Annotated in this window: 50 protein-coding genes and 2 pseudogenes (1 of these 52 only partly in view); 33 read left to right on the forward strand and 19 right to left on the reverse strand. The window is 60.0% G+C overall.

Translation table 11 applies throughout. The features are described from left to right. The 3 genes from CKW21_RS03395 to CKW21_RS31620 form a co-directional block, all read right to left on the reverse strand. Positions 1–7922, reverse strand: a 7922-nt coding sequence (locus tag CKW21_RS03395; protein WP_170948622.1) for an amino acid adenylation domain-containing protein, incomplete at its 3' end; no start/stop codon positions are given. A 113-nt stretch (positions 7923–8035) separates the two neighbouring features. After that, complete coding sequence (gene pabB / locus CKW21_RS31615) at positions 8036–9505, reverse strand: aminodeoxychorismate synthase component I (RefSeq protein ID WP_256590103.1); 1470 nt, start codon at positions 9503–9505, stop codon at positions 8036–8038. A 54-nt stretch (positions 9506–9559) separates the two neighbouring features. Beyond that, positions 9560–10138: an aminodeoxychorismate/anthranilate synthase component II gene (locus CKW21_RS31620; RefSeq protein ID WP_256590104.1), complete on the reverse strand. Its 579-nt coding sequence runs from the start codon at positions 10136–10138 to the stop codon at positions 9560–9562. A 463-nt stretch (positions 10139–10601) separates the two neighbouring features. On the opposite strand from CKW21_RS31620, the pseudogene CKW21_RS03405 reads away from it, so the two are divergent. Further along, positions 10602–11066: pseudogene (locus CKW21_RS03405) on the forward strand (tyrosine/phenylalanine carboxypeptidase domain-containing protein); the annotation flags it as partial. Positions 11067–11364: 298 nt separating this feature from the next. On the opposite strand, the pseudogene CKW21_RS31695 reads toward CKW21_RS03405, so the two are convergent. The 3 genes and pseudogenes from CKW21_RS31695 to CKW21_RS03425 all read right to left on the reverse strand — a co-directional run. Next, positions 11365–11523, reverse strand: a pseudogene (locus tag CKW21_RS31695) (IS110 family transposase); the annotation flags it as partial. Positions 11524–11918: 395 nt separating this feature from the next. Beyond that, on the reverse strand, positions 11919–12782 hold the full coding sequence (locus tag CKW21_RS03420) for an NmrA family NAD(P)-binding protein (protein WP_170948623.1): 864 nt from the start codon (positions 12780–12782) through the stop codon (positions 11919–11921). Between the two features lie 173 nt (positions 12783–12955). Further along, positions 12956–13375 (reverse strand): organic hydroperoxide resistance protein, encoded by a 420-nt coding sequence (locus CKW21_RS03425; RefSeq protein ID WP_095192618.1) that lies wholly within the window; start codon positions 13373–13375, stop codon positions 12956–12958. Between the two features lie 241 nt (positions 13376–13616). Between CKW21_RS03425 and CKW21_RS03430 the strand changes: the two genes are divergently transcribed. Continuing rightward, positions 13617–14567, forward strand: coding sequence for a GlxA family transcriptional regulator (locus CKW21_RS03430; RefSeq protein WP_095192619.1), 951 nt, complete (start codon positions 13617–13619; stop codon positions 14565–14567). Positions 14568–14723: 156 nt separating this feature from the next. On the opposite strand, the gene CKW21_RS03435 is transcribed toward CKW21_RS03430, so the two are convergent. Together CKW21_RS03435 and CKW21_RS03440 are read right to left on the reverse strand one after the other, a co-directional pair. Then, positions 14724–15929 carry an epoxide hydrolase family protein gene (locus CKW21_RS03435; protein WP_218274031.1) on the reverse strand — a complete coding sequence of 402 codons (1206 nt, stop codon included), beginning with the start codon at positions 15927–15929 and terminating at the stop codon, positions 14724–14726. Positions 15930–16203: 274 nt separating this feature from the next. Next, a complete protein-coding gene (locus CKW21_RS03440) occupies positions 16204–16656 on the reverse strand; it encodes an Ohr family peroxiredoxin (RefSeq protein WP_095192621.1) in 453 nt (150 codons plus the stop codon). 358 nt (positions 16657–17014) lie between these two features. Between CKW21_RS03440 and CKW21_RS03445 the strand changes: the two genes are divergently transcribed. Together CKW21_RS03445 and CKW21_RS03450 are read left to right on the forward strand one after the other, a co-directional pair. Then, positions 17015–17932 carry a LysR substrate-binding domain-containing protein gene (locus CKW21_RS03445; RefSeq protein ID WP_095192622.1) on the forward strand — a complete coding sequence of 306 codons (918 nt, stop codon included), beginning with the start codon at positions 17015–17017 and terminating at the stop codon, positions 17930–17932. A 104-nt stretch (positions 17933–18036) separates the two neighbouring features. Then, on the forward strand, positions 18037–18489 hold the full coding sequence (locus tag CKW21_RS03450) for a hypothetical protein (RefSeq protein ID WP_095192623.1): 453 nt from the start codon (positions 18037–18039) through the stop codon (positions 18487–18489). Between the two features lie 125 nt (positions 18490–18614). On the opposite strand, the gene CKW21_RS03455 is transcribed toward CKW21_RS03450, so the two are convergent. Continuing rightward, entirely contained in the window at positions 18615–20288 is a 1674-nt protein-coding gene (locus tag CKW21_RS03455; RefSeq protein ID WP_095192624.1) for a hypothetical protein, read from the reverse strand. 344 nt (positions 20289–20632) lie between these two features. On the opposite strand from CKW21_RS03455, the gene CKW21_RS03460 reads away from it, so the two are divergent. Together CKW21_RS03460 and CKW21_RS03465 are read left to right on the forward strand one after the other, a co-directional pair. Next, complete coding sequence (locus CKW21_RS03460; RefSeq protein WP_095192625.1) at positions 20633–20998, forward strand: hypothetical protein; 366 nt, start codon at positions 20633–20635, stop codon at positions 20996–20998. A gap of 118 nt (positions 20999–21116) precedes the next feature. Further along, positions 21117–21407: a hypothetical protein gene (locus CKW21_RS03465; protein WP_095192626.1), complete on the forward strand. Its 291-nt coding sequence runs from the start codon at positions 21117–21119 to the stop codon at positions 21405–21407. A 9-nt stretch (positions 21408–21416) separates the two neighbouring features. Here the strand turns inward: CKW21_RS03465 and solA are convergent, their stop codons facing one another. Next, positions 21417–22595, reverse strand: coding sequence for an N-methyl-L-tryptophan oxidase (solA, locus tag CKW21_RS03470; RefSeq protein WP_095192627.1), 1179 nt, complete (start codon positions 22593–22595; stop codon positions 21417–21419). Between the two features lie 149 nt (positions 22596–22744). Between solA and CKW21_RS03475 the strand changes: the two genes are divergently transcribed. The 4 genes from CKW21_RS03475 to CKW21_RS03490 all read left to right on the forward strand — a co-directional run bounded on the left by CKW21_RS03475 (position 22745) and on the right by CKW21_RS03490 (position 25405). Continuing rightward, complete coding sequence (locus tag CKW21_RS03475; RefSeq protein WP_095192628.1) at positions 22745–23314, forward strand: chorismate mutase; 570 nt, start codon at positions 22745–22747, stop codon at positions 23312–23314. A gap of 268 nt (positions 23315–23582) precedes the next feature. Next, positions 23583–24065 carry a hypothetical protein gene (locus CKW21_RS03480; RefSeq protein WP_095192629.1) on the forward strand — a complete coding sequence of 161 codons (483 nt, stop codon included), beginning with the start codon at positions 23583–23585 and terminating at the stop codon, positions 24063–24065. 153 nt (positions 24066–24218) lie between these two features. Next, complete coding sequence (locus CKW21_RS03485) at positions 24219–24950, forward strand: SGNH/GDSL hydrolase family protein (protein ID WP_095192630.1); 732 nt, start codon at positions 24219–24221, stop codon at positions 24948–24950. A gap of 26 nt (positions 24951–24976) precedes the next feature. Continuing rightward, the gene (locus CKW21_RS03490) at positions 24977–25405 is read left to right on the forward strand and encodes a nuclear transport factor 2 family protein (protein WP_095192631.1); all 429 of its coding nucleotides are present in this window, start codon (positions 24977–24979) and stop codon (positions 25403–25405) included. On the opposite strand, the gene CKW21_RS03495 is transcribed toward CKW21_RS03490, so the two are convergent. Further along, positions 25381–26355, reverse strand: coding sequence for a LysR family transcriptional regulator (locus tag CKW21_RS03495; RefSeq protein ID WP_095192632.1), 975 nt, complete (start codon positions 26353–26355; stop codon positions 25381–25383). The genes CKW21_RS03490 and CKW21_RS03495 overlap by 25 nt on opposite strands. 431 nt (positions 26356–26786) lie before the next feature. Between CKW21_RS03495 and CKW21_RS03500 the strand changes: the two genes are divergently transcribed. The 7 genes from CKW21_RS03500 to CKW21_RS03530 all read left to right on the forward strand — a co-directional run bounded on the left by CKW21_RS03500 (position 26787) and on the right by CKW21_RS03530 (position 33789). Further along, positions 26787–28241 carry an ATP-binding protein gene (locus CKW21_RS03500; protein WP_371917500.1) on the forward strand — a complete coding sequence of 485 codons (1455 nt, stop codon included), beginning with the start codon at positions 26787–26789 and terminating at the stop codon, positions 28239–28241. 164 nt (positions 28242–28405) lie between these two features. Next, positions 28406–29041 (forward strand): response regulator transcription factor, encoded by a 636-nt coding sequence (locus tag CKW21_RS03505; RefSeq protein ID WP_256590105.1) that lies wholly within the window; start codon positions 28406–28408, stop codon positions 29039–29041. Between the two features lie 98 nt (positions 29042–29139). Then, positions 29140–29514 (forward strand): response regulator, encoded by a 375-nt coding sequence (locus CKW21_RS03510; protein ID WP_095192635.1) that lies wholly within the window; start codon positions 29140–29142, stop codon positions 29512–29514. Between the two features lie 236 nt (positions 29515–29750). Then, complete coding sequence (locus CKW21_RS03515) at positions 29751–30950, forward strand: NAD(P)/FAD-dependent oxidoreductase (protein WP_095192636.1); 1200 nt, start codon at positions 29751–29753, stop codon at positions 30948–30950. A gap of 99 nt (positions 30951–31049) precedes the next feature. Continuing rightward, a complete protein-coding gene (locus tag CKW21_RS03520; protein ID WP_095192637.1) occupies positions 31050–31310 on the forward strand; it encodes a transmembrane sensor/regulator PpyR in 261 nt (86 codons plus the stop codon). Positions 31311–31577: 267 nt separating this feature from the next. Then, the gene (locus CKW21_RS03525; protein WP_095192638.1) at positions 31578–33029 is read left to right on the forward strand and encodes a sensor histidine kinase; all 1452 of its coding nucleotides are present in this window, start codon (positions 31578–31580) and stop codon (positions 33027–33029) included. 49 nt (positions 33030–33078) lie between these two features. After that, positions 33079–33789 (forward strand): AraC family transcriptional regulator, encoded by a 711-nt coding sequence (locus CKW21_RS03530; RefSeq protein WP_256590108.1) that lies wholly within the window; start codon positions 33079–33081, stop codon positions 33787–33789. 161 nt (positions 33790–33950) lie between these two features. Here CKW21_RS03530 and CKW21_RS03535 read toward each other — a convergent pair whose 3' ends face one another. Then, the gene (locus CKW21_RS03535) at positions 33951–35384 is read right to left on the reverse strand and encodes a mechanosensitive ion channel family protein (protein ID WP_095192639.1); all 1434 of its coding nucleotides are present in this window, start codon (positions 35382–35384) and stop codon (positions 33951–33953) included. Between the two features lie 350 nt (positions 35385–35734). Between CKW21_RS03535 and CKW21_RS03540 the strand changes: the two genes are divergently transcribed. The 3 genes from CKW21_RS03540 to CKW21_RS03550 all read left to right on the forward strand — a co-directional run bounded on the left by CKW21_RS03540 (position 35735) and on the right by CKW21_RS03550 (position 38390). Beyond that, positions 35735–36265, forward strand: a complete 531-nt coding sequence (locus tag CKW21_RS03540; protein WP_095192882.1) for a hypothetical protein — start codon at positions 35735–35737, stop codon at positions 36263–36265. Between the two features lie 117 nt (positions 36266–36382). Beyond that, positions 36383–36757 carry a response regulator transcription factor gene (locus tag CKW21_RS03545; protein WP_095192883.1) on the forward strand — a complete coding sequence of 125 codons (375 nt, stop codon included), beginning with the start codon at positions 36383–36385 and terminating at the stop codon, positions 36755–36757. A gap of 190 nt (positions 36758–36947) precedes the next feature. After that, positions 36948–38390, forward strand: a complete 1443-nt coding sequence (locus CKW21_RS03550) for a catalase (protein ID WP_095192640.1) — start codon at positions 36948–36950, stop codon at positions 38388–38390. 150 nt (positions 38391–38540) lie between these two features. Here CKW21_RS03550 and CKW21_RS03555 read toward each other — a convergent pair whose 3' ends face one another. Beyond that, complete coding sequence (locus CKW21_RS03555) at positions 38541–40769, reverse strand: TonB-dependent hemoglobin/transferrin/lactoferrin family receptor (RefSeq protein ID WP_095192641.1); 2229 nt, start codon at positions 40767–40769, stop codon at positions 38541–38543. Between the two features lie 242 nt (positions 40770–41011). Between CKW21_RS03555 and CKW21_RS03560 the strand changes: the two genes are divergently transcribed. From CKW21_RS03560 to CKW21_RS03585, 6 genes are read left to right on the forward strand one after another with little or no spacing between them, the layout of a single operon-like run. After that, positions 41012–41788 carry an energy transducer TonB gene (locus CKW21_RS03560; RefSeq protein ID WP_095192642.1) on the forward strand — a complete coding sequence of 259 codons (777 nt, stop codon included), beginning with the start codon at positions 41012–41014 and terminating at the stop codon, positions 41786–41788. 16 nt (positions 41789–41804) lie between these two features. Beyond that, positions 41805–42875, forward strand: a complete 1071-nt coding sequence (locus tag CKW21_RS03565; protein WP_095192643.1) for a hemin-degrading factor — start codon at positions 41805–41807, stop codon at positions 42873–42875. A 12-nt stretch (positions 42876–42887) separates the two neighbouring features. After that, complete coding sequence (locus CKW21_RS03570; RefSeq protein WP_095192644.1) at positions 42888–43778, forward strand: hemin ABC transporter substrate-binding protein; 891 nt, start codon at positions 42888–42890, stop codon at positions 43776–43778. A 50-nt stretch (positions 43779–43828) separates the two neighbouring features. Continuing rightward, the gene (locus tag CKW21_RS03575) at positions 43829–44812 is read left to right on the forward strand and encodes an iron ABC transporter permease (protein ID WP_170948628.1); all 984 of its coding nucleotides are present in this window, start codon (positions 43829–43831) and stop codon (positions 44810–44812) included. Then, positions 44812–45579, forward strand: a complete 768-nt coding sequence (locus CKW21_RS03580; RefSeq protein ID WP_095192646.1) for a heme ABC transporter ATP-binding protein — start codon at positions 44812–44814, stop codon at positions 45577–45579. The genes CKW21_RS03575 and CKW21_RS03580 overlap by 1 nt, the downstream gene beginning before the upstream one ends. Positions 45580–45636: 57 nt before the next feature. Continuing rightward, complete coding sequence (locus CKW21_RS03585) at positions 45637–46521, forward strand: ChaN family lipoprotein (RefSeq protein ID WP_095192647.1); 885 nt, start codon at positions 45637–45639, stop codon at positions 46519–46521. Positions 46522–46670: 149 nt separating this feature from the next. On the opposite strand, the gene CKW21_RS03590 is transcribed toward CKW21_RS03585, so the two are convergent. Then, entirely contained in the window at positions 46671–47060 is a 390-nt protein-coding gene (locus CKW21_RS03590; RefSeq protein ID WP_095192648.1) for a cytochrome c family protein, read from the reverse strand. A 244-nt stretch (positions 47061–47304) separates the two neighbouring features. Here CKW21_RS03590 and CKW21_RS03595 point away from each other — a divergent pair, with 244 nt between their 5' ends. From CKW21_RS03595 to CKW21_RS32170, 3 genes are all read left to right on the forward strand, one after another. Beyond that, a complete protein-coding gene (locus tag CKW21_RS03595; RefSeq protein WP_095192649.1) occupies positions 47305–48057 on the forward strand; it encodes an SDR family oxidoreductase in 753 nt (250 codons plus the stop codon). A gap of 58 nt (positions 48058–48115) precedes the next feature. Beyond that, on the forward strand, positions 48116–48520 hold the full coding sequence (locus CKW21_RS03600; RefSeq protein WP_095192650.1) for a cupin domain-containing protein: 405 nt from the start codon (positions 48116–48118) through the stop codon (positions 48518–48520). Positions 48521–48777: 257 nt separating this feature from the next. After that, a complete protein-coding gene (locus tag CKW21_RS32170) occupies positions 48778–49455 on the forward strand; it encodes a phage infection protein (RefSeq protein WP_371917501.1) in 678 nt (225 codons plus the stop codon). 141 nt (positions 49456–49596) lie between these two features. Here CKW21_RS32170 and CKW21_RS03610 read toward each other — a convergent pair whose 3' ends face one another. Next, the gene (locus CKW21_RS03610; RefSeq protein WP_095192651.1) at positions 49597–50427 is read right to left on the reverse strand and encodes an oxidoreductase; all 831 of its coding nucleotides are present in this window, start codon (positions 50425–50427) and stop codon (positions 49597–49599) included. Positions 50428–50557: 130 nt separating this feature from the next. Between CKW21_RS03610 and CKW21_RS03615 the strand changes: the two genes are divergently transcribed. Beyond that, on the forward strand, positions 50558–51463 hold the full coding sequence (locus CKW21_RS03615) for a LysR family transcriptional regulator (protein ID WP_095192652.1): 906 nt from the start codon (positions 50558–50560) through the stop codon (positions 51461–51463). 329 nt (positions 51464–51792) lie between these two features. Then, positions 51793–52719 carry a LysR family transcriptional regulator gene (locus tag CKW21_RS03625; protein WP_095192654.1) on the forward strand — a complete coding sequence of 309 codons (927 nt, stop codon included), beginning with the start codon at positions 51793–51795 and terminating at the stop codon, positions 52717–52719. A gap of 6 nt (positions 52720–52725) precedes the next feature. On the opposite strand, the gene CKW21_RS03630 is transcribed toward CKW21_RS03625, so the two are convergent. From CKW21_RS03630 to CKW21_RS03645, 4 genes are all read right to left on the reverse strand, one after another. Further along, on the reverse strand, positions 52726–54888 hold the full coding sequence (locus tag CKW21_RS03630; RefSeq protein ID WP_095192655.1) for a molybdopterin cofactor-binding domain-containing protein: 2163 nt from the start codon (positions 54886–54888) through the stop codon (positions 52726–52728). After that, a complete protein-coding gene (locus CKW21_RS03635; RefSeq protein WP_095192656.1) occupies positions 54885–55370 on the reverse strand; it encodes a (2Fe-2S)-binding protein in 486 nt (161 codons plus the stop codon). The genes CKW21_RS03630 and CKW21_RS03635 overlap by 4 nt, the downstream gene beginning before the upstream one ends. 193 nt (positions 55371–55563) lie before the next feature. Then, positions 55564–55806 (reverse strand): DUF2798 domain-containing protein, encoded by a 243-nt coding sequence (locus CKW21_RS03640; protein WP_170948624.1) that lies wholly within the window; start codon positions 55804–55806, stop codon positions 55564–55566. Between the two features lie 61 nt (positions 55807–55867). Beyond that, positions 55868–56581 carry a cysteine hydrolase family protein gene (locus tag CKW21_RS03645; RefSeq protein ID WP_095192658.1) on the reverse strand — a complete coding sequence of 238 codons (714 nt, stop codon included), beginning with the start codon at positions 56579–56581 and terminating at the stop codon, positions 55868–55870. 152 nt (positions 56582–56733) lie between these two features. On the opposite strand from CKW21_RS03645, the gene CKW21_RS03650 reads away from it, so the two are divergent. Together CKW21_RS03650 and CKW21_RS03655 are read left to right on the forward strand one after the other, a co-directional pair. After that, positions 56734–57624, forward strand: coding sequence for an AraC family transcriptional regulator (locus CKW21_RS03650; RefSeq protein ID WP_095192659.1), 891 nt, complete (start codon positions 56734–56736; stop codon positions 57622–57624). A 20-nt stretch (positions 57625–57644) separates the two neighbouring features. After that, positions 57645–57671 carry the 5' portion of an NIPSNAP family protein gene (locus CKW21_RS03655; protein ID WP_095192660.1) on the forward strand. 279 nt of this gene lie beyond the right edge of the window, so 27 of the gene's 306 nt are visible here — the first part of the coding sequence; it begins with the start codon at positions 57645–57647; the stop codon falls past the right edge of the window.

The following is a 57671-nucleotide window of genomic DNA, read 5'->3' on the forward strand; positions in this document are numbered from 1 at the left end:
AAATGGGCGTACGTCAGTGATTGCCCCTCGAACGTGACAGCGAACGCATCCGGCGTACGGTCGACTTGCGCCTCGAACAGTTGTTGGAGGGTCTGCGGTTGCAGGTGGTCAAAGCGCGGCGGATTGAATTCCTCGAGCAGTCGGGTCCGTTCCTGATGAGGTAACACCCGCAAGGCATTGATCGGCGTATCCGGCGCACACTCCAGCGCATCGGCCAGCGACACCAGCGTGGTGTGCATAAAGTCGCAGACCTGCCGCGAATCGATACCTTGCGTCGCTTGAACGATCAAACCGAAGTCGTTACCGATATCGTCGACACACAGTACCAACGGATAGTTGGTACGTTCGTGCGCTGACAGCAGTTGTACCCCTGGCCAGACGTATCGCCCGACCGCCAAGCCATCCTGTTCCTCACCGTGCCGATAGTTGAGTAAGGCGCTGAACAGCGGAGTTGGCGCGATCACACCGCTGCAGCGCTGCGCTTGGGCCAACGATGCATGCTCGTGGGCAAGTAACGCAGCCAATGCCTGGCTGGTCTGACGCACACCCTTTTGCACGCCCTCAGCACCGGCATTGATGCGCACCGGCAGGGTGTTGATGAACAGGCCCAAGGCGCGGTCCGCCCCGGCACCGCCCTGCAGTCGACCCAACAACACGCTACCGAAGACCACGTCGTCGCGGCCCGCCAGTACCGCCAACACCCGGGCCCAAGCCAAGTGATAGAGACTGGCCGGGCTTACACCCAGTTTCCGGGCCTGGGTGCGCAAGCGCAGGGCCAGTTCGCCCGAGACACTTGCCAAGGCTTCTGTCACCGGATCGGCGTCGGCCTGTATACCGGCAATGCCATAAGGCAACGTCGGCTCATCGACGTCGTGCAACCGCTCACGGAAGAAAGCCTCGTGTGCCTGGGCATTACCGCTCGATCGCGCCTGCGCCACGTAATCACGGTATGGCGCGCTAACGGCCAGTGTTGCGCCCTGCCCGGCCAGAATAGCCTGGACTTCGCGCTGCACGAACGCCAGCGCGACATGGTCCATCACGATGTGATGGAACCTGAGCAACCCGACCCCGCGCTGATTGGCCTCATCATCGGCATAAACCCAACGGATCAACGGTGCCTGGCCCAAGTCGATGCCACGCTGGCGAGCGTCGAATCGCTGCAGCAATTGCTCCGCCACGTCACCCTCGCGAGGGTCCGCCGAAAAGTGTTCGATTGACACTGGCGACTGACGCCAAACTACTTGCACCGGGGCATCGAGCCCTTCCCACAGCACAGCCGTGCGCAACACATCATGGCGATTGATGACCTGCTGCATCGCGCTGACCACCTGCTCGAACGCCGCTTGCCCGGCAAACGCGAACAACGCATGCAGCACATAAGGATCACCCCCGGTCGCGGTCAAGTGGTGATAAAGAATGCCTTCCTGCAGTGGCGCCAGCGGGTAGATGTCCTGCACGTTGGCGGCGCCACCCGCTACCCGGGCGACGATACTGTCGATGGCCGGCTGGGTCAGTTGCACCAGCGGCAGCATGGCCGCAGTGATGTGTTCGGCGTGCAGTGGTATCGCGTTGGCGGGTACGCTGAATAACTGATGTTCGGTGCTGACCTTCTGCGCCAATTCAGCCAGGGTCGGCGCACCGAGCAGCTCCGGCACCTGGGCAAACAGGCCGGCACGGCGCATGTGTTCGATCAGGCTGACCGCCATCAACGAATGTCCGCCCAGCTCGAAAAAATTGTCGTGACGGCTGACCTGCTCCACGTTCAACAACCGCGACCAGATACCGGCCAGCGTGCTCTCGACGTCACCCTGCGGCGCTTCGTAGACGGCCCGCGCGTAAGCCCCGTCCGGTGCGGGCAGCGCTTTGCGGTCGAGCTTGCCGTTGGGGGTCAACGGCCAGGCATCGAGGTGCACGAATGCCGAAGGGACCATGTACGACGCCAAGCGATTGCCGGCTAGCTCGCGTAGCGCTTGCGCAGCGACGGCGCTACCGGTGTAGTACGCCACCAGCCGCTGACCGGAACGCTCGTCGTCCCGGGCCAGCACCACAACCTCGCGCAAACCGGGCACCTGCGACAGCACCATTTCGATTTCGCCCGGTTCGATGCGAAAGCCACGGATCTTGACCTGATCGTCGTTACGCCCCAAGTACTCGATTGCACCATTGGGCAACCAGCGTCCAAGATCGCCGGTCTTGTACATCCTGGCGCCGGGCGCCTCGCTGAACCCATCGTTGACGAACCGTTCAGCGGTCAGGCGGGGCAGATTCAGGTAACCGCGAGCGACCTGAACACCGGCGATATGTAATTCACCCGCAATGCCCACCGGAACCGGTTGCCCCTGAGCATCCAGGATGTAGATACGGGTATTGGCGATCGGCCGACCAATCAGTGACACGCTGTCGTCGGCGCTGCATGTCCAGGCCGTGACATCGACCGCGGCTTCGGTCGGCCCGTAAAGATTGTGCAATCCGGTGTCCGGCAGCACTGTGGCGAAGCGGCGAACAAGGCTAAGCGGCAGCGCTTCGCCGCTGCACACCACACGCGTCAGGCTGCAGCATTCGGCGGCCTGTGCAGGCTCCAGAAAAACCTGCAACATCGACGGCACGAAATGCACGGTGCTGATCCGTTCCCGAGCGATCAGTTGCGCCAGATAAACCGCATCCCGGTGGCCCTCGGGACGTGCGATCACCAGCCTGGCGCCGATCATCAACGGCCAGAAAAACTCCCAGACCGAGACGTCGAAACTGAACGGGGTCTTTTGCAAGACCACATCTTGCGCCGTCAACCTCAGCGCTTGCTGCATCCACTGCAAACGGTTGACCACACCGCGATGCTCATTCATCACCCCCTTGGGTCGCCCAGATGAACCGGACGTGTAGATGACATACGCCAGCGTCCGCCAATCCTGCGCCAGCGCCGGGTTGTGCGAGGGGAACCGGGCGTTATTCCGGGCTTCATCAAGATCGAGGACGATCGCTCCACCCACACGCAACAGACCCCGGGTCTGGCCATGCATCAGCAGCGCGACCGGGGCACTGTCCTCCATCATGTGGGCCAGACGCTCGAGCGGGTATCCGGGGTCAAGCGGCACATAAGCGCCCCCGGACTTGAGAACGCCGAACAGGCCGACCACCATATCCAGGCTGCGCTCGACACAGATCGCTACTCGGTCATCGGCCCGCACACCCAGTTCGATCAACTGATGGGCCACGCGGTTGGCCTGCCTGTTCAACGCATCGTAGGTCAGTTGCTGGTCTTCGAAAGTCAGCGCGATGGCCTCGGGAGTCGACCTGACCTGATTTTCGAATAACTGATGCAGCGTGAGCGCCTGCGCAAAGGCACTGTCGGTGGCATTGAAATCGAACAGCACCCGCCGGCGTTCCTTGGCCGGCAACGCAACCAGATCATGCACGGCTTTTGCGGGGGTCAATTCAAGTGCCTGCGCCAAACTGGCCAAGACGGCCTGTACGCTGTCGCACACCAATTGCGCATCGATCCCGGTCACCGCCTGGACATTCAGTTCGAACCCTTGCCCCCCGTCATCGACCGACAACGTCAGCGGATAGTGGGTGCGCTCATATTCCTGGAGCAGTTCGATACCTTGCCAGTTCAGCGGCCCGGTGCCATTACCATGGTTTTCACTGCGTCGGTAATTCAGCAAGGCGCTGAACAGCGGTGTGCCAGGGGCAACCCCGCTGCAACGCTGTGCCAGCGCCAGCGGTGCATGCTCATGAGCGAGCAGGTTGGCCACCCGCGTCGCAGTATCGCGCACACTGGCGGCAACGCCCTGGGAACCCAGCGTCAAGCGCAGCGGCAAGGTATTGATGAACAATCCCAGCGCATGTTCGCCACCCGCACCGTGCATGCGCCCCAGCAGCACACTGCCGAACACCACGTCTGTCCGTCCCGTGAGCATCGACAACACCCGTCCCCACGCCAGGTGAAACAAGCTGGCGATACTGACACCGAGCCCCCGTGCCTGCGTGCGCAAACGGTCAGCCACCAAAGATGGTACGGGCTGGATTATTTCAATGGGCGCAGCGTCATCGCGAGCCTGTGCCACACCGAACGGTAACGTCGGTGACTCGATGTCCTGCAGCATGTCGCGAAAAAAGGCCTCATGGTTTGCGGCGGCCATGCTGTTCCGACTCTGCACCACGTAGTTGCGGTAAGGCGTCGCGTCAGGCAACAGTGCCCGCTGATCGAGCAGATAGGTTTGCATCTCCTGCTGCAGAACACTTAACCCGGCATGATCCATCGCCAGGTGATGAACCACCAGCAAAGCCAGCCAGCGGTCGTTGGCTTGATCGAAGGCGCAGGCCAGTCGCAGCAGCGGTGCCTGGCGCAGATCCAGACGCGAGTGACCGACATCGAAACGCTTGAGCAGTTGGCCGATGATATCGCCGTCCCGGACCTCGAAATCCAGCCATTGCAACGGCAGCGGCACGTCACGCAGGACCACCTGCACAGGCGCGTCCAGCCCTTCCCAGACCACTGCCGTGCGCAGGATGTCGTGGCGGTCGATGACCGTTTGCAAGGCCTGGATGAAGTCGCCGAGCCGGGCGCGATTGTCCAGCGCAAACAACCCATGCAGCACGTAAGGATCGCCGCCGCTGGACGACAAATGATGGTAGAGGATACCTTCCTGCAGCGGTGCCAATGGATAGATATCCTGCACATTGGCAACACCACCGGGCATGTTTTCAATCAACCCGTCGATCTGCGCCTGGCTCATTTCGACCAGTGGCAAGAGGTCTGGGGTGATTCGCGAACAGCCGACGCCGATACGATTGGGCGGGATCTCGATCTCCTGGCCGGTGCCTGTTTCCCGGGCAAACGCTTCCAGCGTCGGCGCGCCGAACAGGGCGCGGGGTTCGGCATTCATCCCCTGCCGACGCATGCTCTGGATCAGCCTTACGGCGGACAGCGAATGCCCGCCCAACTCGAAAAAGTTGTCGTGACGCCCTACTCGCTCGACGCCCAGCACCTGTTGCCACAACAAAGCCAAGGATTGCTCCCGCTCACCTTTGGGTGCCTCATAGGCATGGCTGATGCAGACTTCGGGCGCTGGCAAGGCTCTGCGGTCCAGCTTGCCATTGACGGTCAGCGCAAACGCCGTCAGGTGCATGAACGCCGATGGCACCATGTAAGCCGGCAACGCGTCACTCGCGCGACTGCGCAGACCCTCGGCCAGCCCGTCGGCACCGGTGTAATAAGCGACAAGGCGCACTTCACCAGGGCTGTCCTCCCGTGCGAGTACCGCCACCTCAAGCACGCCGGGCAAGGAGACCAGCGTGGCCTCGATCTCGCCCAACTCAATGCGAAAACCGCGGATCTTCACCTGGTCGTCATTGCGCCCCAGGAATTCGATGTTGCCATCGGCCATCCAGCGTCCCAGGTCGCCACTCTTGTACATCCGCGCACCGGGTGCAGCACTGAACGGATCGTCGACAAAACGCTCGGCGGTCAAGCCCGGCTGGTTCAGGTAACCTCGTGCGACGTGTGCGCCGGCGAGATAGAGTTCACCGACCGCGCCCGGCGGAACACGTTGGCCGAACTCATCAAGAATGTGAATCCGGGTGTTGGCCACCGGGCGCCCGATGTGCAGCGCCGCGTCGTGCTGATGCACTTGCCCGGCAGTGACCAATACCGTGGCTTCGGTCGGGCCGTAGGTATTGATCAATGCTTGTCCGGCAGGCAGACCGGCCGGCCATTGGCGCAACCGATCACCGCCGATCAGCACGTTACTGGCCAGTGGGTTGGCAAGGCCGCTGGCGTACGCCAGTTCCGCCAGCGGGGTGATCAGAATGGAGAGATCCACAGTCTGCACTTTCCACCATTGCAGCAAGGCCTGCGGGTCGTTGACCGTGTGCGACGGCGGCAGCAACAACGTGCCGCCGACACTCAGCGCCGTCCAGATTTCCCAGACACTGGCGTCGAAACCGACGCCGGCGAACCAGGTACTGCGGCTGCCTTCGCCAAGCTTGAACCGCTCGTTGTGCCAGGCGATCAGGTTATTCAACTGGCGGTGCTCGACCATCACGCCTTTCGGTCGGCCGGTGGAACCCGAGGTGTAGATCACGTAGGCCAATGACGTGCCGTGACACCCTGTGGGATCGGGATTGGTAAACTCCGCCTCGGTCATGGCGTGCAAGTCACCGAGATCAAGCTGCGGCATCGCGGTCTCAGGCAACAGGTGCGCCGTTCGATCGTGGATCAGCATGACCTTCGGCGCGGACTCGTCGAGGATGTAGCGCAAACGCTCCACCGGATAGGCGGGGTCCATAGGCACATAACCCGCACCAGACTTGAGAATCCCCAGCATCCCGACAATGCTGTCGAGGCTGCGTTGGGTACAGATCGTTACGCACTGGTCAGGCTGGACGCCCATGGCCATCAATCGATGCGCCACGACGTTGGCGCGGGTGTTCAACTGCGCATAGGTCAGGCTGTGTCCGTCTTGCTCGATGGCAATGGCATCCGGCGAGCGCGCTGCCTGCGCTTCGACCTGTCGATGGATCATCGGCGCCGGCGCAAACGCTACGTCGGTGGCGTTCCAGGACTCGAGTTGGCGGATTTCAGGTTCCGTCACGAGCGACAGTCGCGACACCGGCAACTCGGCATTTTCCAGCACCTGCTCAAGCATATGCTGCAGCCGAAGGCTGATCTGCCGGATTTCCCCGCGGCTGAAATAGGCCTGGTTGTAAAAGAAATGAATCCAGACGTTTTCGTCGAATTTGTTTTCACGGATATGGACCGTCAGCGGGTCCTGCTCATGCCTGTTCGATCCCATGATCACCTGCGCCTGCGCCTCATCGAAGCGCAAGTCATGATCATCGCGCTCGTAGGACACCGTCAGGTCGAACAACTGCGCGCGCTGCGAGCGCCACAGGCCGAGCGTGCGATTCAACTCACTCAACGGGAAGCGCTGATACCGATAATCCTGCTTGAGCATCCGCCCCAGAGAAGTGACCAGCGCCGAGAAACTCAGGTGCGGATCAAACGACAACCGCAGCGGGCTGACGCCGACAAACATGCCGGCGGTCGACTTGAGACGGGCATTACCGCGATTAAGCGTCGGTATGGCGATGGACAACTCGTCACGGCGCTCGGTGCGGCTGAAGTAGACGTGGAAAATGCCGAGCATCACATGGAAAGGCGTCGCGTCGCAGGCGCGTGCCAGCTCGACGATACGCTCGAAGAAATCACGGGACAGCCGCAAACACTCATGGCCACCCGGCGCCATACCTTTGTGTTGGATGACGCGATGACGGGGGGTGAACAACGGGTCGGGCACTGTATGGTATTTATCCAGCCAATACTTCAAGTTGCGCAACTGTTGCGGCGATTGCTCGAACGCCCGATCCTGCTCGATGAATTCCCGGTAGGTCGGCGCCGGTTCAGATTGATCTTGCGCCTCGACCTCGCTGTACAGTTTTGACAATGATTCGACCAGCAAACCGATCGCCCAACCGTCGACGATCAGGTGGTGAAAGTTGAGCGTGAAGTAAAAACGCGTGTCACTGACCTTTACCAACTCAAAGCGAAACAATGGCCGACCGATCAACGTGAAGGGGGTTTCCAGGCGCTCCTCAAGCAGCGCTAATGCGGCGCCCTCGGCGTCCTCCCGGTCGCTGAAGTCGTGAAATGGCACTTCCACCGACAGCGTATCGACGATGCGTTGCAGCGGTACACCGTGTTCGTCGACAGACGATGTCAGCACGATGCGTAACGCATCGTGCTTGTGCACCAACCTGTTCACCGCTTGCTCAAAACGTTGCACGTCGACGTTGCCAGCGATCCGCACATGACCACCGATCTTGTAGAGCGGCGTACCTTCGTGCAGCACTTCATCGAACCAGATCTGCCGCTGAGCGGTGGTCAGGGGGTACACATCAGAGGGCGAAAATGGGCGATTCAAACGATAGCTCCCTGGCTTCATCGGCCAAAAATGACTGATGCCGCGCATGGATCGAAGCCAGGCGCATCAGTGTTCGAATAAAGAAGATAAATGGATCGCGCGACGAGAAGCTTTCAGACGGCAAGGCGGATTCGCATGCGTTCCACCGCCTCCACTACGTTGCGCGCCTTGATCAGCGTTTCGATGAACTCTTCTTCCGGATCGGAAAGCGCCGTAATCGCCCCTCCGACACCCAGCCGAGCCTGGCCGCGGTCAATCAGCACCGAGCGGATGACAATGCTCAGGTCGCAGGCGCCACACAGGCCGAACCAGCCCAGCGCCCCGGAATAGAGGCCACGAGAGCCCTGTTCAAGCCGATCGATGATTTCCATGGTGCGTTTCTTCGGCGCACCCGTCATCGAGCCTCCGGGGAAAGCGGCTTTGATGCACTGCACGGACGACACGCCGGGTTTCAAGGTGCCGCGAACGGTAGACACCAATTGATGGACATGGGAATAGGTTTCCACGTCGAACAGCTTCGGCACCTCAACCGAACCCAAGGCGCAGACCTGCCCCAGATCGTTGCGCAACAAATCGACGATCATCAGGTTCTCTGCGCGGTCTTTCTCACTGCCAAGCAGGTCATCGATCTGCCGGCCATCTTCAGCGGCGTCGGCGCCACGAGGCCGGGTGCCTTTGATCGGTTTCGCCTCGGCCAGGCCGTGCCGATCGATGCTGAGAAAACGTTCCGGAGACGCGCTCACCACATGCAAGTCGCCGACGTTGAAATAGGCGGAATGCGGCGCCGGAGACTGCACCCGTAGTTGGCGGTAGAGCTCGATCGGCGGATGCTCGAAAGGAAATTCAATGAGATTGGTCAGACAAATCTCATAGCTTTCACCATGGGCAATCTCGGTCAGCGATTCGTCGATTTTTCTCAGGTAGGCCGGTTTGTCATGACGCATGTACGCATGACGGGCGATCCAGTGCTGAACATCATCAATGGAGAAGCGTTTACCGGTGGTGGGCTGGCTCACCGTTGCCGCAGATGCAAGCCCTTGCAGCGTAGCCTCCACGTCATCGAACCAGGTATTGGCGAGCGCAGACTCGTCTTCGCTGGATGCCAGGTGCAGCAGCCAGGTTTTACCTGCAAGGTGGTCTATCACGATCAATCGGGTGGCAAATATCAATGCCGCATCGTGAGACGGTGAACGCCAGGCATCAACCCCAATGGTTTCGCCCTTGAGTTCGTAACCGAACACACCGACATAACCCAGATTGAAATCAAAGGGCAATTCGACCGGACATTCGACCACTCTTTCCTGCAATCGGGTTTGCAGAAAATCAAACAGGCTAGTTATTTCGAAATGTTGCACAGAGTCGCCACGCACCACTTGCGCCTGACGTTCGATCGCATCATAAGTAATACTTTCCGCCTGCGGCCCCTGGTCATCACCCATGAACGAAAACCGCGAAAAACCGGGTATAACCACGGCACTTTCCAACAGAAACTTATTGGCTGAGTCGCCAAAAAGTTGCTGAAACACTGTCAGTGCATCTGAACAAGCCGGCAACACTCTGAACAGAACGCTCGCTGAGATCATTATGCCCCCATCGGTGAATGTCCGATTTTTATTGGTGTGCAGTCTTAGCCGTGATCAATGCGCCATCGCAATATCACGAAAGTTGCGGAACAACTGGCTCCCTGCCTGCGTACTGATGGACTCTGGATGAAACTGAATACCGTGCAGGGGGCGGGTCTTATGTTGTATGCCGTGTATCATCCCGTCACTTCCCCAGGCCGTTAGTTCAAACGGGCCCTTGATCCGTTCGATGGCCAATGAGTGATACCGGACAACAGAAAGCTCCTCGGGCAGTCCCTTGAACACCCCCGTTGCGCTGTGTCGAATGACACTGATACGGCCATGCATAGGTTGCGGAGCAAGAGAAACGGTCATTCCGTGCTCATGGGCAATACATTGATGACCAAGACAGACGCCCAGCACAGGTACTGGGCTGGTCAGAATGACCTGCGCACTTAGGCCGACATCTTCCGCCCGTGCGGGATTACCCGGCCCGGGAGAAACGATAATGCAGTCATAACGGCTGAAATCAATCTGTTCGATGGCAGCAGTATTCTGCAGCACGACAGGTTCTTCACCGCACGCTTGGCCCATGGCTTGATAGATGTTGTACGTAAACGAGTCGAAATTATCGATGATCAGTGTTCTGCACACAATCGGCCTATTGAAGTCTTGTTTCAGTTTATGAATTTATTATTAGAAACACTGCTTGCGGACCCAACACATTAGAGGGGCGATTTTCCATGCTTTTTTGAACGCACAGACAGGATCTTTCACACTTGGGCCAAAGCCAAATTGTGGTCCGTCACGGTATCGCACCTTTAAGCGTCACACTAACGACAAACGTATAACATGACTTTTTCAGAATAACCATTACACCCTTGTAATTTTGATCACTTTCAGACGCAGATCACAGACCGAAGACAGGGGTGATATCACGCCAATGAAAGAAATTTTCGTTCTTGCGCCTTTTATTAAAACATCATTGATTGGACTACTGGAAAAATGGAAAATTGGATAAATCATTAATATTGCGCATCAGAAACGCCGATGCGTTAGATTTCTTTTATCGCACTAACGACATTGATCAAACCGGCGTTTGCTCTTGCTTTTCCGATGGCAGCAGGCGCTGGATGGCGCCGACTTCATCCAGGTGTTTGAAGGCTTTTTGGCGGGTGGGCAGTCCCAGGAGGAGTCGTTCCGCTCGACGCAACGGGTTTTCCGTGGCGCCGACCTGCGGGGTGGCTCGGCGTTTACCAAGGATGCTGCTTATCTGACGGGGATGCTTGGCGTGCATACGCTGTTGCGCATTGCGATCCGTGATAACCGGCCGGATCTGGTGGGGCATTTGTTTGCCGGGCGCCTCAGCCTGGGGGACACGGTGCGCCTTGCCCCATTGTTCGAATGCGGCTGGCTCAAGGGTCCTACTTACGTACCCGCCTGGGCCTCTGACCTGCGGTTGCTCGCCGCCAATCTGGCCTTCTCCGCCTTTATCGCCCGCATCAATCTGGATGTGCTCGATCTGGACGTGTTCATGGCCTTTGCAGACCAGCATGAAAGCGATGCCAGTGCGCTGGGGTGACGTGGGCGGTCTGAATGACCGCGTTGTCTGGGCGTCTTTCGCGAGCAGGCTCGCTCCCACAGGAATGCTGTTCACTTCAGATAATTTTCAGGCAAACAAGAAATCTGTGGCGAGGGAGTTCACTCCCGCTTGAGTGCGTAGCACTCACAAAAATCGCGATGGTTGTCAGGTTTTTGGGGCCGCTGCGCAGCCCTGCGCGAGCAAGCTCGCTCGCCACAAGGATTGGCAAGACTCAAGATTCTCTTAAGTGAACAGCACTCCGCTCCCACAGGGACCTGCGCGAAACCTGTGGGAGATTCTATGTTGCAGGGGAACCCTGCAACTTTAAATTTGGCTGGTATTCGCTCTGATTTTTCATGAGAGCAAATGCCACCCGGCAGAGCTTACGGGCGAGAATGACCAGAGCCTGAGTTCTGGCCAGGCCCCTTGCCAAGTAAGATTCATAGAACGGTTTCCGGCCAGAAGCAGCCATTCGAGTCCCGCGAGTCAAACGTGTTTACAAATTCATCGAAGAAAAGTATTTCACTTCGGGAGACTTTAATGGACTGAAGCTCCATGAACTACTTAGCCGTCTTGGCTTAGGCAAGGACGAGGTTCTAACCGAGATCCGGATCGGTATCGAGACTGATGTGTTTACGATCGAGCATTTGGGTAACCCTCATATAAAATCGTTCGCCGATGTTAAAAAGGACGAAATGCTTGCGTTTTTAGATGAGAGTAAGGGGGAGGCAATTTTAAACTGCGAAAAACCAGAACATTCTGAGTATCTGAATGCCAACTCACCCCTACCTTTTCATAGTTGAAATAGTCGGCATGGAGCAGTCAGTTAACATACTCCATGCCGAGATGGGTTTAAGTCAGCAGATTACGGTGCAGTTCGATAAACTGCGCAGGGGTCAGCAGGGGCTGGCCGATGATAGCGGTGCCGATGCTGTCTAAACCTTCCAAGCGCCTTTCACGTTGGTCAATCTTTACTGCACTGAAATGCGAAAGATAAGAGCGATCGTGGTCCAGACCCAGCAGGCAGACGAAGTCCTCAACCGGGATCTGTTCAAAGCGGACCTCTTTGCCTAGAACAGTACTCAGGAGGCCGGCCAGTTCCTGGTGGCTGTATTCTTCTGGCCCATGCAGTTCATAAGTCTGATGGCCATGCCCTTCAGGATTGGTCAGGATACCTGTAACGATGCGTCCGATATCACTTGCAGCCAAAGGAGCAAATCGGCTGTCAGGGTCGAATGGCGTGACATACCGGCCAAACTGAATCAGGGGCGCAATATAGAGCATCCACTCGGCAAAGAAGGTAATACGCAGATGAGTAGTGGGGATCCCGGTCCAAATAAACACTTGCTCGGACATCCAGTGATTCAGGGTGGCCGGACTGCGCGCATCGGGACGTGATTGCTTTTGCGACAAATTTACAATGTGCTTTACCCCTTGTTCCCTTGCCGCCTGGGAAAATATCACTGCCGCCTCAACTAAGCCCGCGGTTAGCGGATAGCAGAAGTATGCCCCATCAACGCCTTCCATCGCCGTGCGAACGTGCTTGAGGTTTAGCAGATCTCCTACAAAGACATTAGCACCCTGATCTCGAAGCTTTTGGGCGCGCGCATCTTCGCTGCGAACAAGCGCATTTACTCGATGACCTTTCTCCAGCAGGAATTTGACAGTCGGAGAACCTGTTGCGCCGGTAGCGCCTGTAACCAGAAAAGTTTTCATCAGTAAGCACCTCTATTTGTAGGCAAGGGAACTTCATTAGAGAACTCGAAGTTCCCCGCACATTGGGATCGTCACATGCTGGGTTTAGCGCACCGTTTCTATCGACAGAGTATTCATTGATGCCACGGTTCCAGCGCAACAAATCAGACGGTAATCTGAGTTAAAAGCCGGAATTAGACCACGTTGATTTCAACATCAATATTGCCGCGAGTTGCCTTCGAATAGGGGCAGGTAGAGTGCGCGGTATCGACCAGCGAACGAGCAACTTCAGGATCTACGCCGGGGATGCTGACATTAAGGCGTGCTTGCAGGAGATAGGCGTCGCCGGTCATGCCGAGATCCACTTCGGCATCAACGGTGACATTCGTGGGACGCGGTATTTTCAGTTTGACAGCCGCTTTTCCAATGGCCTCGATGAAGCACGATGACCAACCAGCAGCTAGTAACTGCTCGGGGTTGGTGCCAGCGCCGGAGGATCCTGGCGTCGACAATTGAATGTTCAGACGACCATCGTCGCTGTGCGCCTCGCCAGCACGCCCGCCGGTAGTGTGAGTTTTGCCGGTGTAAAGTAGATTTTCGATGTGGTTGATCATGGAAATACCTTATCAATTGTATATACGCCATTTATTTGCGAGTGCAATCGGGCAATGGCGTAAGCCCGATATAGCTAAATAGTTAACTTGCAGAGGCAGGCGTGCCCCTACATTTGAATCAGTGGAAGCTAGTCATGTTGGATCTCCGAGGGAGAGTGAACCTGAAGCTGATATTGCACCGATTTGACGACGTCCTAAATGACGTTTATGGTCGTCTTTTAGGACATCGGAGGAAACGTGTATGCACCGCATCGGCTATCTGCTGACGGATGGGTTCCAGATGCTTTCATTGGCGACGCAGACGGTGTTCGAATACGCCAATTTCGTTGTGAAGAGCCCTTTCTACACGATCGAGATTTTCTCGCCGGCTGGTGGCCTGGTGCGCTCGTCGCTGGGGCTCGCAGTTGATACGCGTCCTATGGAGGCGCCCAGACTGGCTGACACGTGGATCATCATCGGGGTCAGCGATCCACTGACCGCGGAGCCAGTGGAGGCCGTGTTGGACTTCGTGCGACAGGCCGGTAATCAGGCACGGCGCACCGCTGGCGTCTGCACAGGTAGCTTCGTTTTGGCCGAAGCCGGTCTGCTCGACGGGCGCCGCGCCACGACCCACTGGTTTTTCGCCCAGGAAATGCAAAAGCGCTATCCGAACATCGATGTCGACGATGACCGCATCTACATTATCGACGGCCCCATCTGGACCTCTGCCGGCATGACCGCAGGACTCGACCTCGCCTTGGGAATGGTAGAAAAGGACCTTGGGGCAGACGTAGCGCGTTCGGTTGCGCACAATTTAGTGATGCACCAGCGCCGTTCGGGTGGGCAATCGCAACATTCAGAGATGCTTGACTTGGCCCCCAAGTCGGATCGCATCCAGAACGTGCTGAACTATGTGCGTCAAAACCTGACGCGGCCGCTCAGCGTAGAGGAGTTGGCAGAGACCGCATACTTGAGCCCGCGCCAATTCACCCGAGTGTTCACCTCGGAAACCGGGCAATCGCCAGCGAAGGCCATTGAAGGTCTGCGGCTGGAGGCTGCGCGGTTAATGATCGAGCAAGGCCGCCACTCTCTGGAAATGATCGCGAGGGAAACCGGGTTTCGCGATCGTCGACACATGCGCGAAGCTTTTATGCGAGGTTATGGTGTGCCCCCCCAGGCGGTGCGCCGGGATGCTCGAAGTGTCGCGCTTTAGCTTCGGTAACCGGGTCAATGCCGACCCGTACGCGAGACTCGATGAAAAGCCCCCGCACGGTTCGGACCGCTTTCACGCCTGACGCTCAACAATCCGAACCGAGCCTCCTGATCAATACACGCCAAATCAGGTCTTAGAGGCCTATGTACGTGTCGCTCACCTCAGCGACTTGAATCCAGCGCGGACTTCCTGTGAGAAAAGCGCCGGTTGCTCCCACGCGGCAAAGTGCCCGCCCTTGGCAAGTTTGTTGTAGTGCACCAGCTTGGGATAAGCCTTCTGCGACCAGCTTTTCGGCGCTGCATACAGTTCATCGGGAAACACGCTGACCGCCACCGGGATGTTGACGCCCTTGACCGCGAAGAATGTCGATTTGTTTTCCCAATAGAGCCGCCCCGAGGAAACGGCGGTGTTGGTGAGCCAGAACAGCGTGATGTTGTCGAGGACGTCATCGGGTGTGAGGCCTTCCGGTTGACCGTCGATGGAGCGCGCAATCATTTCGTAGCTTTTGGGATCGTGATCGAGCATGAAGGCCGCCAGGCCGACCGGTGAATCTGCCAGGCCTGTCAGCGATTGCGGCCTGTCACCCATCATGATGGCGTAGCCGATGTGTTTGTAGGTGTTGGCGAGTTGATTCGCCGCGAACTGTTCTTCCTCGGACAGACCAGCGGGAACCGGCTCGCCGCGAAACAAGGCCGCATCAATGTCAGGCGGGATGACGCCGGGCATGTTCGAATGAATGCCGATCAAGCCAGGCGGCGCCTTCACAGCCATCAGGTCGACGACGATAGAGCCCCAGTCACCTCCTTGCGCCCCATACCGGGTGTACCCAAGACGCCGCATCAACTCGATGTAGGCATCGGCGATACGCACAGGATTCCAGCCGGTCACTTTCGGTTTCTCCGAGAAGCCGTAACCCGGCATCGATGGAATCACCAGGCTGAACGCATCGCAAGCATTGCCGCCGTACGCCGTTGGATCAGTGAGTGGACCGATGACTTTCATCAACTCGATCACCGACCCGGGCCATCCGTGCGCCATCAATAGTGGAAGCGCATTCTCGTGTTTAGAGCGGACATGGATGAAATGGATATCCAGGCCATCAATGTGGGTGATGAAGTTCGGAACGGCGTTTATTTTCGACTCAATAACTCGCCAGTCGTATTGGGTAGCCCAATGTTTGGCCAATTTCTGGATGGCCGCCAGTTGTACCCCTTGAGAGGAGTCATTGACTAATTCCTTATCCGGCCACCTCGTCGCTGTTATACGTCTGCGCAACTCTGAAAGCTCCGACTCTTTAGCGCTGAAATGAAAGGGACGTATTGCAGTGGAAACACTCTCTGTCTTGTTTGAAGTATTCGTCATAGCGTCAGTCCTGATTGAAAAACCGAGTAAACCCAAGGGTGCAGCCGCACATGTCACCGCGGCAACGCCGCAAAACTTGCGTCTGCTCAGGGAGGTTTGTTTGATGTTTTTTGGCATGCAGATTCCCACGACGCAACGTCACGCCGAGCCCGCCTTCGATTGAAAATGTTCTCGACCAACTTGCCGTCAGTTATATTTTTTACTGGGAAGTATCGATAAGCAGGTATTCAGGTTGGTGTTTCAACACGCCTGGAAAGTCAGTTATTTATATCAATCACGACGTCTGGACATTCAAGGCAACGTCGATGTTGCCGCGGGTTGCTTTCGAGTAGGGGCACATTTGATCCGCGGCATGTGCGACAGCGGACGCGACCTCATGCGTCAGACCTGGCAGCCGTAGATTCAGCCGGGCCTGAAGGAGGTAAGCGTTGCCGGCTTGACCCAGGTCGATCTCGATATCGACGCAGACGTCGGCTGGAACAGTCACCTTCAAGGCTTTGGCCGCAAGGCCGACCGCCGCGATGTAGCAGGCCGACCATGCGCCGGCAAACAACTGCTCGGCCGTCGGGTGCGGTTGGGTGGCGGCGAATACGTGGGCCGGTTCGGCACTCCCGGGGATCGAGAGTTGGATATCGAGGTTGCCATTATGCCCGCGCGAGGTGCTGCCGGAGCTGCTCAGAGTGGTGTGGGTTTTGCCGGTGACCAGGACTTTTTCGATGTTGCTCATCGGTGATTCCTTTAAGTTTTTTATGAGAATCAAATAGCCAAGAAGACACGTAACTATCTGACAGCATTGATTTTATAGACACGCCCGAGGGACCGAACAGAACGGAAAAACCGATCATCTTCGGCTTTTCCGCCCATCCCCCTGCTCCACCGCCCGTCGCCAGGACGCAAGATTAGTTTTGACATCACCCGGTCTTTGGTTGAACATCAATACATCGCATACGATCTAATCGATAACGATAAACGCATCCCCCTACCCTTGGAGACTCAGCCATGAACACTGGAAGCAGCCAAACACTCTTCACCTCTATCGCGCACGCTTGCTGTGGCCACAACGGCAATAACTGGATCACTGCTTCATGAAGCTGATCCAGCTTCGCGCCTTCTGCTCGGTTGTCGACATGGGCAGCTTTCGTTCGGCGGCACGAGAACTGGACGCTGCCCAGAGTACGTTGACCGAGTCGATTCGAAGCCTGGAAAGAGAACTGGGGGTCACCTTGTTGGTGCGCTCCAATCAGGGCATCAGCCTGACCGTGGCCGGCAAGGTGTTCCTGACCCGGGCGCGCTCGATCATTCTGGATTGCGATCGCGCGGTACAAGACGTGCGACAGTGCAATGGCCTGCCCGAAGGTCAGATCGCATTGGGTGTCACGGCGGAACCCCTGGCGGCGTGCTTGATGCCGGTCTTCAGCAGTTTCACCCATCGTTTTCCCAACGTGCGGTTACACGTCGCCAGTGGCAAGACGAAGATGCTGATCGAGATGATTCGCGCTGGCCGGCTCGACTTTGTGATGTGCCCACTGAGCGCCGACGTCAGCGATACCGACCTGCACATTGAACGGCTTTACAGCTCGAAAGCAGGCGTCATTGCGCGCAGGGGCCACCCCTTGGCGGATGCTCGCTCAGTGCGCGACCTGGCCGATTGCCAATGGATCAGCGTCCGGCCCGCCGGGGTTGTCGGGAGTGCCGAGAATCATCTGGTCGAGCTGTTCAGAGCCGAAGGCTTGCCAGCCCCAAAGATCGCGATCACGACCGAATCGTTGCTGGAGATCCTGCATATCGTCTCCGAGACGGATTACCTGACCATCGAGCCCAGCCTGCTGCCCGGCATGAAGCTGTTTTCCTCATCGCTGACCAGCATTGCGATACGCGAGCCATTGGAATCGCGGGCGGTGTGCTTGATCAGCCGTCGCGTCTCACCCTTCACCCCAGTCACACAAGAACTGACCAGCATGCTGATTTCCTACTCGCGCCTGCGTCACCGGGCCAAGGCGTGAGCCCGCGTCCTCACGATGAACTCACATCGGCACAGCCCGAGACGTGATGAATGCGCGATACCCGCTAATCTCCAATGGCACGTCTTAAGCACAGGAGTTTGGCAATGAATCCCGGACAATCATTAGCAGCTCTGATCATCACCGCAAGCCTCTTCGGCTGCGCCACTTCGTCAAACCATGGCGTGAACGTTCCACTGACCGCCACTCGGCAAAACCCGGGGCAGATCGGCAATGTGACCTTGACCGACTGGGACAAGCAAACCGGACTCAGTTTCTTCATCAGCGGTGTCCCAAGCGGCGCGGTTCTACCCTTGCGCCTTTATTCCTTTATCAATAAAGGCAGCTGCCAACAACCCGGCCCCGTGGCCTACGCCATGAATGACAAGGTCAACACCGAACGCCAACCCGTGCGCGGCTGGACCTTCTCAAGAAGCGCACCGGTCGCACTGCCGATTTTGCTGTCGGGTGGGTACTCCATCGTCGTGCGATCGGCAGCGACCGATGGCAACGCCGATATATTTTGCGGGGATATCAAGCAAAACAGCACGGTGAAGTAAAAAACCACACCCCCTGTGGGAGCGAGCCTGCTCGAGAAAGCGGCGTGTCAGGCAGTACAGAGTCGTCTGATTCGCCGCTTTCGCAAGCAAGCTCGCTCCCACAGGGGACTGATGTGTTCACTATTTCACTGGCAACACACCTTCCCAACCCGGCAAAAACATGACGCGCTAATTTCCACATCCGCCCGCGCCTTGGCCAGGTCCAGGCGGATTTTCGCAGCAGCGGCTTCAGTATCCCGGCCCAATCGCTTCAGGCATTCGACGTAGCCGTGCAAACTCCACACATTGTCCAGGTGCCAGGAGGCGCGGCTGAGGGTGCTGTCCAGGCCGAGGTCGGCGCGGTACGCCTGCAGGGCTTCTTCCACCCGCCCCTGTTCCAGCAGCAGCGCGCCCAGGGCGTGGCGCACCGGTTGCATCCAGCCCCAGGGTTCGTCGTACGGCAGGTTGTCGTCCAGTTCTTGTGCCTGACGCAAGTGATGGAAAGCGCAATCGAAGTGACCTTTGCGGTATTCGATTTCCCCGTTGAGCATGGCGCCGGCCACGGCCAGGATGTCGACGCATTGGTTGTTGAACAGGTAGCGGGTTTGCGGCACGCGAGCCCAGGCTTCGAGGAACAGGTGCTGTTCGGATTCGGCGGCGGCGACCTGGCCGGTAGCGGCGTAGGCCACGCCTTTGGCGTAGTGCAGCATTGCGGTGGTCACGCAGTACAGCGCCTGATCGACAGGCAGTTCTGTTGCGAGGATGTCTTGCCATTTGCCGAAGCGGATCTGCACGTGGACCTTCATCGACACGAAGCTTTCCAGCCAGTCGGCCATGGGGGGTTGTTCCACCCGCAGCAGTTCCTCCTTGATGGTCGAAGCCAGTTGGTCTGCGGCTTCCAGGGCCGGATGGTACTGGCCGAGGAACATCGCCGAGTAAAGTTTGAAGTGGTAATTGTGGCTGCGATACAGGGTGTAGAAGTTGATCGGTCCTTGCTGTTCCAGGTATTTGCGGTCGGCCTGGATCGCCCGGTGATTGGTGATCATGGCCCCGCGATAATCGCCGCAGAGCACGTCGATGTGCGACGGCATATGGCGCAAGTGCCCGGCGTCCGGCACCAGGTCGCGCAGGACATCGCCGGCACGCAGCGCCCGTTCGGGATACGGTGACATTTCCATGGTGTGGACGTACATGTGCAGCACACCAGGGTGCGGTGTATCGCCGTGTCGCTCCATGCGTTGCAGGGCTTTTTCCAGCACGGCGACGGTTTCCAGGGTATCGGCGCCCGCTGCCGGTTGACCGGTTTTCAGATCCCACAACTGCCAGGGCGTGCGGTCGATCAGCGCTTCGGCAAACAGCGCTACCACGTCGGGGTCGTCGGGAAAGGATCTGTAGACATCGCGCATGGACGCCGCGTAGGCATCGTTCCAACTGAAGAGTTGTTCGACGCTGGCCGCCTCATCGGCCTGGTAGCGTTGCTCCAGCGCGCGGATCAGCCCTTGCTCCACCGGTGATGCACGGTCGAGGTGCGTCAATGCGGCTTGCGTCGCCCGGCGAGCCTCGGCCACGGCCTCTTTCAACTCCTGCTCGATGAAGGCGTCCCAGCGTTTGTTGTAGTTGGGACCCGAGGCATAGGCGATGCCCCACCAGGCCATGGCGCAATCGCGGTCGTGTTCGAGGGCCTTGTGGAAACAACGGATGGATTCGTCGTGGTTGTAGCCGTAGCACCACACCAGGCCACGGTCGAACCAGAGCTGGGCCTGCGACGAGTTCGTCGTCACCGGGCGGCTGTAGGTGCCCAAATCGTAATAGTCGTGCATCGGTTTACCCTCTCGATCAGAGCGTGGAACTGGGTCGAACCAGCATACCCCCAAGGTCTCGATGGGGTGGCGCAGCCGACGACAGGCTGCATCCGCCACCGGGGGAGCCAATAACATGGCAGCCGGTCTCTGTAGGAGCGAGGCTTGCCCGCGAAGGCGTCGTGTCAGGCGACATTGAAGTTGAATGTACCGCCCTCTTCGCGAGCAGGCTCGCTCCCACAGGGGATCACCGAACAACCATTGACTGCGTCAATAGTCACCATTAACTCAATGAAGTTCTCTTAAAAATCCTGCGGCGTAACATCTGCTCCATACCAACCAACAACACCCCGGAGCACACGATCATGAAACGCCAAACCATCCTCAGCATCGCTTTCTCGATCTTCGCAGTGAACGCTTTCGCCGCTACCTCTGCTCAACCTGTAGTCGCTGAAGGCGGCTCGGATCGTCTGATCGAAAGCCGTGTGGCGGAAGGTGGCGCTGATCGCCTGCTCGAAAAACGCGCTGTGGCTGCCGATGGTTCGGATCGTTTGAAAGGCAACACCATCGCCGCTGATGGCTCTGACCGCCTGAAAGGCAACACCATTGCCGCTGATGGCTCGGATCGCCTGAAAGGCAACACCATTGCCGCTGATGGCTCGGATCGCCTGAAAGGCAACACCATTGCCGCTGATGGCTCGGATCGCCTGAAAGGCAACACCATTGCCTAAGTAAATGGCTACACCGCACCCTCCGAAAAGCCCGGCCTGATCAGCCGGGCTTTTTCGTGCTCTCTTTCAATCAGCCCATCGTCTATCCTGTGCCCCCGCAAAGTTACCGGAGACACTCGTGCCGCCCTTGACCGCCCGTGAGGTTTACCAGCCATTGCGCGACGCCGCTCTCGACCTTCGCCCACTCAAGCGCGTCGGTGAACAACCCGAAACGGGCCTGGTGCGGGTCGACATCGAAGGCTGGCGTCTGACCCTCGATGTCGACGGTGGGCACCTGCGCCACTGCCTGCATTGCCAAAGCCCGGACGGTCGGGTCTTCGACGGCGGGCAGCGCTACGGTACAGACCCGGTGAGTTTGCTCAGCACCTGGGAACTGGCGCAGGTCGAACGTTTGCTCGCCGCTGGCTGAACCGGCTGTTCAATCCTGCAACCCGTCAAAGCGTTTCAGTGAAAACGCTGAAAGATCCAGCTCGCTGCGCCCCCGCATGCACCACTGCGCCAGCGCCTCGCCCAATGCCGCGGAGTGCTTGAAACCATGGCCCGAGCAGGCGGACACCACGAGGGTATTTTTCAGGGTCGGGTGTTCGTCGATGATGAAATGGCTGTCCGGGGTGACGGTGTAGGCACACACCGCCGACTTGACCAAACGTGAGCTGACGCCAGCAATTTTGCCGCGTACGTGGGTGTCGAACATGTCCCGGGCTTCGGCTGCGCTGATGGTTCTGTCCAGTGTGTCTGGCGAAGATTCTTCGCTGTATTGCTCGGTGGCGACTTTCAGGCTGCCCTCACCTGGCAGCGGTGGAAAACCATAGTTCGAGTCATCATCACCTGAGCCGTGGTAGTAGATGAAGGTAGGCGACACCGGGGCAAAACAGGCACCTTCTTCCAGTTCAAACCAGAACAGCTTTTGCCGGCAAACCCGGAGCAAACGGTCGAAGGGTTGGCCGAGCAATTCCCTGGACCACATGCCGGCGCTGATCACCACTTTATCGGCGTAAATCGTGCGCTGGTCGGTGATGACGGTGACACCCTGCTCGTCGGAGGTGATCTGCGTGACAGTTTCGCCCTTGAGCAGTGTGGCACCACGTTCCTCGGCGAGTTGCAGTTGCACCGCGATGCAGCGTTCCGGGCGGACATAGCCGCCACTGGGTTCGAAATAGCCGACGGCGGTATCCAACACCGGGGAGAACTGCGCAAAACGCTGGCGGATCTGTTCCGCCGACAGCGCTTCATGTGCGATGCCATTGGCTTTTGCCAGTTGCAAGGTGCGCTGGGTGAAGTCGGGTGGATCGTTCGCGTCATCGTCAGGGCGCGAGGTCATGACCAACACGCCACACTGCTCGAACAGCGACTCACCGGACAAGGCTTCGAGCTCGCGCCAGATCCGGTGCGAGTTGCGGACGATGGGCAGGTATTGCGCGCCCTCGCCCACCGAGAGCCGGGTGATCCGCGTATCGCCATGGCTTGAGCCTTGGTCGTGCGGAGGATGGTGGCGGTCGACGCCGACCACCTTGCTCCCCGCCTTCGCCAGTTGGTAAAGGGTGGCGGCGCCCATCGCGCCCATCCCCAGCACCGCTACGTCATACCGGTCTTGCATCTACCTGCGCCTCCCATGGCGAAAACGACAAGGTTGTAGCCTGCACCAGAGTCGGTCCTGTGCGAAAGAGCCCGTTGAACTATCGTTCATCTGGCTCAGCTGTGTTACATAGGGGCCTGCTGTGCATCCCGAGCCCAAGAGGTTTGCCTATGTTCCACTGCCCCCGCTTGCCGCAACTGCTGACCTGCGCGCTTTTCGGATTACTCGCCAGCGGCGCCCACGCCGCCACGCCCTCCACGGCGCCCGAGGCCTTGCAACCGTTGCTGGCAACCATCAACGAGCGTCTGAACATTGCCGATCAGGTGGCGCTGACCAAGTGGGACAGTGGCAAACCGATCCAGGATACTGCCCGGGAAACGGCGGTGATCGCCAACGCCAGGAAGCAGGCCGCCGAACGCAGGCTGGACCCGGATGATGCCGCTGAACTGATCGCTGCGCAGATCGAAGCCAACAAACTGGTGCAGTACGGCTTGATCGCGCAATGGCAAGCGGCGCACAAGGCACCGGACCTGCCGCGTCCGGACCTCAACCAACTGCGGCTAAAACTGGATGAGCTGCAGACCCGGCTGTTGCAGCAATACGCCGACTTCGTGCCCTATCGCGTCGACCCTGAATGCCCAAACTGGCTGGCCGAACAGCGCTCCAGCCTGATCAAGGATGCCCTGCATGGCCAGGCCCTGATTCGGGCCACGGGGGAGTTGTGTGTCACGGATCAGTGATAGGGGCTGAAACCGGGCTCGGTGTACACAGATCATCTGAGCGCCAGAGATACACTGTGGGAGCGAGCCGGCTCGCGAATGCGGTAGATCAGTCACATCAATGTTGAATGACACACCGCATTCGCGAGCAGGCTCGCTCCCACAGGGGATCAGCGAACCAACCATTGACTGCGTCAATAGTCACCATTAACTCAATGAAGTTCTCTTAAAAACTGTGCGGCGTAACATCTGCTCCATACCAACCAAATACCCCCCGGAGCACACGATCATGAAACGCCAAACCATTCTCAGCATCGCTTTTTCGATCTTCGCAGTGAACGCTTTCGCCGCGACCTCTGCTCAACCTGTAGTCGCTGAAGGCGGCTCGGATCGTCTGATCGAAAGCCGTGTGGCTGAAGGTGGTTCGGATCGTCTGATCCAGAATCGTGTGGCTGAAGGTGGCGCTGATCGCCTGCTCGAAAAACGCGCTGTGGCTGCCGATGGTTCGGATCGTTTGAAAGGCAACACCATCGCCGCCGATGGTTCTGACCGCCTGAAAGGCAACACCATCGCCGCTGATGGTTCTGACCGCCTGAAAGGCAACACCATCGCCGCTGATGGTTCCGATCGCCTGAAAGGCAACACCATCGCCGCTGATGGCTCCGATCGCCTGAAAGGCAACACCATCGCCGCTGATGGTTCCGATCGCCTGAAAGGCAACACCATCGCCGCTGATGGTTCTGATCGCCTGAAAGGCAACACCGTCGCCTAAACAAATCGCTAAACCGCACTACCCAAAAAGCCCGGCCTGATCAGCCGGGCTTTTTTTGCGCCATTTTCGGCTGATATGACCCGTGACGCGGTAGAAGTGAATCTGGCAGCCTTGCCGTATGAGTCGCGACCCTCCCCGATCAGGCCCCCTGACATGAGCAAGACCGAAACCCTGGCCAAAATCATGCTCGGCCCCCTGCTGCTGATGCAGGGCGTCTACACGCGCCGCATCACGCCGAAACTGCCGGAGGCCGAGGGCGAGCGCGAAGGTCTGGCCGGCCAGGGTCAAGCCCTGCGTCTGTTGATCCTTGGCGACAGCGCGGCGGCGGGTGTCGGGGCGTCGAGCCAGGCCGATGCGCTGAGTGGCCAGTTGGTCAGCCGATTGGCCAAGGCTTACCAGGTTTGCTGGAAGCTCTGGGCCCAGTCCGGCCTTGACTCGCAAGCGCTGCTGGATCGACTCGAACAGCACGCGCCAGAACCCTTCGATGTGGCGCTGCTGTCCATCGGCGTCAATGATGTCACCGGCATGCTGACGGCGGATCAGTGGATCGCCCGGCAACAGCAGTTGATGAAAGTGCTGGTCGACAAGTTCTCAGTCAGGTTGATCATCATCTCCCCTCTTCCGCCGATGCACTTGTTTCCCGCATTGCCGCAACCGCTACGCTGGTATCTGGGCAATCGGGCGGCGCGATTCAACCAGCGCCTTGCCGAACTGGCGCAGCGCACGGATCGCTGTACGCTACTGACGACCCGACTGGCCCCCGTGACCGGTTCCATGGCGCGGGACGGTTTTCATCCGGGGCCGCCGATCTACAGTCTCTGGGCAGATGACGCCGCGCGGGCCATTGCCCGTCACAGGGCTGAAAGCCCATCAGACACGCTTTGAACAACAACAAAAAACAGGAGTTGAATATGTCTGAACTGCAACTGCATCCCAAAGCCGCAGAGTCCTTGAGCCTGTGGCACGCGATGATCCGCAACGGTGACCTGAAGGCCCTGCCGGATTTGCTCGACCCGCAAGCGGTGTTCCGCTCGCCGATGGCGCATACACCGTATCCGGGGGCGCCGGTGGTGTCGATGATCCTCAACACGGTCTCCAAGGTGTTCGAAGACTTTGCCTACCACCGTGAACTGGCGACCGCCGACGGCTTGAATGTGATCCTTGAATTCAGCGCCAGGCTCGGCGAAAAACAGCTCAAGGGCATCGACATGATCCGCTTCAACGAGCAGGGGAAAATCGTCGATTTCGAAGTCATGATCCGGCCCATGAGTGGCTTGCAGGCCCTGGGCGAGGAAATGGGCAAGCGCCTCGGCCCTTACCTGGCCGCCAGCAAGGCCTGATCGTGGTGCAAGGCCGGTCGGGACTTGGGCACCACCTGCAATTCGACCGGCTCACAGAGAAACGCGCAGCAGCGCGAGCGCAACCAGCGCTGGCCGGGGTCGTTGTGCGCCGCTGCACGCCAGACCATGGAAAGCTCCTGTATCGGCAGTTGCAGAGGCGCCGGCTCGGCCCTCATTCCCGCCACCGACGTCATCGCCTTGGCCACGTAATCCGGAACGATGGCCAGCATATCGCTTTGCGTCAGCAACACCGGCAACGCACTGAATTGCGGTACGGTCAGTACGACTTTGCGCTGGCGGCCCAACACGCTCAGGGCGTGATCCGTGTCATCCGTGGCATTACCCATGGACGACACCACGGCATGGGGGCGTCGGCAAAATTCCTCCAACCCCAGCGGGCCGGGTCGGGCATCGGCCCGCAACAGCATCGGCCGGATCGGCCGCAAGCCTTTACGGCGCGCATTGGCCGGCAGGTCGAGGGTGTGACTGATGCCCACGGAAATGTCGCCATTCATCAAGCGCTGCGACATCTGCTGCTGATCGACCCGACGCACGATCAAGGTGATGTTCGGCGCCTCGACCCGTAGCTGCCGCAACAACCGTGGCAGCAGCGCATATTCGACATCGTCGGACAGCCCGACATGAAACGTCGCCTCGCTGGTGCGCGGGTCGAACGATTGGCAACGGCTCAATGCGGCGGCGATACCGTCCAGTGCCGGCGCCAGGTTGGCGAAAATTTCCTCGGCCCGCGCGGTGGGCTCCATCACCCGTCCGGAACGAATGAACAGCGGGTCATCGAAGAGCACGCGCAAACGGCCCAGGGCACCGCTGATGGTGGGTTGCCCCAGGAACAGCTTTTCGCCGACCCGGCTGACATTTCGCTCATGCATCATCGTCTCGAAAACCACCAGCAGGTTGATGTCGGCACGACGCAGGTCATTTCTGTTCATGAGGTTCGCCACCCGGCACGAAGCCATTGAGTTCGACAGTGTGTGAACAGGTTATGGCCGGCGCTGGAAAACGTCTGTTGTACATGGGGTCATACAGATCATGCGTTAGGTGCGCACATTGATACCTGGGTATGACGACAGTCGAAAAAACTCAATGCAATAAATCACTTACATAAACCGAAAGGCCATTGCCCGACTCGCGGCACTGGCAGGAATTCCGGGTTTTTTGTCCTAACCAAATGAGAACCGCTACTCCTAGGATAGCGATGCGATTCTCTGCCAGGCCCGAATGAAAAGACGAGGCGTGCATGATCGATTCGAAATCAGACAAGCCTGCTGACGCACGCCGTGCGCACTCAATATTGCCGTGCGCATTGAAGGGAGCTTTCAGCAAGATGCTGCCAAACCCAGGCCAAAGGACGACTCGCCCCTTGATCCCTATCAGCCTCAAACCCTTTGAAAACATTCTGGCCTGTCTGATGGGTCTGATCGTGGTCTGCGGGATCATCATCAACACCGAAACCCGCACCGATCTCCCCACCGCGGCGCTGTGCATTGCGGTGCTGTTGATGGCGATCAATCTGTTTTCGATCAGCGCGGTGATCGTGGTCGCCCTGTTCGGCATGCTGGTGCTGACGACGGTCTTCCTCTACCACGGCGGATTTGAGCGCTGGGAATCGACGGCGGATTTTTTCCGCGACCTGAGCGCTCTGGCGGCGGTCACGTTGCTGGCGCTACGCTGCAAAAAAGTCTGCGATGGCCTGAATCATAAGGTCGTCTACTTCTCCGGCTCGCAACAACTGAGCCAGACCGGCTGCCTGGGCTTTCGCAGTGGACGCGAGCAATTCTCCTGGTCGGACCAGTCGGCGCGGATCTACGAGTATCCGGTGGGCGTCATGCCGACGGTGTCGATGATTCTGGCGCGCACCCATCCTGCCGATGTCAACCTGGTGAAAGCGGGATTCGATAAGGCTGCGCGCCGTGAGGGCCTGATCGAGATCAAACACCGCTTGTTGATGCCTGATGGACGCATCAAGCATGTGCACATGACCGCCACCCCGCTCCACACCCCCCCCGGCTACATTGATTATCTTGGTGCCTTGCGAGACGTGACCGCCAGCAAACAGGCCGAGGAAGCGTTGTGCCGGGCGCAGACCCAATTGGCCCATGTTTCCCGCGTGACCTCCCTGGGCGAACTGGCGGCGTCCATCGCCCATGAAGTCAATCAACCGCTGGCGGCGATCACCAGCAGCGGCGAAGCCTGTCGCAACTGGCTGAGCCGCCCGGAGCCCGATCTGGTTGAAGCACGCCAGTCACTGGACCGGATCATCGCCAGTTCCAATCGGGCCAGCGAGATCACACGCCGCGTCAGGGCGTTGTCGCGCAAGTGCGACCCGCTGCGCCAGAACGAATCGCTCAACGACATTGTCGGCGAGACCCTGAGCCTGGTCCGCTATGAACTGGCTCATCACAAGATCAATCCGATCATCGAACTGACCGCTTTCGGTGGCCAGGTCAATGCCGACCGTGTGCAACTGCAACAGGTGATCATCAATCTGATCATCAATGCGTGCCAGGCCATGGACGCGGTCGACCCTGGCGAGCGATCCCTGAGCGTGCGCACCTGGGTGAAGGACAACGAGGCGGTGCTGGAAGTGGCCGATCACGGACCAGGCATCCCCCCCGACGTCTTGCCGCAATTGTTTATGCCGTTTTTCACCACCAAGGAAAACGGCCTGGGCATGGGGCTTTCCATTTGCCGCTCGATCATCGAATTCCATGAAGGACGGATCTGGGCCACCAATGCCAACGGTCAGGGCAGCGCATTTTTGTTTGCCCTGCCGATACGGGTCGTCAATGACCCGGGTTACGCAGCGGCCATTTAATACAAAGGTATGGCGCCGGCAAGCCAAGGTATTGAACCACTACCCGCAGGTATGAATGCCGTAAGCCGCGCATGCACTTAATGTAGCGCCCTTCGCAAGGAACACAGCGCAGGGCGGTTGCACGTCCAACCCCTTGGGTACAAGCAATGAACGAACAACATCCCATGAATAAAAACAACCTGAGCGAATCCATGGTTTTCGTCGTTGACGACGATGCGCCGCTGCGAGAATCCCTCGGCAGTCTGTTGCGCTCCATCGGCCTGCGGGTCGAGCTATTCGGCTCGGTCGCCGAGTTCATGAAGTACAAACGCCCGGATACAGCCAGTTGCCTGGTATTGGATGTGCGGCTGCAAGGCAGCAGCGGCCTGGACTTTCAAAACGAACTGGCCGCCGCCGGCATCAACGTGCCCATCGTGTTCATCACCGGGCACGGCGACATCGCCATGACGGTGCGGGCGATGAAAGCCGGCGCGGTGGATTTCCTGACCAAGCCCTTTCGCGAACAGGACCTGATCGACGCGGTGTGCGCCGCCCATGCCCGGGACAAACAGCGCCGCGAATCCGAGCGGCATGCCGATGAGTTGCGTGCGCGACACCAGACCCTGACCGCACGGGAGCAAACGGTGATGGCGTTGGCGGCCTCCGGCCTGATGAACAAACAGATTGCCGGGGAAATCGGCCTGAGCGAGATCACCGTGAAGATCCATCGCGGCCAGGCCATGCGCAAAATGGGCGCGCGTTCATTTGCCGATCTGGTGCGCATGGCCGAGGTGATCTCGGCGCAACCGGCAATGCGGTGACTATACCCACGTATACTGTGCGTCCTTTCAGGACGGCGTATCTTGCAATGATGGCGGACAGCCTCTAAGTGCTCTCCGCTACCAGGCAGGACACAACTATGTGCAATAAGGCAATGATTGCCGTCGTCGATAACGACGAATCCGTTCGAATGGCGCTGGACAGTTTATTGCGATCCAGCGGATATACAGTAAGAACCTATGCAGGAGCCCACGAGTTCCTGTTTTCCGATGGACCTGATGTGACATCCTGTTTGATCTCCGATATACAAATGCCGGAAATGGACGGCATCAGAATGTATGAAGAACTGGCGGCGATGGGCATTCACATCCCGGTGATTTTCATCACCGGAAACCCTGACGCACAGCGCCCGCCGGGCATCGGCACCCGAGAACCGATCGCCTTTCTCCCCAAGCCCTTTGCGACCGACAAGTTGCTCGCCAGTATCGAAACCGCACTCGAGCGACACAACTAACGCCGGCCAATCGGACGCCACTAATACCTTGGTATACCCCGATAATACTTAGTCATACTTCGTCTGACCCTATGTAGCAGTGTCAGAAACAAGACCCTCGAATAACATTTGTTTCAGATCAAGCCGACCCCTCTCTATTGGCGTTGTTTAGTCACATCGCCACAACTGGTCATGGTGTTCGCGCTGACTTCGCAATACTTTTTTCACGCCCTCGATTGTTCTTCAGGAGCTAAACAATGAAACAGCAGATTTTGATTATCGGTGCAGGGTTCGGTGGGGTCTGGAGCGCATTGAGCGCCGCCCGCCTGCTGGACAAGCATGATCGCAATGACGTCGAGATCACCGTTTTGGCTCCTCAAGCCGAGCTGCGCATCCGTCCGCGTTTCTACGAGCCCAATGTGCACAACATGAAGGCGCCGCTGAACGACCTGTTCGACGCCGTGGGCGTGAAATTCGTCCAGGGTTCGGCTGAAGTGATCGACGAGAAAAACAAGCAGGTCGGCTACACCAAGGTGACTGGCGAACAAGGCCAGCTGAGCTACGACCGCCTGGTGCTGGCCGCCGGCAGTCACCTGATGCGCCCACCGGTCGAGGGGCTCGACCACGCCTTCGATGTCGATACCATCGAATCCGCCACGCGCCTGGAAGCCCACATCCATGCGCTCAAGGACGTACCGACCAGTGCGGCCCGCAACACCGTGGTGGTGGCCGGCGGTGGTTTCACAGGTATTGAAACCGCCACCGAAATGCCGGCGCGCCTGCGTGCCGTGCTGGGTGACAACGCCGACATCCGCGTGATTGTGGTCGACCTCGCCCCACAAATCGCCGCGACCCTGGGCGATGGCATTCGTCCATCGATCATCGAAGCCTCGGAGCATCTGGGCATCGAGTGGATTGTCGGCACCAGCGTCGCCTCGATCGATGCCGGTGGTGTCACCCTCGCCAGTGGCCAGCGCATCGAGTCCAGCACCGTGATCTGGACCGTCGGTTTCCGCGCAAGCCCCTTGACTGAGCAAGTGCAAGGCACCCGTGATCGCCAGGGCCGCTTGCATGTCGACCAGAACCTGAAAGTGCGCGGTCACGCCGATGTGTACGCCACCGGCGACGTGGCGTATGCCGCGACCGATGAGCTGGGCAACTTCGCCGCCATGTCCTGCCAGCATGCGATTTGCCTGGGCCGCCATGCCGGCAACAACGTCGCCGCCGAGCTGCTGGGCGTGGAACCGATCGCCTATAGCCAGCCCAAGTATGTCACTTGCCTGGACCTGGGCGCCTGGGGCGCGGTGTTCACCGAGGGTTGGGATCGCCAGGTCAAACTGGTCAAGCACGAAGCCAAGGAACTCAAGACCCAGATCAACAGCGTGTGGATCTATCCACCGGCGGCTGATCGTGCTGCAGCGCTGGCCGCGGCCGACCCGCTGATTCCGGTGGCCTGACGGTCATTGATCGGCAGGGGTTGTCGGGCCATTGGTCCGGCGACCCCCTATCGCAGCGACCCGTCAGGACGCTTCAAGACGCTAACGCAGGTAATCGATATGTATGATTTTTTCGAGCATCCATCTCGGGTATTGAAGTTGTCCCACGCCCTGCTGATCGGCGGGCTGGTCGCCTTGGTTGTCGGCGCCGTCCTGGCCTATGGCCTGGATCAGTACCTGTCGTTGCCCAGCGTGGTGGTGGCGCACGCCATGACGATTCTCGGCCCGACCGCCATCAAACTCGGCTATGTGATGCGCTTGCTGACGCTCAATCGTCTGCGGCGCCACCCGGCCATTGCCCTGCCTGGCCTTGCCAGGTGATGTGACGTCAACACCCGTATCCCGACCAGCCCACTCCTTGCTGGACCGGGACATTTCCCAAACGCCCGCCACTCGTTTTTTTGGCGGGCGTTTTTTCTCACGTCCGATCAAGCACAAATCCCGGTCATCCATTGGCTCTGCAAAAGGAATGAACAGCCAATTTCAGTCGTTCTGTAGCACAACAAAAACAAACGCCCTCACAAAGAGTTTGCCCGGCATCACCCGTGCCGAGCGAGTTGCCGTTCGATAGCGAATCCGGAAAAACAAATGTCTATCATCAAACGTTGCAAGAAACTTTTTATTTCAGACGCAATGGCCTGGCTGGCCGCCATTGCCGTCGGCAGCATGATCTTTATCACCAACTCGTTGCTCAACATGGACGTCGCACCGACGCTGCTCTACATCACCCTGGTGTTCATGTCGGCGAACATCTTTTCCGTTCCCATGTTCATCACCGTCGCGGTCAGTTGCATAGGCTTCCTGACCGTCAGTTTTATTGTCGAGGAAGGCTATCGTGACCAGAAGCTGATCGCCGGATTCGTGCGCTGCCTGATCGCGCTGACCACCATCACCCTGCTGGCGCTGAGGAGCAAACGGGCGAGCGACAACCTGCGGCGCAAAGAGGCGTTTTTTCTGGGGGCACAAAAACTCAGCCATACCGGCAGCATCGGTCTCATCGTCGATGATCACAGCGTGTCGTGGTCGGAAGAGTCCGCGCGCATCTTCGAATATCCGCTGGACGTCACACCGACCCTGGCCCTGATCAGGGCACGCACCCATCCCGATGACTGGCCGATTGTCGAAAGTGTTTTCGAAAAGGCCGCACTTCGGGAAAACCTCATCGAAGTGGAACATCGGCTGGTGATGCCGGACGGACGAATCAAGCATGTACAGATGATTGCCAATCCGTTGTTCAACCCGCACGGGCGCATTGAGTATGTCGGCGCCTTGATGGACGTGACCGCCTCCAGGCAGTCGGAAGAAGCGTTGTTTCACTCTCAGGCAAAACTGGCGCACGTCACGCGGGTGACCTCCATGGGCGAACTGGCCGCGTCCATTGCCCATGAAATCAATCAACCGCTGGCGGCGGTGATCACCAGCGGTGAATCCTGCAAGCGCTGGATCAATCGTGCGGAACCGAACCTCGAAGAAGCACGTCGCTCACTGGACCGGATCATCCAGAACTCTTGCCGGGCCTCCGAAGTCATCGCCTGCATCAGGGCGCTATCGCGCCAGAGCGATGTGCAGCGCAAGACCGAAGTGTTCGATGACATCGTCAGTGACTCATTGACCCTCATGCAGCATGACACCTCCAACCACCAGGTGCGCCCGCACTTGCACTTGGGCGCTTCGGGGGCTCTGGTCAGAGGCGACCGGGTTCAGCTGCAGCAAGTGATCATCAACCTGATCATCAATGCCTGCCAGGCCATGGCCAATGTGCATGACCGGCCGCGAACGCTGCGGATCCTCACCTCGGTGCAAGACAACGAGGCCGTGCTCGAAGTCGCCGATGCCGGCACCGGTATTGCCGAAGACATCCTGGCGTCGCTGTTCGATCCGTTCTTCACCACCAAGCACAATGGCCTGGGCATGGGACTCTCGATCTGCCGTTCGATCATTGAATTCCATGGCGGTCGCATCTGGGTCAGCAGCACGGTGGGGGTCGGCACGCAGTTCCTGTTCGCGATTCCGCTGACCACCCTGGCACACGATGAATAACCCTCACTCCCCCCCTGACGACGCCATGCGGCGACTTGGAGACCCAGCAGTGTCCATCAATGAAATGAGCAACAGCCTTGAACCCATCAGCATTGAGCAGGCGGCCCCGCGCACCGTCGTGTTCGTGGCCTACCCGCAAATGGGCCTGCTGGACTTGAGCGGGGCCCAGACTGTCTTCTATGCCGCAAACCGGGGCCTGGTCGAACACGGTTTGCCAGGTTATGCCCTGCACACGGCCAGCATCGAAGGCGGACCGGTCCCGACTGCCGAGGGCCTGGTGGTGCAGACCCGGTGCCTGAGCGAATTTGCCGATAGTCCGATCGATTCAGTGATTGTCCCCGGCTCCCCGCAGATTCTTCAGGCCATGGCCGACAACCTGGCACTGGTGGACTGGCTTAGCGTTGCCCCCGCCACGGCCAGACGTATGGCGTCGGTGTGCAGCGGCACCTTCTTGCTGGCCCAGGCCGGTTTGCTCGATGGCTTGCGCGTGGCGACCCACTGGGTGATGGCCGATGTGTTCGAGCAATTGTTCCCTCAGGTTGAACTCGATCGCGAGGCGATTTTCGTGCAGCAGCAGTCGGTGTGGACCTCGGCGGGTATCAGTGCCGGGATCGATCTGGCGCTGGCGCTGGTCGAGGCCGATTGCGGTCGTGACATGGCGATGCAGGTCGCCCGGCGAATGGTGGTGTATTACCGGCGCCCGGACAATCAGGATCAATGGAGCCCGCTGTTGCAATCGCAGTACCCGGCGGGTGCCTGACCGAAAAAGATGATGACCTGTGGCGATGGAGCTTACCTGTGGGAGCGAGCCTGCTCGCGAAAGCGTCATCCGCCACACCACACAAAACCGAGGTGACTTCTTCGCGAGCAGGCTCGCTCCCACAGACAGGCTCACTTCCCACAGGGGTCCGGTGAAAGGCATTACCTACGCTGCAACAACCACTGCAACAAACCGCTTTTCTTGATTTCGACAGGCTTTTGCATGACCACGGTCTCGCGGATTTCCTGGCGCTGGTCCTGCAGGTTGCTCAAGGCGGCTTTCAGTTCGCCGAGGTGTTCCAGCTGGTTGTCGAACATGGCTTTTTCGATGCGGAACAGCCGGCCGCTGGTGATGCTGCGGAACTCACCCCGGGACGGTTTATCGGCCAGTATCCCCTCCTCGCCCATGACTTCTCCCGGCCCCATGCGTCCGGCTTCGAGGAGTTTTTCGCCGTCGTGAATCGATACGGATACCACCCCGGTGCTGATGATCATCAGGCAATCGGCAACCTCGCCGAATGCCAGGATCACCTGGTCGGCCTGATAGTCCACCGGGGTCATTTCGTCAGCCAGGCTGTCGCGTTCATCGTTGCTCAGCGAGCGGAAGATCCGGACGTCTTCCAGCAGCCGGCGTGGACGATTCCAGTGCTGTTCCTCCTGGCCATAACCCCAAATGACACCCGCGGCTTCGAGGTGTCGATGGGCGAGGTCGAACATCAGGTTGCACACTTCGTTCTTGTTCCTGGCCGACGCGATAAAGCCCTTGAGTTCGTACTCGGTGTATTCCAGGTGGGAGCTTTTGACCGAGACCTTGGCCGAGCGCGACGGCAACAGCGCCCGGGTCCCACGCAAGGTTTTTTCCAAGGCATCGATGGCCCGGCGCGGACGCACGCTGCTGGGCACGGCAATGGTCACACTGATGCCGTTGACATCGCCGGGACGACTGAAATTGATGATCCGCGCTTTCGCCGCCACCGAATTGGGTACCACCGCGATGCCGCCCATGTCGGTCAGCAGGTGGGTCGTGCGCCAATCGATCTCGACCACCTTGCCCGAGGTGCCATCGATGGATATCCGGTCATCGAGTTGGTAAGGCTTGGTGGTGTTGAGCACGATCCCGGAAAACACATCGCTCAAGGTGCTTTGCAGGGCCAGGCCGACAACAATCGCCATCGCCCCGGACGTCGCCAGCAAGCCCTTGACCGGCAACTGCAGGACATACGCCGCGGCGCCGACAATGGCGATCAGGAAAATCACCGCCCCCATCAGGTCGTAGAGCAGGCGCGCGCTGTGTCCGGCACGGGACGTCAGGCCGTAGCCGAGGATGATGGCCACGGTTCTGGCCGCGAACATCCACCAGCCGATGCCCAGCACCGTGCCCATCAGGTTAAGGACCGGGTCATCCGGCCACAGGGGCGGTTGCAGCGGGCTGATGCCGGCGGCGGTCATGACCCAGCTGAATGCCACGAAGATGCCAATGCGCACACTCAGGCGCAGGTTGTGCCGCGAGGCACCGATCAACTGCCAGGCCGCCAGGTCGATGAGGATCAGAATGACACCGCAGATCAACGGATGAGCCTGCAGGAACGTGAACATGAATGATTTCTCCACAACCTTTGATGCAGATGCCCTTTGTACAAACAGAAATCCGCGTGCGATCGCCGTCAGTAAACAGAGTAGCGTTGATGGGAGAAAAGCCGCGCCAGGACCGATGCAACGGCTGGCGATCCAGCGTATCGAATCGACCCCGCACTGTAAGTCGCCCATTCACGCCGGGCACTCCTACCTCAGTGCTAACCACTCATACCCGGGTATGACGGGCCTGTCCCCATGTGCTAGGCCGGCGTCTCGAGGTAGGAGTGTTATCGGGCACGCCTCCCTTTACGCTGGTCACATTGAATGAATCAATGCATCGCGCCGATGCGCTGGCCTGGGGGACGCTTGTCATGAACGCATTACAAACGCTGTACATCGTCAGTCATCCACTGCGCATCAGTCGTTATGGCGCGCACACGTCCTTGTCCACCGCCGAGCGCGTGGAGATCATCGATGCATTGACCGATACACTGGGCACCGCCTTGTCCCTCCATTCGCAGCTCAAGCGCGGCCAACAGAAGCTGCAGAACGTCAGTTTCCTGCCAGTGCAACAGCTGTTTCAACGCCTGGTGCGCGCCAATGCCGACTATGCCGATTTCCTCGTCATGAGCATCACCGACCTGGGTGGCTACGCCGACACCGCGGCGTTTTATCACCTCAAAGACACTCGCGAGCCACAGTGTTTTGCCGATTGCCTGTCGGGCATTCATCACGGGACACGTCGACTGCGGGCCGCCGACGCCTTGCTGCGTGATTACCGCGAAAGTGCCCTCGCCAACAAGGACAACGCCAGCAAACGTTTCTTTGAAGAATGCATGCGACACAACGCACATTTCCTCACGCTGCTCGAGGACAACCTGGCCGATGAGCAGCCGTGGTAATTAACGCGAAAAACGACTACACATACCCAAGTATACTATTCCGCTTTTTTGGAGCGCGTATCTTGCAAGTATGGCGGGCGCCACTTAGCGCCACTCGCAATGACGCAAGGTTTTTACATGCTTAACGCACCTATTATTTCAGTTGTTGATGATGACGAATTCATTCTTATCTCACTGGACAGCTTATTGCGTTCTTACGGTTACACAGTAAAAACCTACAACAGTGCCTATGCGTTTCTTCAATCCAGCGGTCCGGAACAGACCGATTGCCTGATTTCGGATATCCAGATGCCCGGCATGTGCGGGGTCACAATGTACGAAGCGCTGGCAGCAAGAAACACCCATATCCCCACGCTGTTCATCACTGGAAAGTCCGGGCTGCCGCCGAAATTCAGCGACAAGGTGCGAAAACCAGAAGGCTATTTCGCCAAGCCGTTCAACTCCCATGCACTGCTGGCCTGTATTGAAGCGATACTGAAACGCCGGATTTAATGCTGACCATTCAATCAATTATTCTTTAATACTTTGGTTTGGCCGCTTCAAACTGAGGCATGCACACATTTACCTTTCGCAGAGATGCGCCACGGCCATTGAATTAATAATATTGTTTATCAAGCACTGATTAGTTCAGGACTTTCACTCTTTCTGCGCAACTAAAAACCTCAACTAGAGAAACCGTGCCATGCCAAAAAACAAACTGACTTCGATCAATGGTGCACCGGTCGTCGACAACTTCAACATCCAGACGGCAGGCCCGCGCGGCCCCGCCCTGCTGCAGGATGTCTGGCTCCTGGAAAAACTCGCCCACTTCGACCGCGAAGTCATTCCCGAGCGGCGCATGCACGCCAAAGGTTCCGGCGCCTACGGCACTTTCACCGTGACTCACGATGTGACGCGCTACACCAAGGCCCGCCTGTTCTCGGAAGTGGGCAAGCAAACGCCGATCTTCACCCGTTTTTCGACCGTGGCCGGCGAACGCGGCGCGGCCGATGCCGAGCGCGACATTCGTGGTTTTGCCCTGAAGTTCTATACCGAACAAGGCAACTGGGACCTGGTGGGCAACAACACCCCGGTGTTTTTTTTCCGCGATCCGCTGCGTTTCCCTGACCTCAACCACGCGGTCAAGCGCGATCCGCGCACCGGCATGCGCAACGCGCAAAGCAACTGGGATTTCTGGACGTCACTGCCCGAAGCCCTGCATCAGGTGACCATCGTCATGAGCCAGCGCGGCATTCCGCGCAGTTACCGGCACATGCACGGCTTTGGCAGCCATACCTTCAGCCTGATCAATGCCAACAACGAGCGGCACTGGGTCAAGTTCACCTTCAAGTCGCAACAGGGCATCGAGAACCTCAGCGACGAGCAGTCGCAGAGCCTGATTGGCCGCGACCGGGAAAGCCATCAGCGGGACCTGTTCGACAGCATTGAAGCGGGCAACTTCCCGCGCTGGACCTTCTACATCCAGGTCATGACCGAAGAGCAGGCCCACGACCATGACGTCAACCCGTTCGACCTGACCAAGGTCTGGCCGCATAAAGATTACCCGCTGATCGAAGTGGGTTACTTCGAACTCAACCGCAACCCGCAAAACGTATTCGCCGAAGTCGAGCAAGCGGCGTTTTCCCCGTCGAACGTGGTGCCTGGTATCGGTTTTTCACCGGACCGCATGTTGCAGGCGCGCCTGTTTGCCTACGGCGATGCCGCGCGTTATCGCCTGGGGGTCAATCATCACCAGATTCCGGTCAACGCCGCGCGCTGCCCGGTGCACAGCTTCCACCGTGACGGCGCCATGCGTGTGGACGGTAACCATGGCGGGCAATTGGCGTATGTGCCCAACAGCGACGGCGCCTGGGCCGACCAGCCGGATTTCCGTGAGCCGCCCCTGAAAATCTCGGGCGCTGCCGGGCATTGGGATCATCGCGTGGATGAAGACCACTTTGAACAGCCGGGCAACCTCTTCCGCCTGATGACGCAATCGCAGAAGCAGGCGCTGTTCGAAAACACGGCGCGCTCGCTCAGTGGCGTGACCCAGGAAGTGCAGCAACGACACATCGCGCATTGCACGATGGCCGATCCGTTCTATGGTGCGGGGGTTTCGAGGGCGTTGACGCAAATCAACGGGTGAACACAGCGCCAATGTGGGAGCGGGCTTGCTCGCGAAGGCAGAGTGTCAGACAGCACAATAGTGACTGACATTGCGCTTTCGCGAGCAAGCCCGCTCCCACAGAGGTCGGTGCAGCTCTCCCCTGATGCAGGTGAGAGCTGCACTGACCGATCAGATTTCCCAGATCAGGTTCACCGCGGTATAGCGCCCTGGCTGGGTCAGGCGGCCGAGGCCGGCGGCATCTTGATCGCGGCCCTGGACGTCGCCCCAGTTCCAGTATTTTTTATCGGTCAGGTTGAACAGCCCGGCATTGATCGAGACTTGCTCGGTCACCTGCCACCAGGCATTGAGGTCGACCACGCCATAGCCCGGGGTTTCGAACTGACGGTTGATCAGCAGGTCGGCATCGCCGGTGTGGTCGACGCGGTCCTTGGCCTGCACCACAGTCCAGGTCAACTGGCCGCCATACACGCCGCTCGGTGCATCGTAGCCCAGGCCCAGCACTGCCTTGAGCGGGTCGACCGTGTTCAGCGCCTGGCCGGTTTCTTCATCCTTGCCACGGGCATAGGCGATCGAACCCAGGGCACGGGTGCCGGCTGGCATGAAAGCGTCGAGCTTGATGTCGCCCTTGGCTTCGGCGCCACGGATGGTGACCTTGCCGATGTTGCGTGGCTGGAAGGTCAGCAGACCGGTGCCGTTCGGGTCGGGCACGGTATCGGTGTCGATGAAGTCCTTGTACTTGTTGTAGAACAGCGCGATGCCGAAGCTGCCCAGGTCATAGCGACCGCGCAGGCCGACTTCGAAGCTGTTGCTGGTTTCAGGCTTGAGGTCAGGGTTGCCGATCTGCTGGTAGCCGAATTGCGGGTTGCTGAATTCGCCGAACATGTTGATCGCGCTTGGCGCGCGGAAACCGGCGGCGTATTGGCCGTACAGGCTTTCGTGCTCGGTCAGCTGATAGGTCACACCGAATTTCGGCGAGATGTGGTCGTCGGTGATGCGCGACGGATCGGTTTCCGCTGGCAGGCCGTTGAGGTACTCATCGGTGACATGCGGTGTCTGGCGGTAGTAGTCGTAGCGTACGCCGGGCAGCAGGGTCCAGCGGCCGATTTCGATGCTGTCCTGCACGAACAGGCCCAGGGAATCGCTGGTCGGGTCCGGGAAGTCGCTGACCGGGAAGTTCTCGGTGGCCGGCACGGTCGCGCCGGTGTCCAGGCGCACTTCACTGCCCTTGCGCAGGTTGCTGGCCTCAATGCGTTTGACCTCGGCACCGTAGATCAGGTGGTGTTGGGTATCGGCGATGGCGAATTCTTTATCGAGCTGCGTGTTCAGGCTCCACAGGCGCTCATCGTATTGCGAATCCCGGGTACGCACACGGTTGACACGCGAAGTGGTCTGGCGCTGCTGGAAAGTCTTCTGGTTGTTGTCGCTTTCCTGATAGTTCAGCTGCCATTGCAGCGTGTCGGCCATCAGGCTGTCCAGGCTCAGGGTGTGCGCCAGGCTGTAGCGGGTGCGGTCGATGCTGTCTTCGGACGAGGAGCCGAGAGTCGCCGGGCTGGTCAGGGTGGCGCGGGTGACCACATCGCTCAGCAGGTTGCTGTTGGCATCGTCCTGGTAGCGCTCGAAGGTGAACTGCAGGCGGTCGCCATCGGCATAGTCCCAACCCAGTTTGGCCAGCAGGTTCTTGGTGGTGTAGTCGAGCGGATTGGCTTCCTCTCGGGAAGGACCGACGCCGCCTGTACCGCCGTACGTGTCGGTGGACTGGCCATCGCGACGCCCCAGGTGCAACAGGCCATCGACCGAGCCTTCGCGAGCGGCGAAGGTGGCGCTGCGCTGCCAGCTGTCATCGCTGCCGTCATAGCCAGTCTTGAAGCGGGCATAAGTGTCGTCGCCCTCCTCCAGGTAATCGCCGGCATCCTTGGTCAGATAGCTGACCGCACCGCCGATGGCGTCGCTGCCGTACAGCGAAGACGCCGGGCCGCGGATGATTTCCACCTGCTTGATGGTGTCGAGGTCGACGTAGTTGCTGCGCACGTCCTGGAACGGACTGAAAAAATTGCTTTGCGGCATACGCACGCCATCGACCTGAGTCAGTACACGGTTGCCGTTGATGCCGCGGATGGTCGCCCCCGTCGTGCCGAACCGGCTACCGGTGCCTTCCACCGAAACGCCCGGCTCATAGCGCACCAGGTCCTTGAGATCCTTGTCGTTGTGCTGGTCGATTTCCCGTTCGTTGTGAACCGACACAGTGCTCGGTACCTGCAGCAAGGTTTGCTCGGTACGGGTGGCGGTCACGCTGACGGTATCGAACTGGGTAACGGACTCTGCAGCCAGGGCCAACGATGGCGAAAGCAGCAGCAAGGACAGCCAGGGACGCTTGGCGAACGGCGGGCGGATCGACATCTCACTTACTCCTGATGATCAGACAGCCGTGATGCGTTGCAAGGCTTTGGCGCGGGCCTTTGCCAGTGGCTGAGGCTGTCCGGCATGTGTTTGATTTTGTTAGGTACGTAGCGTTTGAGACCTTTCTGGGAAGGTCTTGAACCAAACGCTTGCTTGGCAGCGGGGAGCGAAGATAAACGAGCTTGACACGTAAATGCAAATTATTATCATATGCATTCCTTATAAAAATAGAACGACCGTGCATGAAGCACTTTTGGGGATATCTGCTGCTGTCGATCGCGCTGCATGTGAGCGTGGGCTGGCTATTGTGCGAGCTTCGGGCCGAACCCGAACCGCTGGCCTGGCAGCCGCCGATGGCCATTCAATTGGTCAGTCTTGAACCGGTGGCCAAGCCCATTGCGGCCCCCGCTACCCCGCCTGAACCGGTGCGCCAGCCGGTGACGCTGCCCAAAGCTTATTTGCCCGCGAAAGTAGACCCCGCGCCCGTCAAACCCTTGCCGCTCAATACCTGGTCGGCAATCGCCAAAGCGTCACCGCCAGCGAAGCCACAGCCCCCGTCGACGCCAAAGCCGCCGTCCCCCCAACGCGTCGAACCACGCCCGGTTCAACCTGCCGGCGCGCCGTTTCCGACCGCGCAAGCCGCTACGCAACCAGCGCCTGCAGCCACACCTGCCAAAACCGCCGTCACCCTGCCGCCAGCCAGGATCACCCCGGCCCCCCCGCTCACGCCCGTGGTCAGCCTGCGGCCCAGTTTCGTCACCCCGCCGCCGGCACCGCGCTATCCGAACGTGGCCCGACGGCGCAACCAGCAAGGCATCGTGCGGGTCGAGGTGCACCTCGATGAACGCGGTCAGCAGCTCAAGCGAGTGCTGAGCCGCTCCTCGGGTGTGGACAGCCTCGACCAGGCCGCGCTGGAAGCGGTGAGCAACTGGCGTTTTCGCCCTGAAATTGTCGATGGCCGGGCCGTGCCCAGCCGCGTGGAAATACCAATAGAATTCGCCCTCACGGCGAACCGATGACCCTGAAGGAGTTCACATGACCGCTCAATCCAATGCCCTGTCCGCGACCCCGGCGCTGTACCAGAACTGGCAACAGCTGCGTGCCGAGCAATCGGGTCTGCGCGCCCGCGATGCCGCCGCCAAACTGGGTGTCAGCGAGGCCGAGCTGACCGCCAGCCGCCTGGGCACCGACGCCGTGCGCCTGCGTCCGGAGTGGGCGGCACTGCTGCCGGCACTCGGCGAGCTGGGCTACATCATGGCGCTGACCCGCAACGAGCACTGCGTGCACGAGCGCAAGGGTGTGTACGCCGAAGTGACAGTGATGGGCAGCGGTCAGATGGGCATGGTGTTGTCGCCGGACATCGATCTGCGCCTGTTCCTCAGCGGCTGGGCCAGTGTGTTCGCCATCGACGAAGCCACCGCCCGTGGACCGCAGCGCAGCATCCAGGTGTTCGACCGCCAGGGCGTGGCCGTGCACAAGGTGTTCCTCACCGCCACCAGTGAAGAAGCCGCCTGGGCGCCACTGGTCGAGCGTTTCCGTGCCGAGGAACAAAACGCCGAACTGAACCTGCAACCGCTGCCAGCAGCCAAGGCCCCGCGCGCCGATGCCGAAGTGGACGTCGAAGCCCTGCGCAGCGAGTGGTCGCAGCTCAAGGACACCCACGACTTTTTCGCCCTGCTCAAGCGCAACGACGTGGCCCGCACCCAGGCCCCTCGCCTGGCCGGTCACGAGTGGGCCGAACCTTTGGCCACTGTCGAGCTGACCAACGTCATCGAAGCCGCAGGCAAAGGCGAAGTGCCGATCATGGTGTTCGTCGGCAACAAGCACTGCATCCAGATTCATTCCGGCCCGGTGAGCAACCTGCGCTGGATGGACAGCTGGTTCAACGTGCTCGACCCGGCATTCAACCTGCACCTCAAGACCACCGGCGTCACCGAACTATGGCGTGTGCGTAAGCCGAGCGTCGATGGCATCATCACCAGCTTCGAAGGTTTCGATGCCGACGGTGAACTGGTCATCCAGCTGTTCGGCGTGCGCAAGCCAGGCATCCCGGAGCGTGACGACTGGCGTGCCCTGGCTGAAACCGCCACCGTCCTGATCGACTAAGGAAGTCTTGCGATGCGAATCAAATCACTGCTGGCCTGTGCCGGCGTGCTCCTGAGCCAGATGGCGGTGGCCGATGCGCTGCCCCAGCGCTGGGTCAGTGCCGGTGGCGCGTTCAGCGAATGGGTGGTCGCCCTCGGAGGCGAGAGCAAACTGGTGGGTGTCGACAGCACCAGCCAGTACCCGCGCTCACTGCACAGCCTGCCGGGCATCGGCTACCAGCGAGCGCTGGCGGCCGAAGGCATTCTGGCACTGAAGCCGGACATTCTGGTGGGCAGCGCCGAAATGGGTCCGCCGCCGGTATTGGCGCAACTCAAGGCCGCCGGCGTGCGCATCGAGTTGCTGTCGGCCAAGGCCGATGTCCTTTCGTTGCAACACAACCTGACCGAACTCGGGCAACTGCTCGGCAAGCCGACCGAAGCACAGTCGCTGATGGCCGGTTATCAGCAGCGCCTGGAGCGTCAGGCCGCCTGGGTCAAACACGTGCAGCAGCAAAACCCCGCCCCTCGGGTATTGATGCTGCTCAGTCATTCCGGTGGCAACCTGCAGGCAGCCGGCAAGGACACGCTGGCGGCCTGGATGATCACTCAGGCTGGCGGGCAAAACCTCACCGAGCACAACGGCTACAAACCGGTGTCCAACGAGGCGATGCTGGCCCTGGACCCACAGGTGATCATTTTCGCCGGTGGCCGTCTTGAAGGGGACGCCGCGCGCGCTGCTCTGCTCGAACAGAATCCGATCCTCGCGCAGACTCGTGCCGGTCGCGAAGGACGAGTGCAGGTGATCGACCCGACGCTGCTGGTCGGCGGTCTTGGTCCACGGGTGCCGGATGCGTTGGCCACACTGTCGAAAGCGTTTTACCCATCGGCGCCGATCGCTGGGCAATCTGCCGAGATCCGCCAATGACGGCTATCGTTCGGCCACGGCCGATGCTGGTCACGTTGGGTCTGTTGTTGGTGCTGGTGTTCTGGCTGTCCCTGGCCCTCGGGCCGGTCAGCCTGCCGCTGGGCGATACCTTGCTCGCCGGGCTGCGTCTGCTCGGGCTGCCGGTTGACGGTGGCGACACACAGCAGGCGGAGTTGATCCTCGGCCAGATCCGCATGCCGCGCAGTCTGCTCGGCATTGCGGTCGGTTCGGTGCTCGCCCTGTCCGGCGTAGCCATGCAGGGATTGTTTCGCAACCCTCTGGCGGATCCGGGGCTGGTCGGGGTGTCCGGTGGCGCGGCGCTGGGGGCTGCCATCGCCATTGTCGGCGGCAGCCTGGTCGGCGGCTTGTCGCCGGCCATCGAACCCTATCTGCTGTCGGTTTGCGCTTTTGCCGGTGGCCTGATCGTCACGGCGGTGGTGTATCGCTTCGGCCGCAGCAATGGCCAGACCAACGTCGCCACTATGCTTTTGGCAGGCGTGGCGATGACGGCCATGGCCGGTGCCGGCGTCGGTCTGTTCACCTACCTGGCCGATGACGCCACCTTGCGCACCCTGACCTTCTGGAACCTGGGCAGCCTCAACGGCGCCAGCTACCCGCGCCTGTGGCCGTTGTTGATTGTGGCAATCGGCGTGGCACTGTGGTTGCCGCGTCGCGCGGCGGCGCTCAATGCGATGCTGCTGGGTGAATCCGAAGCGCGGCACCTGGGGTTCAATGTCGAGCGGATCAAGCTGGAACTGGTGTTGTGCACGGCGCTGGGTGTGGGTGCCGCCGTGGCGGCAGCGGGCCTGATCGGGTTTATCGGTCTGGTGGTGCCACACCTGATGCGGCTGCTGGTCGGTCCGGATCATCGGGTGTTGTTGCCGGCCTCCTTGCTCGCCGGTGCCAGCCTGTTACTGCTGGCTGACCTGGTCGCCCGCCTGCTGTTGGCGCCGGCCGAATTGCCGATCGGTATCGTCACCGCGCTCATCGGTGCACCCTTCTTCCTTTATCTGCTGGTACGGGGGCGCTCCTGATGCTGCGCGCTGACAACTTGCTGGTCCGGCGCGGCAGTCGCACCGTGCTGGCGGACATCGATATCGAATTGCGACCGGGGGAAGTCCTCGGCGTGCTGGGCCCCAATGGCGCGGGTAAAAGTACCCTGCTCGCCGCCTTGTGCGATGAGCTGCCGGCCAGCGAAGGCACGGTCCGCCTCGACGAGCGCAAGCTAGCCGATTGGCCCGGCCAGGAGCGGGCCAAACGCCTGGCGGTATTGCCCCAGAGTTCGAGCCTGAACTTCGCCTTTTCGGTCAATGAAGTGGTGGGCATGGGCCGCTTGCCCCATGCCAGCGGTCGTGTGCGCGATGCCGAAATCGTTGCCCAGGCGCTGGGTGCCGCCGACGCCTTGCACCTGGCCGGGCGCAGTTATCTGGCCTTGTCCGGTGGCGAACGCCAACGCGTACACCTGGCGCGGGTACTCGCTCAGCTGTGGCCGGGCGCCGAGGGCCAGACCCTGCTGCTCGACGAACCGACCTCGATGCTCGATCCATTGCACCAGCACACCATTCTGCAAGCGGTGCGCGATTTCGCCGGGCGCGGTGCGGCAGTGCTGGTGATCCTGCACGACCTCAACCTTGCCGCGCGTTATTGCGATCACCTGCTGCTGTTACAGGACGGTCGCCCCCACGCCTACGGCACGCCGGACGAGGTCCTGACCGCCGAAGCGCTGGAAGCGGTGTACGGGTTGCAGGTGCTGATTCACCAGCATCCGGAACGTGGCCACCCGTTGATTATCGCGCGCTGATACCCGCCCCCTCCCGCCGTGGCGAGCGAGGGGGCCAACGTCTAACAAGGAAAACCGATGCGCATTCTGCTGTTATGCCTGTTCAGCCTGCTGGTGGCCTGCCAAACCCATCACGTCACGCCACCTCCGGCACCAATCGCCCCGCAAGGTCGGGATCATGCCGATCTCGGCGTTATCCGCGAACTCGCCACCGGACGCACCCTGACGCCGCAAGAATTGGTCGAGCGTCTGGCCGTCGCGCCACGGGTACTGGTCGGTGAACAACACGACAACCCCGATCACCATGCCCTGCAACTGTGGCTGCTGCGCGAACTGGCGCAGCAACGTGCGCAAGGCAGCCTGCTGATGGAAATGCTCAACCCCGACCAGCAGGCCAAAGTCGATGCGGCGCAGGCCGCCACCCGAGCCGGTCAACCGCCGGCCGATCCTTACCAGGCACTGTCCTGGCAAGCCAATTGGGATTGGAGCGTGTACGGCGCACTGGTCACCTATGCGCTGCGCCAACCCTACCCGCTGCTGTCGGCCAACCTGGACCGGGCGCAGATCAAGCAGATCTACAAACAGCGCCCGACCCTCAGTGGCGAGGCGTCCACCACCCGGCAAGTGCAGGCGACCCTGCTCGAGGACATTCGCGAGTCCCACTGCGGCTTGCTGCCTGAGGCGCAAATGCCGGCGATGCTGGCCGTGCAGCAGCAGCGTGACCGACGCATGGCCGAGCGACTGATGGCGGCACCGACCCCTGCGGTGTTGTTGGCCGGGGCGTTCCATGTGCGCAAGGATCTGGGGGTGCCGTTGCACCTGAAAGACCTTGGTGCAGACCAGGGTAATGCGGTGCTTGTATTGGCTGAGGTGGGCAAGACGGTGACGGCCGAAAGCGCGGACTATGTGTGGTATACCGCGGCGCAACCGGAGCAGGATCACTGCGCGAAATTGCGCCGTTAGTTTTTTATCTGATCCAGGATTTTTGGCAGAGCCACTATCGCTTTCGCGAGCAGGCTCGCTCCCACAGAAGATCGCATATCCCTTGTGGGAGCGAGCCTGCTCGCGAAGGCGGCATCACTGTGAACGATCCTGGCCCTGACTCACCCTGATCACAGAGCCTGAAATGTTTCCAGATAAGCCAGCAAATCATCGATCTTCTCCTGATCGCTGATCCCCCAGAAAATCATCCGCGTGCCCGATACCACGGCCTTCGGATCCTCGATGTACGCCGCGAGTTTGTCCCGCGTCCAGACAATGCCTGATGACTTCATGGCATCAGAATACTGATAGTCCGCGGTGCTGCCCGCCACGCGTCCGAACACATCATTGAGTTGCGGACCGAAGAATGCGCGCGCGCCCTCCCCGACCTGATGGCAGCCGCCACACACCCGCTTGAACAGTTTCCCACCCGCCTCGGCATCCCCCTGCGCGGTCGCTTGCGCGGCGAACAGGCCTGTACAGAGACTCAGGATGAAGGTCATCACGGCCGCTTGGTTCATTTACCGCTCCAGATCAGGCATTGCCCATCGCAAAAAATGGCCGCCATTTGATCATGACTTGGCCGCTTTCCCGAAGCACTTCAGGCGCATGCCAACCAAGTCTGCCGTCCATCCCGCCAACGAGCGCGCAGCCGTTGCCCGCCTAGACTAGCCTATCAATGCGTCTCAACGGCAAGGCGCATCGACTCACCCAGTGTGTGGCATGAACACCTGCCACCGCCCACCAACAGACGGAGGCACAATCATGAAAATTGTCGTCATCGGCGGTACAGGCCTGATCGGAACACAACTCTGCAAAATCCTGCGCGAAAGTGGACATGATGTCGTGCCCGCCACACCGAGTACCGGTGTCAACGCGGTGTCCGGGGAAGGATTGCAGGCAGCGTTGCAAGGCGCCGAGGTGGTGGTCGATGTCGCCAACTCACCCTCGTTCGAAGACGCCGCCGTACTCGAGTTCTTTGAAAAGTCCGGGCGCAACCTCGCCGCTGCCGAGAAGACCGCGGGGGTCAAGCACCACGTTGCGCTCTCGGTGGTCGGTACGGAGCGGATGCTCGAAAGCGGTTACTTCCGCGCCAAAATGGCCCAGGAGGAATTGATCAAAGAATCCGGGGTGCCCTTTACGATCCTGCGCGCCACGCAGTTTTTCGAATTCCTCGGCGCCATTGCGCAATCCGGTGCTCAAGCAGACGGCACCATTCGCCTGACTTCGGCCGCCCTGCAGCCGATTGCCTCGGCCGATGTCGCGGCGGCACTGGCCACGATTGCCGTGGCCGCCCCCACCGGCAAGACCGAGGAAGTGGCCGGCCCCGACAAGCAGCCCCTGGTCTCGTTCGCCAAAACCTACCTGCAGCACACCCAGGATCAGCGCGACGTGATTACCGACGATAAGGCCGGGTACTACGGCGCGATCATCAACGACCAGTCGCTGACGCCTGGCGCCAACCCCATCCTCGGCAAGATTCACTTCGATCAATGGCTCAAGAGCACCAGCGCCTAGCGCTGACGAACAGGGGCGTGCGACTCGCCCCGCTCTCTCACTTCATCAGGAGCGTCCCATGCGAACTCCCTTTATCTTCACCCTGCTAGCCCTGTCGTTCAGCGCCTCCACGCCGGCCCTGGCGGCCGACGCGCCACACCCGGACGTCAAGGAGGTGTCGGTTACGGCACTTCCCGATTACCCCGGCAAGGAAATGTTGATTCTCACCGTCGAGTACCCGCCAGGCGGTGCCGACCCGGTTCACCGGCACGACGCCCATGGTTTCATCTATGTGCTTGAAGGCTCCATCGTCATGGGGGTCAAGGGTGGCAAGGAAGTCACGCTGATGCCCGGACAAAGTTTTCACGAAGGCCCCAACGACATCCACACCGTGGGCCGCAACGCGAGTCAGGACAAACCCGCCAAATTCGTCGTATTTCTGTTGAAAGACCAAGGCAAGCCACCGGTCATCCCGGTGCCTTGAACGGGTCGCTTTGCTACTGCTGCCGACTCATTGCCCTGCGCAAAAAAAACGGGTCGGCAGCCTCCTGCCCTCCACTCGACCCATACCTGCGTATGAAGCGTTCATACCAAGATATCCAGCCGCACAACCTATGCATAAGTGACGTGATTTCTGGGCCAATTAAGATGCACGCATCGAATGTCCGGGCTGAAACGGCCTGCATTCATGCCTGCCAGGTTATTGCTTGAATAACCCCCCTGACCCAAAAGGTGAACATGATGAACACCCCTCGTTATGCATTAGGGATTGCCCTGTTTTCGACCCTTGGATTGATCGCGACAAACCTTCACGCCGCCGAGTCCGGTACCGGAACAGCCGGTGCCAGCACCGCCGCGCACAACGCTGCCGAAGGCGGCGCTGACCGCATCAAGGAAAGGCAACTGGCCGCGGACGGTGCGGATCGTCTCAAGGGCAATCAGGTTGCAGAAGGGGGTGCTGACCGTCTGAGAGAACGGCAACTCAAACAGAACCAGGTCGCCGAAGGCGGTGCCGATCGCCTGAAGGAACGCCAGCTTGCCGAGGGCGGCGCTGATCGCCTGAAGGAACGCCAACTCGCCGAAGGCGGCGCTGATCGCCTGAGGGAACGCCAACTCGCCGAGGGCGGTGCCGATCGCCTGAGGGAACGCCAACTCGCCGAAGGCGGCGCTGATCGCCTGAAGGAACGCCAGCTTGCCGAGGGCGGCGCCGATCGCTTGAGGGAGCGTCAACTGGCGGCGGACGGTTCCGAACGCCTGAAACAAAACAGCGTTGCAGCGGGCGGGTACAACTCGATGCGCGGGACTCGGGTGGCGGAAGGCGGCTCCGACCGACTGCTGCAGAATCATTACGCCGACGGCAGCAACGGCTACGATGCCAGCTCCGACGTCATGCCCTACTTCTGCCTGGAATGCCGCTGATCCGGAGAGAAATTCCGGAAACACTCCGGCCCTTGTGGGAGCGAGCCTGCTCGCGAAGGCGGTGTGTCAGGCAACATTGTTGTCGTCTGATGTACCGCTTTCGCGAGCAGGCTCGCTCCCACAGGTTTGGCGTACCAGGATTTAGTCCTTGAAATCCGTCGACAGCGCCAGCTCATTCCACTCGGCCAGTTCCTGGGCGACGAAGCGGTTTTTCGCTTCGATCCGCGCAATGGTGTCGCTGCCCAGTGCCAGACGTTGCGGCGGGTTCGACGCATTGACCAGCGCCAGCATGGCCTCGGCAAATTTCACCGGATCACCGGGTTGGGCATGGTTGGCGGCCTCGGCATGCTTGCGCATGGCACCGACCGTTTCGTCGTAATCCGGCAACTCCAGCGCGGTCTTCACCAGTGACTGCTCGTCAAGGAAGTCGGTGCGGAAGAAGCCCGGTTCCACCACCGTGGCGTGGATGCCCAGCGGCGCCAGTTCCTGATGCAGCGCCTCGGTGATGCCTTCGACCGCAAACTTGGTCGAACCGTAGACCCCCCAGCCCATGTAGGCCTGGTAGCCGCCGATGGAGGAAATGTTGATCACATGTCCGGAGCGCTGGCGACGCATGTGCGGCAGTACCGCGCGGGTCACGTTGAGCACGCCGAAGACGTTGGTGGCGAACAGGCGCTCGGTCTCGCTGGCGCTGGTTTCCTCTACTGCACCCAACACACCGAAACCGGCATTGTTGATCAGCACGTCGATCCGACCGAAACGCTTGATGCCTTCTGCCACGGCCTGATGCGCTTCTTCTTCGCGGGTCACGTCCAGACGCACGGCCAGCAGGTTTGGATGATCCCCCAGTTTGGCCGTGATTTCTTCGGGTTTACGGGCCGTGGCAATCACCGCGTCGCCAGCACGCAGAGCATGTTCTGCGATCAGAGTGCCAAAACCACGAGAAGCACCAGTAATGAGCCAAGTACGCATATCAACTCCTCCTGTCAGCGACCCGAGCGTGATTGCCGGGCCTTCTTGATGAGTTGACGCAACTTTAAAACTCCACTACTGATGTGATAATCCCAATAATTTTGCATGACTTTGTGAAAGGCATTCACATATGAAAGCACCTTCAGCGGCGGATCTCTCGATCTTCCTGTGCGTGGCCAGTCACCTGAACTTCAGCCGGGCAGCGGTCGAGCTGGGCGTGACGCCTTCAGCACTCAGCCATGCGGTGCGCACCCTGGAGAACCGGCTCGGCGTCAGGCTGTTCAACCGCACCACCCGCAGCGTCGGGCTGACCGAGGCTGGCGAGCGACTCTGCGCACGATTGAAACCGGCCTTCCGGGATATCGACGATGCCCTGGAAGACCTCAACCACTTCCGCGACAAACCCTCCGGCAGCCTGCGCATCACGGCCGGTCGCCAGGCCGCGGAATTGGTGCTGCTGCCGCTGGCCGGCCGGTTCCTGGAGGTCTATCCGGATGTGAAGCTGGAGATCGTGGCCGATGATGGCCTGGTCGATGTGGTCTCCGCCGGTTTCGATGCCGGCGTGCGTTTCGGCGCGCGCCTGGAGGCCGACATGGTGTCCTTGCCGATCGGCGCCTACATGCGCTCGGTGGTGGTGGGCTCGCCGGCGTTCTTTGCCCGGCACCCGGTTCCGCAGAAACCCGAAGACATTCACGGCCTGCCGTGCATCCGCCATCGTTTTCCGAGCGGTTCGCTGTATCGCTGGGAGTTCGAACGTGGCGGTATCGCCCAGGAAATCGAAGTCGACGGCCCCCTGACCCTGGGCGATGTGAGCCTGATGGTCGGCCCGGCCCTGCAAGGCGTCGGCATCGCCTACATCTTCGAAGACATGGTCAAGGCACAGGTGGCCGACGGCAGCCTGATCCAGGTGCTGGGCGACTGGTGCCCCTACTACCCGGGACTGCACCTCTATTACCCGAGCCGGCGCCATGTGCCCGCGACACTCAAGGCCTTCATCGAGTTTGCCCGTGCGGCCCGGGAGCAAAATTCGCGCTGACCCGCTCACTTAAGCGTGGAGCCCCACATTTGTGGCGAGGGGATTTATCCCCGTTGGGCCGCGAAGCGGCCCTCAGCGTCCGTTCAAACAGACTGAGTTGGTCGGATTTACGACTGCTTCGCAGCCGAACGGGGATAAATCCCCTCGCCACAGATTTCTTAGTCGCCTGAAAATTGTCTTAAGTGAACGGCATTCCGCGCTAGCTCACTGCCCGCCCGCTACAGATCACATCAGGCAACATTCAGTAATCATGTCATTGGCGGCGATCTGTACAACGCATCGGACGCAGTGTTACAGATGATTTCTTCAGCCGCCGACGGAGATAAACCATGCGTCAGGACCATCTGGACGGGTTGGTGACCTTCATCGCTGTCGCCGAGGAAAAAGGCTTCTCGAACGCGGCCGTCAGACTCGGCATTTCGCCGTCCGCGGTCAGCCAGAGCATCCGCGGACTCGAGGAACGCCTGGGCCTGGTGCTGTTCAACCGCACCACCCGCAGCGTATGCCTGACCGAGATCGGCGAACGTTACCTGGAGCGCGTGCAACCGGCCCTGGAACAACTGACCTCGGCCTCCCGCGAACTCGGGCGCGAAGCCAGCCATCCCACCGGCCTGCTGCGCATCAATGTGCCGCGCGCCGCCTACCTGATCGTGCTGCAACCGATGTTGCGCCACTTCATGGCGACCTACCCGGAAATCAATCTGGAGATCCGCGTGGAAAACCTGCTGGAGGACATTGTCAGCCAGGGTTTCGACGCCGGCATCCGCTTTGGTGACGCGGTGGACAAGGACATGGTCGCGCTGCCCATCGGCCCGGACATGCAGGCGCAGGTGATCGCCGCGCCCGATTATCTGGACCGCCACGGTTTACCGGAACACCCCAGGGACTTGCTGAGGCACGACTGCATCGGCTTTCGTCACAGCACCAGCGGGCAAATCGAACGCTGGGCATTCGAAAAGGCCGACGAGAAATTCGAGCTGCCGGTCAAGGGCCGGCTGATCGTCAACGACTCGGAAATACTGGTGCGCTCGGCACTGGACGGCCTGGGCATCGCCTACATGATCAACGGCTACATCGAGCCCTTTATCGAGCAGGGTCGGCTGATCCGGCTGCTGCCGGACTGGAGCCCGACCTTCCCTTCCCTGCATTTGTACTACCCGGATCGACGCCGGGTGCCGGCCAAGCTGCGGGCGCTCATCGACTTCCTGCGCAACGAACGCCACAGCCTGGGGCCAATCGAAGAACTCATCATCTAACGTTTGTCAGGCCTGACGAAGCGCCTGCGGGTCCACCGGCAAACTGCGCAGACGCTTGCCGGTGGCGGCGAAAATGGCATTCACCACCGCTGGCGCGATCGTCACGGTCGACACTTCACCCAACCCCCCCGGCGACTCGCCGCTCTCGACCCGGAACGTCTCGATCTGCGGCGTCTCGTTGATCCGCAAGACCCGATAGGTGTCGAAGTTGCCCTGCTCGACTTGACCGTCCTTGAACGTGATATTGCCGAACAGCACGGCGCTCAAGCCGAAAATGGTGCCGCCCTGTACCTGGGCGACCACGCTGTCGGGATTGATCGCTATGCCGCAATCGACCACCGTGATGATCTTGTGCACCTGCACTTCGCCATTGGGCTTGACGCTGACTTCCGCCACTTGCGCCGCGTAGGTGCTGAAGCAGGAGGTCAGCGCCAGGCCACGGCCACGCCCCGCGGCAGGCGGCGTGTCCCAGGCGGATTTCTCCCGGAGCATTTGCAGCACCTTCACTGCCCGCGGGTGTTTCTCCAACAGCGGGTAGCGGAATTCAAACGGATCGGTCTTCGACAGATGAGCCAGTTCGTCGACCAGACCTTCGACCATGAAGGCGTTCTGGGTATGCCCGACCCCGCGCCAGAACGCCGGCAAGATGCCCGCCGGCGGATCGTGGCGCACATAATGCACGCTCAGGTTCGGGAACGCGTAAGGGCCGCAGGCATCGCGGATGGCATCACGGTCGATGCCATTGACGAACGCCGCCGGCGCCCAGCGGGCCAGGATCGAACCGCCGGTGACCTTGTGTGTCCAGGCCACCGGGCGGCCCTGGGTATCCAGTCCGGCACTGAGGTGGTTGTAGTGGAACGGCCGCAACGTACTGTGCCGGGTGTCTTCTTCCCGGGACCAGATGACCTTCAACGGGTAGTCCACCTGCCGGGCGAGTTTCACCGCGTCGGCGACGAAGTCGACTTCAAGGCGCCGGCCGAAACCACCGCCGATCAAATGGTTGTGCACCTGCACGGACGCTTCCGGCAAGCCCGTCAATTGCGCGGCCACCGCTTTGGCCCGCGCCGGCACCTGGATACCCAGCCACAGGTCACAGCCGTCCTTGCGCACATGCACCGTACAGTTCACCGGTTCCAGGCAGGCATGGGCCAGAAACGGCACCTGGTAAGTGACTTCGACTTTCCGGTCGGCCTTGGCCAGTGCCGACTTCACATCACCTTCGTTACGCACTTGAACGCCAGGTTCGAGCGAGGCCGCCGTGATGTTCTTGAGCATCGACTCGCTGGACACCCCGGCATTGGCCCCGGCGTTCCATTTGATCTGCAACAGTGACAGGCCCTTGCGCGCCGCGCCCATATGATCGGCCACGACAGCAACCGAATTGTCGGTGTGCAACACCTGCCGCACGCCTTTGACGGCCATCGCCGGTGCCGGGTCGACAGACTCGAAGGTGCCGCCAACCACCGGGCACAACATCAGCGCCGCGACCTTCATGCCTGGCGGATGAACGTCGATGCCGAACACCGCCTTGCCGTTGACCTTGTCCGGCGAGTCAGTGCGTTTGGCGGGCGTGCCGATCAGCTTGAATTCACTGGGATCTTTTAAAGGAATGGGCGATGGCAAGGGTAATGTCGACGCCGCGTCCACCAGTTCGCCATAGCCCAGTTTCCAGCCGCTGTCAGGGTGCAGGACCATGCCCTTGTCAGCCTTGCAACTGTCGACCGGGACGCCCCATTGCCTGGCCGCCGCGCTGACCAGCAGAATCCGCGCCGCCGCCCCGGCCTCGCGCAGCGGCTTCCAGTTGCCGGGAACCGAGGTCGAACCGCCGGTGACCTGGAAGCCCAGCATCGGGTTGGCGTACCGCTTGTCGTCGGCGGGGGCGTGTTCGATGACCACTTGATCGAGGCCCACTTCCAGCTCTTCGGCGATCAGCGCCGGCATCGAGGTGTAAGTGCCCTGACCCATTTCGACCGGTTGTATCGTCAGGAAAATCCGCCCCTCGCGGTCGATGCGCACATAGGCGTTGGGGGAAAAATCAGCCTCCCCGGCCTCGGCACCGCGCATCAGCCCCGGCAGGGAAAAGCTGATCAGCAACCCGCCGCCTATCGCCGCGCCGGCCTTGATGAAACCGCGTCGAGTGAGGCCTTCGCTGGTATCGATCGGGTTCATGATGCGGCCTCCGTAGTGGCAACAACGACCGGGCCGGCAGCGGTCTTGATCGCTTCGCGTATCCGCACATAAGTGCCGCAGCGACAGATATTGCCCGCCATCGCGCTGTCGATGGCTTGATCGTCCGGGTGTGGATTGGTGGCCAGCAATGCCGTGGCGGACATGATCTGCCCGGACTGGCAATAACCGCACTGCACCACTTCGTGCGCCAGCCAGGCGTCCTGAACGCGCTTGCCCGTCGGTGTTTCGCCAATCGCTTCTATGGTGGTGATTTCCGCCGCCAGCAGAGCGCTGACCGGCATCATGCAGGAACGTATCGGCGTGCCGTTCATGTGCACCGTGCACGCGCCGCACAACGCCATCCCGCAGCCGAACTTGGTGCCGGTCATGCCCAGCACATCGCGTAGCACCCATAACAAGGGTGTGTCGTCATCCACATCAACCTGATGGACAACCCCATTGATCTTGAGACTCTGAGCCATGAAGCCTCCTCATCCATCCGGTGCTGAAACAATTGTTATGGTTTTAGCGCTCGTCCCCGGATGCCACCCGGCAGGGGACGCGCGTCAGCTCACTAGAGTAGAGAGTCTGCTCTTTTGAAGTACCGCCAATTCCTGCAAGAGCCTTGAAGGGAAACTTAACAATGATGCCGTGCAACGGGCGGTTGCGCTTCGCTCACCCCCGGCTCGGCTCATCCTCCACCAGCAACGCGGCCAGGCGCTTGATCAACGGCGTCGCCAGCAGCACGAAAGGAATAAGGGTGGCCCAGGCCAACAACCAGGCCTTGAACCAGTAAACCAGCAATGCATCGGGGGAAAGGCCGGAGGGACTGGCGATCGCGGCGGCAATGGCGCAGGTAATGGCCGACTGGATCACGCCAGTGGCGTGCTGACGGTAGCGTGGGGAAAGTCTGCGCATGCTGCGAACCTCCTGCTGGTATGGCGGTGCCCCGTGCAACGGTGCACCGCCAGGGTGTGGATCAGGCCTTGAGGTAGTCCAGGGTTTGCGCCGTGGTCCACAGGGCATTGGCGATGTAGCGGTAGTTGATCAGCGCCGCCAGGTAACCATCGCCTTCCGGAGTGCTCGGGCCGGCGGTGGCGTCACGGACCACGGCCACTTCAAACCCCTGTTCCAGCAGCTCACGCAAGTGCGACTCGACACAAAGGTTGGCTGCCATACCCGCCAGAATGACCTGCGACACGCCGTGCTTGCGCAGTTGCAGCGCCAGGTCATTGGTTTCCGGACCGTACACCTTGTGCGGCGAGGCAATGATGGTTTTGCCATCGAGGATGTAGGGCTTGAATTCGGGCATGAAATCGGCACCGGAGTTTTCAAAGCCGTCGAGAGTCAGCGGCCCCTTGCGATCGAACATGCAGATGCTGTGCATGACTTTCTCCAGTGGCCCGCCGAACTGCCATTCGTGGTCGCACGGATAGTAGTAATGCGGGGAAACGGCGACGGTAATGCCCGCGTCTTTGGCCGCGGCAAACAACTGGCCCAGGTGATTGACCACATCGTGTTCGACGACGCTCTTGCCGAACACGCCCCAGCTCACGCCCTCGGGGCTGAGGAAGTCGATCTGCGGGTCGATGACCACCAGCGCGGTACGGGACAGGTCGAGTTTCATGCCCGGGTCCGGCAGCGCGGGTTCTGCCGGGTCGGCGTACGGGGTGCGAATCGTATCGTTGCTCATAGCGGTGGACTCCGGTCGTGGACGAAAATATCGCTCTGCGCCGTGACACCCTTGATGGGCGTTGATTACCATCGGCGAGAACTGCATCCTACGGTCGCGCCCTGCTCCACTTTTGCCAGGACGTGCAGAGTCTTTACCCGGGCGTCTCCAACATGGATATCCTTTCCGAATTCTTCGAACGCACACACCTGCAGGGCCGGCTGTTCTTCGCCGGCCCCGTGGACGGTACGCTGGTGCTCGACAAGCCGCCGGGCATGGCGTTTATCCATGTGATCGGCCGCGGCGGTATCGACATGGTGCAACCGGGGCTGCCGAAGATTTCCATCAACGAACCCAGCGTGCTGTTCTGCCCCAGCAGCTGCCGTTATCAGCTGCGTTCCAATTCCGCGCAAGGCGCTGAATTGATCTGCGCTTCGTTCCAGTTCGGGCGCAATGCCCTGCAGCCCTTCCCCCTCGGGCTCAAGGAAACCCTGGTGTTTCCGTTCCGACTACTGGACAACCTCGTCCCCCTGCTCGGCACCCTGATCAACGAATTCCAGGACCAGGCCCCCGGTCGGACCAAGGCCCTGAACCTGCTGCTCGAATACCTGTTCGTGCGGCTGGTGCGGCGCTCGGTGATCGAAGGCAAGATTTCCAGCGGCCTGCTCTATGCCCTGCAGGATGGGCGCCTTGCGACCGTGTTCAGCCGGATTCACCAGGAACCGGAGGCACTCTGGACCGTGGAGAAACTGGCTCAGCTTGCGAACATGTCGCGCTCCAAATTCTCGGCGTGCTTCACCCGGATCATGCAGATCTCACCGATGGGCTACGTCACCGCCTGGAGAATGAAACTGGCCCAGGACCTGCTGCGCGACGGGGTGCAGATCAAGGTGATCGCCGACTCGGTGGGCTACAGCTCGCAAGCCTCGTTCTCCAGAACCTTCCTCAACGTGGTGGGCCTGCCGCCGGCCGAATGGCTCAAGCGCGATGCAAGCGGTGAAGACCTGCCGCAAGTAACGGCCCACGTACAGCGCGACCTGCCGGACGATTCAACCCATCAATAACCCAGTCAGAGGGACAACAGATGATCACCTGCTACCTGAAATATGTG

The organism is Pseudomonas sp. Irchel 3A7 (genome assembly GCF_900187565.1).
Classification (GTDB): Bacteria; Pseudomonadota; Gammaproteobacteria; order Pseudomonadales; family Pseudomonadaceae; genus Aquipseudomonas.

What these genes read in the sequence shown, in the direction of transcription:
- pabB (WP_256590103.1), bottom strand. Translation starts at nt 9,505, where the DNA reads ATGATCTCAGCGAGCGTTCTGTTCAGAGTGTTGCCGGCTTGTTCAGAT.
- CKW21_RS03420 (WP_170948623.1), bottom strand. Translation starts at nt 12,782, where the DNA reads ATGAAAACTTTTCTGGTTACAGGCGCTACCGGCGCAACAGGTTCTCCG.
- CKW21_RS03425 (WP_095192618.1), bottom strand. Translation starts at nt 13,375, where the DNA reads ATGATCAACCACATCGAAAATCTACTTTACACCGGCAAAACTCACACT.
- CKW21_RS03430 (WP_095192619.1), top strand. Translation starts at nt 13,617, where the DNA reads ATGCACCGCATCGGCTATCTGCTGACGGATGGGTTCCAGATGCTTTCA.
- CKW21_RS03435 (WP_218274031.1), bottom strand. Translation starts at nt 15,929, where the DNA reads ATGACGAATACTTCAAACAAGACAGAGAGTGTTTCCACTGCAATACGT.
- CKW21_RS03440 (WP_095192621.1), bottom strand. Translation starts at nt 16,656, where the DNA reads ATGAGCAACATCGAAAAAGTCCTGGTCACCGGCAAAACCCACACCACT.
- CKW21_RS03445 (WP_095192622.1), top strand. Translation starts at nt 17,015, where the DNA reads ATGAAGCTGATCCAGCTTCGCGCCTTCTGCTCGGTTGTCGACATGGGC.
- CKW21_RS03450 (WP_095192623.1), top strand. Translation starts at nt 18,037, where the DNA reads ATGAATCCCGGACAATCATTAGCAGCTCTGATCATCACCGCAAGCCTC.
- CKW21_RS03455 (WP_095192624.1), bottom strand. Translation starts at nt 20,288, where the DNA reads ATGCACGACTATTACGATTTGGGCACCTACAGCCGCCCGGTGACGACG.
- CKW21_RS03460 (WP_095192625.1), top strand. Translation starts at nt 20,633, where the DNA reads ATGAAACGCCAAACCATCCTCAGCATCGCTTTCTCGATCTTCGCAGTG.
- solA (WP_095192627.1), bottom strand. Translation starts at nt 22,595, where the DNA reads ATGCAAGACCGGTATGACGTAGCGGTGCTGGGGATGGGCGCGATGGGC.
- CKW21_RS03475 (WP_095192628.1), top strand. Translation starts at nt 22,745, where the DNA reads ATGTTCCACTGCCCCCGCTTGCCGCAACTGCTGACCTGCGCGCTTTTC.
- CKW21_RS03480 (WP_095192629.1), top strand. Translation starts at nt 23,583, where the DNA reads ATGAAACGCCAAACCATTCTCAGCATCGCTTTTTCGATCTTCGCAGTG.
- CKW21_RS03485 (WP_095192630.1), top strand. Translation starts at nt 24,219, where the DNA reads ATGAGCAAGACCGAAACCCTGGCCAAAATCATGCTCGGCCCCCTGCTG.
- CKW21_RS03490 (WP_095192631.1), top strand. Translation starts at nt 24,977, where the DNA reads ATGTCTGAACTGCAACTGCATCCCAAAGCCGCAGAGTCCTTGAGCCTG.
- CKW21_RS03495 (WP_095192632.1), bottom strand. Translation starts at nt 26,355, where the DNA reads ATGAACAGAAATGACCTGCGTCGTGCCGACATCAACCTGCTGGTGGTT.
- CKW21_RS03505 (WP_256590105.1), top strand. Translation starts at nt 28,406, where the DNA reads ATGAATAAAAACAACCTGAGCGAATCCATGGTTTTCGTCGTTGACGAC.
- CKW21_RS03510 (WP_095192635.1), top strand. Translation starts at nt 29,140, where the DNA reads ATGTGCAATAAGGCAATGATTGCCGTCGTCGATAACGACGAATCCGTT.
- CKW21_RS03515 (WP_095192636.1), top strand. Translation starts at nt 29,751, where the DNA reads ATGAAACAGCAGATTTTGATTATCGGTGCAGGGTTCGGTGGGGTCTGG.
- CKW21_RS03520 (WP_095192637.1), top strand. Translation starts at nt 31,050, where the DNA reads ATGTATGATTTTTTCGAGCATCCATCTCGGGTATTGAAGTTGTCCCAC.
- CKW21_RS03525 (WP_095192638.1), top strand. Translation starts at nt 31,578, where the DNA reads ATGTCTATCATCAAACGTTGCAAGAAACTTTTTATTTCAGACGCAATG.
- CKW21_RS03535 (WP_095192639.1), bottom strand. Translation starts at nt 35,384, where the DNA reads ATGTTCACGTTCCTGCAGGCTCATCCGTTGATCTGCGGTGTCATTCTG.
- CKW21_RS03540 (WP_095192882.1), top strand. Translation starts at nt 35,735, where the DNA reads ATGAACGCATTACAAACGCTGTACATCGTCAGTCATCCACTGCGCATC.
- CKW21_RS03545 (WP_095192883.1), top strand. Translation starts at nt 36,383, where the DNA reads ATGCTTAACGCACCTATTATTTCAGTTGTTGATGATGACGAATTCATT.
- CKW21_RS03550 (WP_095192640.1), top strand. Translation starts at nt 36,948, where the DNA reads ATGCCAAAAAACAAACTGACTTCGATCAATGGTGCACCGGTCGTCGAC.
- CKW21_RS03555 (WP_095192641.1), bottom strand. Translation starts at nt 40,769, where the DNA reads ATGTCGATCCGCCCGCCGTTCGCCAAGCGTCCCTGGCTGTCCTTGCTG.
- CKW21_RS03560 (WP_095192642.1), top strand. Translation starts at nt 41,012, where the DNA reads ATGAAGCACTTTTGGGGATATCTGCTGCTGTCGATCGCGCTGCATGTG.
- CKW21_RS03565 (WP_095192643.1), top strand. Translation starts at nt 41,805, where the DNA reads ATGACCGCTCAATCCAATGCCCTGTCCGCGACCCCGGCGCTGTACCAG.
- CKW21_RS03570 (WP_095192644.1), top strand. Translation starts at nt 42,888, where the DNA reads ATGCGAATCAAATCACTGCTGGCCTGTGCCGGCGTGCTCCTGAGCCAG.
- CKW21_RS03580 (WP_095192646.1), top strand. Translation starts at nt 44,812, where the DNA reads ATGCTGCGCGCTGACAACTTGCTGGTCCGGCGCGGCAGTCGCACCGTG.
- CKW21_RS03585 (WP_095192647.1), top strand. Translation starts at nt 45,637, where the DNA reads ATGCGCATTCTGCTGTTATGCCTGTTCAGCCTGCTGGTGGCCTGCCAA.
- CKW21_RS03590 (WP_095192648.1), bottom strand. Translation starts at nt 47,060, where the DNA reads ATGAACCAAGCGGCCGTGATGACCTTCATCCTGAGTCTCTGTACAGGC.
- CKW21_RS03595 (WP_095192649.1), top strand. Translation starts at nt 47,305, where the DNA reads ATGAAAATTGTCGTCATCGGCGGTACAGGCCTGATCGGAACACAACTC.
- CKW21_RS03600 (WP_095192650.1), top strand. Translation starts at nt 48,116, where the DNA reads ATGCGAACTCCCTTTATCTTCACCCTGCTAGCCCTGTCGTTCAGCGCC.
- CKW21_RS32170 (WP_371917501.1), top strand. Translation starts at nt 48,778, where the DNA reads ATGAACACCCCTCGTTATGCATTAGGGATTGCCCTGTTTTCGACCCTT.
- CKW21_RS03610 (WP_095192651.1), bottom strand. Translation starts at nt 50,427, where the DNA reads ATGCGTACTTGGCTCATTACTGGTGCTTCTCGTGGTTTTGGCACTCTG.
- CKW21_RS03615 (WP_095192652.1), top strand. Translation starts at nt 50,558, where the DNA reads ATGAAAGCACCTTCAGCGGCGGATCTCTCGATCTTCCTGTGCGTGGCC.
- CKW21_RS03625 (WP_095192654.1), top strand. Translation starts at nt 51,793, where the DNA reads ATGCGTCAGGACCATCTGGACGGGTTGGTGACCTTCATCGCTGTCGCC.
- CKW21_RS03630 (WP_095192655.1), bottom strand. Translation starts at nt 54,888, where the DNA reads ATGAACCCGATCGATACCAGCGAAGGCCTCACTCGACGCGGTTTCATC.
- CKW21_RS03635 (WP_095192656.1), bottom strand. Translation starts at nt 55,370, where the DNA reads ATGGCTCAGAGTCTCAAGATCAATGGGGTTGTCCATCAGGTTGATGTG.
- CKW21_RS03640 (WP_170948624.1), bottom strand. Translation starts at nt 55,806, where the DNA reads ATGCGCAGACTTTCCCCACGCTACCGTCAGCACGCCACTGGCGTGATC.
- CKW21_RS03645 (WP_095192658.1), bottom strand. Translation starts at nt 56,581, where the DNA reads ATGAGCAACGATACGATTCGCACCCCGTACGCCGACCCGGCAGAACCC.
- CKW21_RS03650 (WP_095192659.1), top strand. Translation starts at nt 56,734, where the DNA reads ATGGATATCCTTTCCGAATTCTTCGAACGCACACACCTGCAGGGCCGG.